The organism is Arthrobacter sp. NyZ413 (genome assembly GCF_049390645.1).
Taxonomy (GTDB): Bacteria; Actinomycetota; Actinomycetes; order Actinomycetales; family Micrococcaceae; genus Arthrobacter.
Map to the genome: position 1 here is coordinate 111,546 of NZ_CP155435.1, position 57,441 is coordinate 168,986.

Below are 57,441 nucleotides of genomic sequence, written 5' to 3' on the forward strand. Positions count from 1 at the left end.
AGGAAGGCCTGTTCTATCCGGCCACCATGCTGCTTGACGTCCCACTGGACGCTGACATTATGAAGCACGAAACTTTTGGTCCAGTAATTCCTGTAATCAAGATCCATAACGCACAGGAGGCTATCGACATCGCCAACTCGTCGGGGCTCGGCCTGGTGGCATCTCTATGGACGAAAGACCTCGCCACAGCTTGGCGAGTGGCCGAGGCTCTGCCTCACGGCGCGGTAAACATCAACGAGTCGAACAACTTCTGGGATCAGCTCGCACCCTTTGGTGGAGCTGGTAAGAGCGGCGTTGGTCGCGAGCTTGCGACCAACTTCTTCGACACTTTCATGGAGCCCAAGCTGCTCGTGTTCGATCTCGGCGATGGTGTACGGGGCGGACGGCGAACCAGTAACGCTTGGTGAGATAGCTGGTGGCATCGCTTAGGTACAACACATCTCGCGAGTTTGCCCAGCAGGATAACTAGACACTGCGTTTGAGCACGAGCAGCTGATGAAGATCAGTTGCTCGTGCTCAAACCCGTGCGCCTTCTCAGGTAGAACCGCCGCCGAATCGGCAGACCATCAACATCGATGAACCTACCTCATCCCCTTGGATCGGCCTTCACTACCGTCACGAACTCTTGCCCCATTACATGCACGAACACTTAGCCCCGGCATAGCCTGCATCCGCCGCCAGGGTCGTCCACCACGCCGCTACGCGGAGGTTTACAAATGAGTTGTTCAGGGGCGCTTCGCTCCGCCTTGGTGATGGAAGTTTCCGTCGAAGCCTTACCTCGGCGCGGGGATCCGCTGGTGACGTCCGCGGTCTCAGGACACACTTAAAGCGTGTGTTCCGGTCGTCCCCGTACTTGCCTTGGTGCCGGCGAGCCTGCAAATGAGTTTGGTGGTGGAAGGCACAGCTTTGTTGTCCGCGGGACCGTGGACTGTTGCCTTGAGTGGCAGATAGCTTTTGTTGGAACTGCTGGTCTGGGTAGTTGGTACTGGGGTTCTGGGGGGACTTGGTACCGGCCCTTCGCTTGTCTGCTCGGGGCCGGCACCATGTCCTGGTTGGGGTCTATTCCCAGTGGTCCGGTTGGGCCCGGGCCGTATCGTCGCGGAGTCGTCGCATGTCCACGTCGCCGAATGAGCTGGCGGGCATTGTTGGCCAGCCGGTTCACGATCGAGTCCGCGGCCACCCGGTCCGGCAGGGCCTCGACCCAGTAGGCCGGGCCGGACTGAGAGGCGATGAGGGTGGGCAGGCGGTGTTCCCCGGTTGGCCAGGACCGCGAAGAGGTCGTTGGCGGCTTCGGGGTCGATGCCCACGGTGAGGAAGTCATCGATGACCAGCAGGTCCACGTCCGAAAGCTCGTTGAGCAGCTTCTGGTGGCCGATGCCGTCACCGCGGGCGATGACCAGCCGGCGGGCGAGGTCGTCCATCCGGGTGTAGGCGACGGTGTGTCCGCTTTGGCAGGCGGCGATCCCGATCGCGCAGGCCAGGTAGGTCTTGCCGCCGCCGGTCGGTGAGATGACCATCAGGTTCGTGGGGTCCTGGCGCCATTGGTGGGCGGCGTAGCGCTTCATCCGCACCGGGGTGATCCCGCGTCCTTCCTGGTAGTTGATCTCGGCCACCGAGGCCTGCGGGATGGGGAACCGTGCGGCCCGGATCAGCTTCTCGATCCGATGGGCCTCTCGCTGGGCGAGGGCGTCGTCCACGGCGGTGAGGAAGATCTGCTCGGGAGTGAGCTCGTCATTGGCCTCATCGGTGATCAGTTCCTCGAACCGCACGGCCAGGTGCGCGATACGCAAGGCCCTGAACTTCTCATGATCGATGCTGGTGAACATCAGTCCTGCACCCCCTGACCGCCGCGCCGGTAATGCTCGGCCGAACGCACATGCAACGCGGCCCCGAGGCCTGCGCCGGGGTCGGAGCCGCCGGCGGGTTTGCGGGTGGCCGCCGCCGGTGTGATTGTTCTGGGTTTCTTGGTGTCGGAGTCAATGGTTGCCATGATCCGCTTGATCGTGCTGTAAGTTCCCGGGCCCTGACCGGTGTCGAGCAGGACCTGGCAGGCGGCCTCCAGGCGTGCCTTGTTCCGCTTGCCCAGGGACTCCAGGATGTTCTGGCAGTCCAGATAGCCTTGGGCCTCCACGGCGTGCCGGTCAATGATCCCGGCGATGACCGCCTCGGTGGCTGGCCCGAAGCCCCGGGCCCGGTCCGTAAACCACCGCCTGGACCACAGCCCGTCGATACCCCGGTGCCGGGTCGGGGCATGCGCGGCATCAGTCGAATACTGGCCTTTCCGGCCCTGCCGCCGGACATGCTCACAAATGACCTGGTCCCCGTCGAAGACGGTCACCGTCGTGGACGTGACCCGGACCCGCAGCAGCTGCCCGGCGTAGGTGTAGGGCACCGAGTAATGCTGGGAATCGCAGCTGACGTGGTAATTCCGTCCGACCTTGAGCTGCTTCCATTCCACCGAGTCGAACCCGTCGGCCGGCAGCGCCTGGAGCAGGCCGGACTCATCGGCGGTGAAGCGCTCCCACCGGGTGCTGCCATCGGCCCGGGGAATCTGCTCGTTGATCTCGACCAGCCGGGCCCCGATCGCCGCGTTCAGGGCCTGCACCGTAGTGAAGACCTCCTCGGCCAGGTAGCCGATCACCCGCTTGTTCACCACGTTCACCGCGGACTCGGCTGCGGCCTTGTCGCGGGGGCGTTTTGCCCGGGCGGGCACGATCCCTGTCGAGTAGTGCTCGGCCAGCTGCTGGTACCGGGCGTTGAGCACCCGGGCTGACTCGCCCCGCTTCGGCCGGTGGGTCGAGGTCGCCGGATTGTCCGGGGACCACCAGCTGCGGGACCCCGCCGTAGAACGAGAAGGCCGCCACGTGGGCAGCAATCCAGGACGCCGATGTCATGTCCGTGTACCCATGGCAGAACACCGCCCCGGAATACGGCAGCACCGCCACGAACAGATAGACCCCGGTCACCTCCCCGGTGACCGCGTCCACAACCCCCCAGGGTGTCCCCGGCCCAGTCCACCAGCATCGCCCGGCCCGGTTCGTGGTGCAGCGTCGCCACCACATCGGTCACCCGGGCATGCTCGGCGAACAAGGCGCAAAACTGCGAATACCCGTACTTCTTCCCGCCGTTCGCGGCACTCGAGACCAAATACCTGCTCCAGGCCTGCTGGAGAGTGAAGTGCCGGTTCTCCCGCATCGAAGCCATCACCCGATCAAAATCCGGGTGTTCGTATGACTCCGTGACCCTCTTCCGGCCATCGGGAAACAACCGGGCGATCTCCTCCGGGGACATCGCCCCGATCTGTCCGGCGGTAAAGCCATAAGCCGCAATCGTCCTCTTCGCCGCGGCCACGTCACGGCGTGAACACCCCACCACCGCGACGATCTCGTCGTAGCTACGACCAGCAACAGCCAAGGTCATGATGGCCTTGAAATCGGCCATGCTGCCTCCTCACATAGGAAAAGGCGGCGCCCAGTGCACCGCCTCACCCACAGCGCAGCACCCACAGACCACGACAGTACCAACTCACCGGAACAGCAATACCAACAACCCGGAACACGAGTACCAACTCACGCTATCTGCCACCTTGAGCACGAGTGTCAGAGTCGTCGTTTGAACCGCCTTCCCCAGAACGCACGCACCGTTGTATCTGCCGTTAGCCGCGCCCGGGCCGGAACCCATACGAACGCGGTTCGAACCGTGCCTCCCACTCAGGCTCCAGCGCATTGGCAACACGGGCTTGTTGCACCCGGTCGCGCAGCACCGGAATTCCCAGTGGTCGCTGTTTCCCACCCGCTTTGGGGATGTAAACCCGCTTGACCGGGCGGGCCTGCCAGGGGAACGTGTTCCGGTGGAGATCCACCGCCAACGCCGCCCTGTCCGGCGAGGTCAAGGCAACCTCACCATCGATGCCCGCGGTCTTGCGGTCAGCATTGTGTTGCGTCACCCGCCGTACGCTGTGAAGCGTGTTCGACCGGCTGCGCAGCATTAACTTCTGCAGGTTGCGACCTTTTTGAGATTCCCATCCTGCGACGCCTTGAAGATCCTGTCGCAGACACCGTACGTCCTCCTCAACTGAGCGCCACGAAATCGTGTCCCAGTCCAGAGCCTCGTCCTGCGGTCCGTTCACCTCAAGGGTGCCTAACTTGTCCGCAGGTTCCGATACTGCCAACGTTCTTTCTCCAAAGACTCACCCGGCCCGCGTCAGCAACCCTCACGGGTCCGGGCAACGCCCGGTATCCGGCCAGTTATGCGACCCCGCCGCCGGAAGGGTGCGGTATGCGGGTTCGGTTTCCTGTTGCCTTTCAGCTACCGGCATTTGCTTCTTGAGCCATCCTGTTCCCGACGGACAACATCAGCGTTCCTTACTTACGGTCGGCCTACCTGACCACCGGTCCGGACCCCGCCGGGGTTTCCACGTTCCACATGCGCAAGACACGACCGGTCAGGGTGCCGCCTCTACCCCGGGGCGGTGGTGTTCACACGATCGGTCAAATGCGCCCGACCGCCACCTGCTGCTTTCCAGCAGCCAGCCCTGCACCCCGGCACCACTTCCATCTATCCGAGGCTCATCTTGACGAGGTCTCAACAGCGATTCACTTACGTTCACCGATCCGGTCTTCCCCTCACCTGCGGTCCTTGGATGGAACAACCACCGCTTCGGCTTTTCCCTGAGCTTCACAACCCGCCGTTACCGATGACGCATGTCAAGGAGGGGACGGGCATCGAACACACACCCGGGATCACGCCATCGACAACATCGCCGATCCTTACCTTCCAACGCGTCCACCTACTGCATGCGACTTCGTGTCGCACCACCTACGAGATGCCTCTCTTTTCGGTGAAAAGGTGTTCTAGACAAACCCCATTTTCCGCGAAAAGACAGGCATTCTCGGTTTAAACCGGCCGACAGCGCCCCGATCAGCATCGGTGGATCAAGGCTTAGACAACGAGGACCCTTTGCGCGCGCCTCTTATCCTCAGTCTGCTTCACATAATAATCGGTCTCTGCCCGTTCGATAACCTGGGATGAACCAATCTGGAATTGATTCAGATCCCCCCGCGACAGCGTAGGCGCAAGATCCACTGTCGATGGACGACAGCGGCACATCACAGATAAAGTCCAAACAAAGGGATCGGCGCAAATAGCCAGCTTTCACCCGACGGCGCTACTTTGAAGGCCCAGCTCGATATGCACGTGTGGGCGTCAGGAGGATCGATGACGAAGTTATTCGGTTGCAGCCAGCTTCGTCAAGATCCGCCTTCCTTCAGTTCTGCATGGATGTCGCCACTTACTCGCAGTCCGGATTCTATAGCGCCGTCGAAGAACCCAGCCCAGATATTGGCGATGTCGCTACTGGCGAAATGCAGCGCGCCTTCGCTGGCCTGCTGCCCTGTCAAATACTTCGTCAGCTGGCCGGGTCGCTGGACCTGCCAGGTCTCCTGAGCATACGGATCGGTCATCCACTTGTGGCCAGTGACTTCGAGGACTTCCAGGTCGTTGCGCCATACTTTAACCGCCTGCTGGACCTCTTCGAGGTTCGTGACGTCGATACGCGTGGCGTCGGCACCGAAGGCTGCAAGCACAGCGTCGTTGTCGCTGACAAATTCGGTGCGAATCACAGACAAAGGCTTGTCCTGCGAGGAGTAACCAACAAAGGGAGTTATGGAGCCCTTGACTCGTATCCATGCCTTGACGCCCTGAGACGCGGTTCCTTCCCGACTCGGGGTGAGCTTAGCTTCGGAAAGGGCCGGGTCGATTTGCAGCTGGTGAAGCACGTTTTGGGGGACGCTGATGACGACTTTTCTGGCCTGAATCTCTTCACCGTCGCCGTATGCAATGGTTGCACCCGCGCAGTCGTGGCTGATTGACGTAACGGGGCTGCTGAGACGAATGTCAGCGTTGCTATCCGCCGCGATGGCCTTGGGTAGTGCATCGTTACCGTTCCTAAGGCGAAAAATTGCCGTGGCCTCGTGCATAAGTCGCCAGTGCCCGGAGGTCGCCGCAGCCCATCTCAGGGCGTTGACGTAAGCACACTGGTCAAGTGGCGCGTTAAAATGGCCAACCCACGCGGCTTCGTTGGCGTTGCGTTCGTCCTCAGAGAGGTCCAGCTTGTCCAGCATTTCCTGAAGGTTATATTGGTCCGCGTCGACGAGTCCCTCGTTGGTCAGCGGCGCGTCCGGACGAGGGAGCCACTTCATTGTGCCTTCCAGCAGACGGGTCATGCCCGGGTCGATCAGGTCCATGAAATCTTCTCCGGTTCCGCGGCGGATTTGATCGCCTGCGAGCCAGTAGACTTCCTCGGCTCTTGGACCACGAGTTACTTCAAGGCCGTATCGGGTTATCTCTGCCCAGACATGGGGTTGGGTCCAGTGGATCCAGTTTCCGCCCATTTCCAGGTCCTGACCCAAGCGGTGGTCTGTCCACAATCGGCCCCCGATCCGGTCTCGGGCTTCCAGAACAACCACCTTGTGCCCGCGATTTCCGAGCTCACGCGCTGTGATCAGACCCGCAAGACCGCCACCGACAACGACGACGTCAGTTTGTTCATTCATGTTCTTTTTCCTCTTGCTCTGGGGCGGAGCGAGGGCTGACCTCACCACCCGGCTTGCATTCCCCGCCTTTTTGGATAGGCCAAGGCGTGCCGATTCGTGAGGATCTCTAGGGGCCTGGCGTGACCTACGAATGCAGATCCCGCATGTCCACTCGCCTCCCAACCGTTTGTTTCACACCAGCCTATGGAGAAGCACTCGGGGTTGGGATAGTGGGGAGGCTTAAAGCGTCGGTCACTGGCTATACTGCCGTCTAAGTGCCGTCGAAGGCGTACTTACGGACAAGGTGAATCCAGTATCGGATTTATCATTATTATCAATCTCTATGTCGAGTACATGTGAGCAGCCGCAGTTGGCCGGGAGACCTCCTGCCCACGAAGGCGGCCAGGGGCTGATCGTAAAAAGGGAAACATTGGCAGCTTGATCCCGCTGCCCACATCAGGCTAGGCAACCGCTACGTCGAACCTGCGTAAGGGAAATGATGGACCGACCCAATTGGCCACGGACGTCCCGACAGCGCACATGAAAGAACATCGGCTTGTGCGACGGGACTCTATCTCATAAACGGTGTATCCGGCGGTTTGTTTTAGTAGTTTTCAGCGGCCGGGAATCGGTCGCTGAAAGTGATGGCGAAGGCGTTCAAAGCGGGCTTCCAGCGCATTGTCCATCGGGTCCTGCCGGCACCGGTCGGATCGAGCGATCGGGTGACCAGATAGAGGCACTTTAGCGCAGCCTGCTCGGTCGGGAAATGACCCCGTGCCTTCACGGCGCGCCGGTACCTGGCGTTCAGCGACTCGATGGCGTTGGTGGAGCAGATCACGCGCCGGATTTCCACGTCGTAGTCCAGGAGGGGATGAACTCCTCCCACGCGTTCTCCCAGAGCCGCACGATCGCCCCGTATTTCCTGCCCCAGCGCTCCGTGAGCTCCTCGAACGCTGCCCGGGCGGCATTGGCGTTCACGGCTGTGTGGATCGGCTTCACGTCGCGTTTGAGGGCGTCCCAGTCCTGCTTCGAGGCCAGTCGGAACGTGTTGCGGATCAGGTGAATGATGCACGTCTGCACGGTCGTCAGCGGCCGGACATTCCCCACGACCTCGGGCAGGCCCTTGAGCCCGTCGCAGACCAGGAAGAAGCTGTCCTTCACGCCGCGGTTCTTGATGTCGGTGAGCACGCTCATCCAGAACTTTGCGCCCTCCCCGCTGGTCCCGGCCCACAGGCCCAGGATGTCCTTCTCCCCGGCCAGGGTGACCCCGATCGCGGCGTAGACGGGCCGGTTGGCGACCTGCCCGTCCCGGACCTTGACGACAATGGCGTCGATGAAGATCGCCGCGTAGACCTCATCCAACGGCCGGTTCTGCCAGGCGGCCATCTTCAAGCACCCGGTCGGTAATCCGTGAGACCGTCTCCTTGGAGACCGAGGCGCCGTAGATCTCGGCGAATGGGCGCTGATCTCCCCGGTCGTCAGGCCCTTGGCGTAAAGCGATAGGACCATCTCATCGACCCCGGTCAAACGCCGCTGGCGCTTGGCGACGATCTTCGGCTCGAACGTGCCCTCCCGGTCCCGCCGAACGTCGATCTGCACCGGGCCCGTCGTCTCCGTCAGCACGGTCTCGGACCGTGTGCCGTTGCGCGAGTTCGCGGTGACCTTCATTCTTCAGAGAGTAACGAGAGGCCCGCCTATACTCGAGGCATGACTACGGAGCGGGCCGAAAAGGCCGAGACCGACGTGCCCGCCGTGGGTGATGTCGATGCAGGAGCGCTCGGACCGTTGGAGACTGTGATCGCGTCTCAGGTGAAGCGGCACAGGATTGAGGCTGAGATATCGGCTGCTGAGCTGGCGAATCGGACAGGCTTGTCGAAGGCGATGATTTCCAAGATTGAGTCAGCGAGCACCTCTTCCTCGCTCACTACCCTTCAGCGGTTGGCAAACGGGTTGAACATTCCCGTGACAGCCCTGTTCCAAGGTGCCGATACGGAACGTGAGGCCACGCTTACCCGGGCTGGGGAGGGCAGTGTCACAGTCAGGAGCGGCACCCGGCACGGCCATGAATACCGTTCATTAGGTTCACTGAATCGTCGCGAGCGCGCCATCGGGCCGACCCTGGTGACTCTGACGAGCGCCTCCGATGTATTTCCTCAGTTCCAGCACGCTGGCACTGAGTTCATTTACATGCTTGAGGGTCGAATGGTCTATGGGCACGGATCCTACGAGTACGAACTCGGCCCAGGAGACTCACTGGTGTTTGAAGGTGAGGGTCCGCATGGTCCGCTGCGGTTGGTGGAATTGCCCATTCGCTTCCTGGCCGTGACCGCCCCCTGAAGCTAATGGCCAGGAACCCGGTTCAGCGGCTGTTGCTCCCGTACAGACCGACCAGCGCGACGGTTCCGGTCCCTTTCACCAAAATCTGTTCGTTTCTTGACCCGAAAATTGTATCGAGGCCGTGAAGTTTCCTGTTACCTGCGCGGGCCACGCCATTCAGCAGAACGATGGCCTGGTGCGGAAGCAGCAGATGTTCTTGGAGCGGAGCGATGGATACGCTGCCTCCGGCATGGCCTTGGCGGCACATCAGGTTCAGGTTTTTCACAGGGCCCTTGGGCAGTGCTGCTCGTGTGGGCATGCTGCCGTCGAAAGCCAGCGGCTGAAAGGGGGAAGCCAGTTGGGATCTGCCGTTAATAGTGAGGTGAAGCGGGCCGCCGTCGACAACAGTCAGAATGCGCCCGACGCCGGGCAGCGGAGAGAAGTCTCCGGGCTGCCCGACATCGGCTATCGAAAGCCGCCAGTCCCATCGCTTGCCGGTTCCGAGGGTTACGGTGCCGTCCCTGCCGATGCCTCCGGAGGCGATGACTTTGACCGTACCGCCTCCGTTGATCCAGCGGGTCTCGGCGATATCGGCGTAACGGACGATGTTCATCAGGACCGGGACGGAGAACCGAGCATCTCCGGTTCTTCGTCGATGAAGTAGGCCTCTTCGGCGTGGGCGGCGAGGTCGATGCCGCGCAGTTCGTCCTCGGGCCGGATCCGCAGCCAGGCGACATTTCCCGAATCCATGGGAAACCCCTTTCAAGAAGCAGTACGTCGGGTGTGGGTATGCGGTGGTTCGCGTGGGGGCAGGTGACCTCTGCCCCCACGCGGGTCTGTCGTCTCTAGGCGAGGGCTGGGGTGTCCCAGAGGTTCAGGACGGTGCCGATGTTCTTCTCCTCGGCCGTGCGGTACAGGTCTGTGGCCCAGGCGACGTCTTCGATGGGCATGCCACCGACGGAGTAGAGGATGACTTCCTCGTCGTCGCGGCGGGCGGGGAGCTTGCCGGTGGCGATGTCGGCGATCTCTTCGATCTTGGAGGCGGGGAGCTTTCCTTCGTCCAGGAGTCCGAACCAGTGTGATCCGGGGATGCCAAGGATCTGGTAGGCGGTGGGGCCGTATTCTTCGAGCCACGCACGGTAGAGGCCTTCGGCGTCGATGACCAGTCGGGCGTCGCCTTGGAGGAAGTCATCGTCGAAACGGGCCGCGGCCGGGAGGAGCAGGAGGGCGCCGGGCTTGATGGCGTGCTTGGGGAAGTATGGGAAGGCTTCGCTTCCGGCGGCGTCGGTGGAGGTGGTGGCCATAACGACGTCGGCCTCGGTGATGGCGTCTTCAATGGTCGCGGCCGCGGCGACCTTGGTGAGCTGGGGGAAGGTGGCCTGGGCCCAGTCAACGAACGCCTGGGTGCTGCCGGTGCTTCGGCCCTTCACGTAGAGGGTGTCGATCGAGGGGCGCAAGGCCAGGGTGGTGGACAGAACGGAGCGTGCGATGACGCCCGGTCCGACGACGGCCGCGACCTTGGAGTCTGCTTTGGCCAGGTGCTTGACGCCGACACCCGGGACGGCGCCGGTCCGGTAGGCGCTGAGAAGGTTGGCGCTCATGATCGACAGGGGTGCGCCGGTGTCGCGGTCGTTCAGGACGAACACGTGAATGGAGCGCGGGAGGCCCTTGGCGCGGTTCTCGGTGTTGGAGCCGTACCACTTCACACCGGAGGTGCCGAAGCGGCCACCGAGGTAGGCCGGCATGGCCATGAAACGCCGGTCGGGTCCATCCTTCGGCATTCCCTCAAATTCAGGGCTTGCGGGGAAGGTGATCATGGCTCCGTGGGAGTTGCCGTTTTCGCCGGCCATCCGGTAGTCACCCTGGCGCAGCAGGACAAGGGCTTCCTCCATGACGTCGGTGCAGCGAACGAGATCTCCGACACCGGCCTCGATCATGTCGGGCTCACTGAGGTAGCGGAAGTTGATTTGGGTGCTGGACATAGGGGATTCCTTAGGTTCTTGTGGGGAAACGTTGATAACTGCTAGTAAACAGCGGCTGCGTTTCGCTCCCGTCAAGCAGATGTTTCCGACGTGTAACTTCTCCGTGGGTGACCACATGGGAAAGCACCCGCGCCGGGTTCGCGCCAATGCCGTTCGGTTAGGGACTGCCGATTATTAAGTTGTCGGTATGTCTGCATCGGGGATGGTGATGCCTGCCGTGCGGGCGAGGGTGTAGAGGTCGTCGAGGTGGAGGAGGCGGTGGCCGGCGGGGTGGATGCCGTGGTCTGTCTGTTCCAGCAGGCCTCGGATGTCGCGGATGCGTTTGTTGATTGTCTCGGGCCGGACGCCGAACAGGGTGGCAACGGCGGTTTGGGGCAGGCCGAGGCGGTGGTGCAGCACGGTGGCCAAGAGCCGGTCGGCGAGGGTGAGGCCGGGGCGGCGGTGTGTGTGATCGACTGTCTGCAGGCCGTTTCAGCCAGGAATTAGAGCCAGGTTGGTGGCTCGTTTCAGGCCAAAAGAGCGGTAAGAATAAGGCCAGTTTCTCTTCCCGAAACCTTGGTTTCGGGCCTGGTCTGGAGATAGAGATCCCCCGGTGGCCGGGGTCCTTCCCAGAGTGTCAGGGACATGGGCCCGCCACCCCCAGATAGGTTCCTTACGGCGCTGCCATTGCCAAGCGTGTGCGCCGGAAGGGCTGGAAAGTGAGATGACGGTACCCATGTCCGTTCAAGAAAATATCAGAACCCTGGATTCCCTGGGAGTCCCGGGCCGGGAGATCGCCCGCCGGTTGGGCGTTAGCCGGTCCTCGGTGGCCAAGTACGCCGGGCAGGAGAACTTCTCCCCGGAACCGCCGGTGCCGCTGTCCCGGCGCGGGGCCTCGGTGTTGACCGGGTTCGAACCCATTATTGAGCAGTGGTTGGGCGAGGACCAGCGCCGGAACCGCAAGCAGCGGCATACGGCCAAACGCGTGTTCGACCGGCTCGTGGATTAGCATGACCAATGGCATAAAGCCAGACTGAGCTTCCCTGGCGCCAACGAAAGCAGACTGAACCAGAACGGGCGCAATGCCAGATCAATGACTTCTCACTCAGCCTCAATCTATCTGCGCGGCCAAGTTTCAAAGCCGACACGAGCGTGACGCAAGCCACCCAGCATTCAGACAGCAGTATCACCACGCGCAGCGTCGTTCGTACCCAAGAACAATTGGCTAGTATCTTCGCAGGTGCTTTTCTTGTTCTCACAGCATATGCGCACGAGGAGATACATGCGGTGCCACACACGAAGTGAAGTAGACTCCTTACCCCCCAACAAGGGTTGCCCTCGACACGCCTCTAGCTAGTCAAGCATCCAGCACTCCCTGGACCGTTTGCGGGACTTTTTCACTCAGGCGAGTGAACCCAGCATGCAGCTGTGAGGAAGAACATTGTGTCCAAAAACAGGAGTATCCCTACTCAAAGAACGGTGAAAGAAATGGCCATTCCCAACTCTCAGCCCACGCCTGCGGCATCTGGGGAGGCGATCGACATATGGCCGGCAAAACCCATGATGACCACCAAGACGGACAGGCCACGATTGCGTTGCCGATTCATAACGTCCCAGCCGATCGGCCAATGGGACGACTTCATTCTTTCGGAGTGGGAACTAGAAGCCTGCGAGTGGGAAGACGTCCATCCTCACACCGAAACGAACTACCTGCTCGAAGGCGAGCTCCACGTAGAAAGTGATGGAGAGACAGTAATCCTGAAGCCAGGTGACTCGGCCCGTGTTAATGCCGACCGAACCGGACGGTACTGGGCGCCGGTCTACGCACGTATGGTCACCATCTACGGACCTAACCCGACGGGCGCGGAATCCCACTCCTTCGTGTACAGGGAAATCTAATCCATAGCGGCTCAACGAACGCTTATCGCTGGGCAAAATCAAAGGAATTACTGGCAGGGACCTCTCGTCCTCGGCAGACTTCTCGGCCTTCTGGCTGGCCTACCAAGCTTGGAGTTCATTCCCGCCAAGCTCGAACTAACCCACCCAGGGAGTGGCCAACGTTCCCATAGGACCGGCACGACGGTGCACATCAAGCGAGATCTTTGACGCGTCTAATGTAGGTACCGCCGCACGAGGCGGGCGCCATTGGGCGGCCCACCTGTCCGCACGATTCTGATGGCCAGGCGGTCGGTCTCGTCGCTGGGCCGTCAGACCCCATGGTGATGGCCTGAGTAACGCCATGCCGTCGATGGGCGCCCAGCCATATTCGGACTGCTGTACGAAATCGAACATTTATAAAAACTCACTATTGGCATGCCCTGGGCAAAATAGTTGCCTTAATCCTAGGCAATGAGACCAACACACACTCGACCAACCGGCAGACGTCTAGGCGGCACCGTTTCCGCCTATAGACGGTGAAGATCAGCTGATCCTGAGGAGCGTGGCGGTGAGTTCCACGATGTACGTCGGCTACAGGGTCCTGTCCGGCCATGCCGGGATCGGTGAATTATCCTCCTCGCCAGGCTGCTCTTGGTTGCCGGGCACAACTCTTGGAGCAATTGAAATGACTATTATGAACGATCAGAAAGAACTCCCCGAGTCGCCTCCGGGGGGAGGGGCGACGAAGCGTCTCACTGGAAATCTGACTACATCGGGCATTGTCTTCACAGTGCTGGCCTTCAATGCGCCGCTCACTGTGTTCGTGGGCCTGATACCTTTCGTTATCGGTTCGGGCAATCAGCTCGGGGCCCCTGTCACCTACTTGGCAGCGTGCGCGTTGGTACTTTGCTTCGCCGTAGGATTCACAAGCATGGGTAGGCATCTGACTAACCCTGGCGCCTTCTACGCATACATCACGGCCGGCCTTGGCCGACCTGTTGGGCTCGGATCCTCATTCCTCGCCCTTCTGGCCTATTTCTTCTTCCTCGCAGGCGCATTCGCGTTTGGTGGCGTGTCTTTGGAATCGCTAGTGCGAGACGTCTTCTCAGGACCTGACATCCAATGGTGGGTCTACACGTTTATCTTGATCGCCATCGTCGGAGTGCTCGGGTATGTCGAGATCTCCCTCTCAGCCAAAGTCTTGACCGTGTTCATGATCTTCGAAGTTGTCATCATCGTCGCCTTCGACGTAGCTTCCTTCGCAAAGGGAGGGCCTGAAGGTCTGACCGTCGCACCCTTCCTCCCCTCGAACATCTTCTCGGGCAACGTAGGCTTGGCCGCACTGCTGGGCGTCATGTGCTATGGCGGCTTTGAGGCCACAGCGGTTTTCCGCGAAGAGGCGCGCAACCCGGAACGCACAATCCCACGGGCAACCTATATCGCGATCCTATCGATGGGGTCGATGTATGCAATAAGTGCTTGGGCGCTTATCAACGGAGTGGGGCCAAGCAACGTCGTCGCGCAGTCTGCAGAAGACCCGGGCGGGACGGCCACCGGGGCCGTCGCACTCTACCTCGGCAAGATAGCATTCGACGTGGTCCTGGCTCTGGTTTGCACCAGCATTTTCGCAGCCATGATTGCCACGCACAATATCAGCGCCAGGTACCTGTATTCCTTGAGTATGGACCGCGTCTTCCATTCATCCCTGAGGAAGATCCACAGTAAGCACGGCTCCCCGCACGTCGCCTCTCTTGTGACGAGTCTTGTTGCCGTAATCTTCATTGCGGCGCTGGCCATAGCTGGAGTGGATGGAACCTCGCTCTTCGGAGTGCTTGAAGGGATAGCTGCCTACCCACTAATCCTGCTGCTGCTGCTCACGAGCGTTGCTGTGATCGTCTACTTCCGCCGCAACCCCCAATATCAAGTTGGAGTATGGAAGAGCACCATTGCCCCCGGTCTGGCGGCTATTAGTTTCGCGGTCGTAGCCGTGATTGGGACTCAAAATGTAGCCCTCTTGATCGGTGGCGACGAGGTCTTGGCCGGCATCCTCCTGGCACTGTTCTATTTCGCGCTCGTATCGGGCATCGCCCTTTCGCTTGTCTATCGAAAGCGGAGGCCCGAGGTGTACGCCCGGATAGGACGTCAAGAGGCCTAAGAGACTTGTGAACAGCCTCGGAGGCTGCTGAACTGAGCAACCTTCTGAAGGGTCAGTGCCGGCGCGTGAGCGCATTGCCTGGCCCTTCAGGCATGTACGGGTGGACCAGGTCGGTCAACGCGCACCCACGGCGCCTACGCATGGTCATTCCTGCCGGCCGACCCTCACGCAGCGGCCCATGATCCGGCTATTTTGGCCAGTCCGAGTTAAAGAAGTCGTTTGCGGTTCACGGTCGGCGATGTGCAGCGGGCAGCCTGTGCAACTGGCGCCGAACACGGCCCGTCACCGTGAGCGTACGTACCAGTCCGTTGGGGCTACGTCAGAGTCCCGCCTGGCTCATTGTAGATGAAGTTATCGACCGTGACCCCGCGACGACGAGCCTGGGGCTGCGGAATTTTTCAAGTCAGGCGGTACCAAGGTGAGTTAGAGCCTGTTCCTAAACCCGGCTTCCGTCGGGCCGGAGGGCCCGGTACGCGGCGCGGTGGCTGTTAATCGGGCAGAACTCCTGTTAATCCTGTTATGTCTCAGGACACCGGTGACAGTTCTGCCTCAACACATCGGTGACAGTTCCGCGGGTTATGGTGGTGACACTTCCCGGGTGTTAACGGTTTACTGAATGGCCCGTGGCGGCGGCAAAGAATGACGGGTGAACAAGAATGAGCCTGTCAACGCCCGTATCCGCCTCGCCATCGCCCAGTGGCGCGATGACGCACCACGCGGCGCTGTCAGCACATTCTGCGCCGAGCACGGCATTACCCGCAAGATATTCTATGCGATCCGGACCAGGGCGCGTGACGAGGGCCAAGCCGCGGCACTGGAGCCGCGCTCACGCCGCCCAAAATCTTTCCACCCCGGCTCTCCGAGGACCTGAAGAACGAGGCGTTGAAGGTGCGTGCGGCCCTGGAGTCCTCCGGCCTGGATCACGGGCCGATCAGCGTGCACGACGAGATGGTGTCCCTGGGGATGCGCGCACCCTCGCCTGCTTCGCTGGCGCGGATCTTCCGGGAAAGGAACGTGGCCCGGTCCGAGCAGACGAAGAAACCCCGCGCTTCGTACCGCAGGTTCGTCTACCCGGTCCCGAACGCCTGCTGGCAACTGGACGCCACCGAGACGAACGACTTCTACGAAATCGTCGTTGAACGCCACCGCCGCAAGTCCACGATCATCAGCTCCAACCGGGAACCAGCCGAATGGCTGGGAATGACCAGCGACACCCTGCTGGCCCAATCAGCCATCGACCGGCTCACCCAAGGCGCCCACACCCTCGTCATCGAGGGCCCCTCCTGGCGCCAACGCGCCAGCGAAAACCGGCGCGCCGCCCTTGACGAAAAACAAGGAGACCCCCAATGCTAAATAGCACTTACACGTGGTCCCATACCCGTGGCAACGCGGTGGTCCCATCCCGCTCGCAAGCGACAGAGGGTGTCGCATCATTGCATATCAATGCCGTCTCCGTATCAGAGACTGGTCCAGATCTCATCAGTTCGAACTCTTCAACAGCTCATGCCTATGGTGCAGCAGGAACTCGTGTTTGTAATGTAGACCAATCCATGGGGAAGTGCAGAAGTCGTCGATGCCAAAGGCGCGGCGTGCCGGTGCCGTCTCCACCGTGACTTCGTGGACCGGGACCGTGTCTCCCGATAGGAGCAGGCCTCGGCTTGTGACTAGGGCCATAAGTCGACGTCCGAGCATATCTTTCCCTTACTTCTAAGCGATATCTGACCATTTCGGTCAGAGGTGCGCTTTATGAAACAGTTTGCCGGGGGTACGCGGCGCTAAGGGCGCGACTGATTGCTTCTACCTGCTCTTTGGCGTCACCAAAGAGCATCTGGACGTTTTCCCGATAGAACAGTGGGTTTTGGACGCCGGCATAGCCGGCAGCCATGGATCGCTTGAACACGATGATGCTCTCAGCCTCCCAAACACGCAGCACAGGCATGCCCGCAATGGGGCTGCCGGGATCCTCCGCAGCGGCGGGGTTGACAGTATCGTTGGCCCCTATAACCAGTACGACTGAGGCATCGGCAAGGTCGTCGTTGATCTCGTCCATTTCCAACACGATGTCGTAGGGAACCTTGGCCTCGGCCAACAGCACGTTCATGTGCCCGGGCAGGCGCCCGGCTACCGGGTGGATGCCGAAACGCACATTGACGCCTCGTTCACGAAGTCTTTGTGTCAGTTCGGCGACGGGGTACTGCGCCTGGGCTACGGCCATGCCATAGCCGGGGGTGATGACCACGCTGGACGCGTTGGCGAGCAGTTCGGCAGTAGCTTCTGCGGTTGTCCCCCGATGATCCCCAAAGTCGATGTCGACTCCCTTGGGCGCTTCGACGCCAAAACCGCCGGCGATGACGGAGAGGAAGGACCGGTTCATGGCCTTACACATGATGTAAGAGAGGTAGGCGCCGGAGGATCCAACCAGGGCCCCGGTAATGACGAGCAGGTCATTGTTGAGCAGGAAACCAGCTGCTGCTGCTGCCCAACCTGAGTAGCTGTTGAGCATGGAGACGACCACAGGCATGTCGCCGCCCCCGATCGAGGCGACCAGGTGCCAGCCCAGGCCCAATGCAAGCACGGTGACAACAACCAGAAGCCACAGTTGAGAGTCGTTAACATACCAAATGGTCAGGGAGACGAATACTGCCAGCGCTCCTACGTTCAAGAGGTTCTTGCCCGGCAGCATCAGAGGCGAAGACTTCAGACGGGCCGAAAGCTTGAGGAATGCAACGATCGAACCAGTGAAAGTCACGGCTCCGATGAAGACACCGATGAAGACTTCGGCGTGATGGATGGCCTGCAGATCCTCGGGCAGGTCGGGAGCCAGCAAATGACCGTTCCAGCCGACCAGCACAGCTGCCAGTCCTACGAAGCTATGGAGCAGGGCAATGAGTTCCGGCATACCGGTCATCTCCACGACTCGGGCGCGCCAGAGACCGATGGCACCACCCACCAGAACCGCGGCGAAGAGGAGGACCAGGCTCACGTTGCCCTGACCGGCTCCCATCGCATTCTGCAGGGTCAGCCAGATGGTCGCCGCCAAGGCGATCACCATTCCGGAAACTCCGTAGAGCACGCCGGCGCGAGCTCTCTCGTGCCGGCTTAGGCCAGCCAGACTAAGGATAAACAGCAAGGCAGCGACAATGTAGGCTGCCCCCGCGATGGATTCTGCGGTCAGGGGGCCGGAGAGTGCGTCAGACACGGTTACGCTCCTGGTAAGGGTGGAGGCTGCTTCGAGGTTGCGGATCATCTGTCGGCTCCGTCTCCACGGGAGAACATGGCGAGCATGCGCCGGGTAACGGCGAAGCCGCCAAAAATGTTGATGCTCGCCAGTGTGAGGGCCGCAGCGGCAAGAAGTTGCATCACGGGGTCTTCGGAGGTGACCTGCAGCAAGGCCCCGACAACGATGATCCCTGAAATGGCATTGGTTACGGACATGAGCGGAGTATGCAGAGCATGGTGCACCTTGCCAATGACGTAAAAACCCACCACGACAGCGAGCAGAAGGACGGTGAAGTGCTGGGGCAACGGTGCCGGGGCTACGGCATTGATCCCGAATAAGGCAGCGATACCACCCGCGAAGAACACGCTCCTGCCGACGGGGCCGAGCCCCGCTTTCTTCCCTGTCCCCTCGACAGTGGTCACCTTGGCTGTCACGGCAGGGGCGGCGGGCGCAGCGGAAACGTGGACTGGGGGCGGCGGCCAGGTCTTCTCGCCGTGGTGTACCACCGTGACGGTGCGCTGCACCACGTCGTCGAAGTCAAATTGAAGCCGCCCATCCTTCTCGGGTGTAAGGAGCTTGAGCAGATTCAGCATGTTGGTTCCGTATAGCTGGGATGCTTGGGCTGGCAGCCGCCCCGGGAGGTCGCTGTAGCCCAGGATTACCACCCCATTGTCGGTGACCATTCGTTCGCCGGCGACGGAGCCTTCCACGTTGCCGCCTTGGCCGGCAGCCATGTCGACGATGACGCTGCCCGGTTTCATGGCGGCTACGTCCGCGGCAGTGATCAGCTTAGGTGCGGGTCGGCCGGGAATGAGGGCCGTGGTAATAATGATGTCAACCTCGCGGGCCTGCTCTGCATAGATCTCAGCTGCCCTGGCGTTATACGCCTCTGACGTGGCCTTGGCGTACCCGTCAGAGGATTTCATTTCCTCCCCGACCTCGACCTGGAGGTAGGTGCCGCCGATGGACTTCACCTGGTCAGCCACCTCGGGCCGAGGGTCCGTCGCCCGCACAATGGCTCCCAGGCTGCTCGCGGTCCCGATGGCCGCGAGACCCGCAACTCCTGCCCCCGCAACCAGCACTTTTGCCGGAGGAACCATTCCCGCTGCTGTGACTTGGCCCGTGAAGAACCGCCCAAATTCATGGGCCGCCTCGATCACGGCCCGGTACCCTGCGATGTTGGCCATCGAGCTGAGCACGTCCATTGATTGTGCCCGGGAAATGCGTGGCACGGCATCAAGGGCAAGCGCCGTGATCGGACGTGCAGCCAGGGCGTCCACCAGCTCCGGGCGCAGCCCCGGACTCAGCATCCCGATGAGCGTGGCGCCGTCGCTCAGACGGTCGAGTTCATCGTTGCCGGGCGGGTTGATGCGAAGTACTACCTCGCTGCCCCAGGCGTCGTCGGCACCGACAATTTCGGCGCCAGCCTCAACGTAGGCCTCGTCTGAAAACGTAGCGCGGGATCCTGCGCCCTTTTCGACGACGACGTCGTATCCCAGCTGTATTAGTTGTTGCACGGTGGTAGGCGTTGCTGCCACCCTCGTCTCGCGGCCCAATTCGGCCACGACCCCAATACGGGTCACGGTTAACTCTCTTTCGTACTTGTCGAGCCCTGTGCGGCTTCGCTTGGAGATGCTCCCCGCCGGTGCACCTTATGGATGCTCTGGGTGTTGGTGCGAGACGATCCACATGTGGCGTACCGGGGCTGGTTACTTCTGGTAGATGTAAAAACGGCCGCTGAGGTGCTGGCCAACTATCACCAGCACCTCAGCGGTGGATCGCGCCTGGGGCTTCATCCCTCGGATCTGACGGGCGGGCCTTCGCCGCTGCCGCCCAATGGTGGCGTACACGCTGGGCCGCCGAACCTTAAGCACTCTGGCGTAGATGGCCCCGAGAATCCAGAGGACGTACAGTCCGATGAGCATCAGTAACGCTTCCCCGCTCGTCACCCCGAGCAGAACGTCCATGTTCACCGTGCCCAACACCACGATCAGCAGCAATCCGGCCAATGCGATGAGGGGTGCAATGACGCGGTGCCACAGACCGAGACCTTCCGGTCGAGCCCGGTTGAGGTACACCAGTACCGCGATGCTGGTTGCAGTCAGCAGCAGCAGTGCGTATCCGAAGATTCCCGCCAGCCTGGCGTAGAGGAGTGCGGCATCTGCTCCGATCAGCACGAACACGACTACGCCGAGTGAGAATGGGGATTTGTGTTTCTTGTGGACATCGCCAAGCCTGGTGGGAAGGATTCCACCGTTGGCCAGGTTGAATGTGTACCGGGAAAGAATGTTGTGGCAAGACAGGATGGATGCGAAAAGGCTCGTCACGAGCAGAACGTTGATGGCATCGACTCCGAAAACGCCGATGAATTTTTCGACTGTACGGAGTACGGCCCCTGTCGGGTCAGTGGCGGTCGCTTCTACGGCCGTTCCCTCTCCGATAGCCTGCGTGATAGCCCAAGGCGAGAACCCGTAAACCTGGCCGACCACAGCAATAACGCCGTAGGTGGCAAGGGGGATGGTGCGCTCGGGGTTTCGAACTTCGGAACGGAAAACAACTGATGTGTCTCAAAATTGGACAGTGCGCGGCATGGCCGGCCGGGGGCCGGCCATGCCGCAGCTGGGTGCCAGCGGGATTGCTACCGAGGATTATCAGTCCGCTGAATCTATGTGGCCGAGGCGGACAGCTCGTCGGCGACGCTATGATCATCGCCGTTGACCCTCGCTGTTGCCAAGCCTTGAACGTTTTGTGCCCCACTACGGCTGAGGATCGACTCAACGATGGCGCTGACCGCCTGATCGACGCGAGCGCCTACGCTCTCCGGATCTTCTGACTCGTAGACAAAGGCTGTGACGCCGCGCTGCATGCCGCAGTATTCAACCAGTCCATGCTCCATGATGGTGCGCAACGCGTTGTCGTATCCGTGCTTGTGCCACACACGTTCCTTGGTGGCGGTAATCGGCAGCATATGCGTGGTCAGCCATTGCATTTTGGGTACACTTCCGACTCCAGCCTCCCACTCGAAAGCCCAGCCGTTGACCAATACTCGGTCAAACCACCCTTTCATTTTCGCAGGAACTGACCACCAATAAACCGGGAAAACCAGAACCAGTTCGGTGGCCCGCTCCAGACGCTCGTGCTCCGGACGAAGATCGGGCGGATAGTTACCAGCCGTCTGATACGCAACCCGGTCCGAGAGCGTAAAGTCGGCTTCGAAGTTCTCCGTATGAAGGTCGAGTACTTCGTAAGAGCCGGCCGGCAACTCTGCCTTCAGCCGTTCCACTGCGTAGTTTGTCAGGGAATCGGCCTCGGGATTCGCGGAAACAATGAGGGTACGCATAACATCCTTTCTCTTTCATGCACGAAAATATTACGGCATGCAACTACGCCGGCAGAGCAGATTCTGCAGATGCATGCGGCCCACTAGAGGCGGCGTTTGAGAGCTGGTTCTCGAATTCCGATTGATTTTGGCTCAGGCGCGGATTCGCCTAGTCGGGCTTTCAGAGATCATGCTATGTCGGACGACTGGCGGCCACGACTGGTCGGCGAGACGAATGTTGGCACTCAATTTATAACGAGGAACAAGGTGGGGCCGAAGGAGCCGTCCTTTCCCCGGGGAGCCGCCACAGCTGGGACTGTGTAAATAACGGTGTCATGCCTATCCGGTTAGCTCAGCTTTGCCAGTGTTGCGCTGGTCCGGCCTCGAATATCTGGTTGTAGGTGGTCGGCGGTTCGCTGGTACCCAGGCCAAGGAGTGTCTGGAAGGCGGCCATGGGTGTGTGGCGGCGATTGAACCGGAAGACAAACTCGTCCAGGTAGATCTGCAGATGTTCGCCGGAAACGGAACGGTGGGTGCCGCCCAACCAGGTGTTGAGGTTGGAGATGGCCCGGTGCACATGGGAGCATTTCGCCGGGGTCCTGACCCGCGGCGCGGGCGGCGGCCTGATTCAGCGGATGGTGTTCGTAGCCAGGTTCGTTGAGCTTTCCGTAGCCCTGCCAGGCATCGGTATGCACGCGCGCTCCTTCGGCGACTGCATTGATCACGAAGGTGAACAATGTAGCAGAGGAGGCATCGTCGATCGCCTTCATCCGCAGTCTGCCGCTGCCGGCGCCGCGGATCTCCACACCGACCGCAACCATTTGCCTGCCGCCGCCCCGGCCGGGGCGTCCGGCTGCCTGGCCGCCCACGAAACATTCAGGAGCCCGATATGGCCGGAACACTTGAGGCTGTGCCGAGTACCAAGACCGTTGAAAAACCGACGGAGATTTCTGAGGTCGATGCCGCCCGTGAGCTGGTGAGGATGGCCAGGGAACAGGCCCTGGCGCTGACCGGCCCTGATGGGCTGCTCAAGCAGTTGACCAAGACCGTCATCGAGACCGCGCTCGATGAGGAAATGACCGAGCACCTCGGTTATGAAAGGCACGACGCGGCGGCGAAGGTCACCGCGAACTCGCGCAACGGCACACGGGCCGAGACCGTGCTGACGGAGACGACGGGCCCGGTGCAGATCGACGTTCCGCGGGAACCAGCGGGCCCTGGCCGAGCATATCCAGCTCATGGCCCCGGGGAATCCTGGACATCCGCGGGGTCGGCCCAGTGACCGCGGCGATCATCCTCGCCACGTACTCGCACCATGGCCGTGTCAGCTCGGAAGCGGCCTTCTCGGCCCTGGCCGGCGCGAGCCCCATCCCGGCATCCTCAGGCAACACGCACCGGCACCGGCTCAGCCGCAACGGAGACCGGCAACTCAACCGCGCACTGGACGTCGTCGGCCGGGCCAGAAGCCTCACAGACCCCGACACCCGTGCCTACATCGAGCGACGCACCGCAGAAGGCAGGAGCCCACGGGGAATCCGCCGCTGCCTCAAACGCTTCATCGCCAGACAGATCTTCCGCCAACTCCAAACACTCATGGCTTGACTCGACGCCATAGAAGGGTCGTCTAAACAAATGAGCCAAGTCAGGTCAGGAGCACACCCCTGGAACTGCACCATCATGAAATGCGGAGGTTAGCGGAAAGTCCACATGCCCCGGGCATATCGACGAATCACTGCGATGCCCATAGCGAACGCGATTGGCTACAGATCAGGAAGCGTAATACGGTTCAGTAAGGATTGTGGATAATCGTGAAGACCTTCGTCAGCGGGGTGTCGATCTCCCAGCGCCCCCTCCAACCTGAGGGCATGAGGCTAGTGGTACCCGGTCGCAGCTCGGTAACGGTACCGAATTCACTGACAAGACGACCAGAACCTTCGATCACGTGTATGAACTCGGCGTACCCAGTGTGGTCTGAACTGAAGGCACCTGGCGTCACCTTCCATAGCCCCAATTGATATGTTGGCGACTCTGTGATGACAACGGTCGCGGCCTTTGGCAAGCCCGCTATAATGTTGTCAACGGGCACCGAAGCCAGCTCCGGCCATGCCACACGGTCTTCCGTCACGGCTATAGATTCTGTTGTCTGCAATTCTCTCCTTGAAAAATGAAATTACTGTTTTCTGAGCCGCAGCCCCCTAAGAAACAACAACAGGCATGAAGCCTTGTCTGTCGATATCATATTCGGACGTCTGGTTCAGGGAGGCATGAGAGACAGCCTCCCTAAGTGCCGTATTCCCAAACTCCTATTTGGTATCCCAGGCAGTGTAGGCATGATCCAGAGCTCTGGTCTGGATCATGCCTACACCGCGGTTCGCACGGACCGGGCGGACTTTCCCTGCCGAGCTAGACGTCCAGTCGCAGGTTCTTCAGGCGACCGAAAGACCCATTTTCGCAGAATCAAGTAGAACCCAGCGGCGACGACCGTAGCTGGGACGCTCGCTCCGATGTATTTGAATGCCGGTGCAGAAGCGAAGGTCACAGGGTCCAACAGTAAAAGATAAGCACAAACCCCTGCACCAATCGAAACTAAGCCCGAGAGATTGAAGCCGCCAGTAAACCAATAGCGGTTACCGGGCTCATCGGTGAAGAGCGACCTCAGGTGTAGTTGCTGTTTTCGGATAAGGAAATAGTCAACTATCTGAACTCCGCAAAGGGGGCCAAATACAACACCTGAGAAGGAAAGGAAAGTGCCAAAGTGGTCATAGAATGGCGTCGCAAACAGGGCGACTATGACGCCCACCGGTGCGAGGACAGAAGCGGTCGTAACATTCCACGGAACGATGCGATCAAAAGCAGGGATCTGTTTCAGCGCCAGGGCGCTTACGTAGATGCCCAGCATTGCCGTGCCGATGTTGGCCAAGACGATGAACGCCAGAGCTAACAGGCCGAACCCCAGGCCACCAACCTCCATCAGGAACTTAGTGGGGTCACCTTTGGACTCCGGAATGGCGGTTGAGGAGTAAAGCCCGATCAAACAGATGGCACTCACAGCCACGCCGAGACCGCTTATAGCCGGCCATATCGCTGTGTGGGTCCCTGCTGAATTGCGCAGAACACCCCCAACATAGGGCCACCAAGACAAGCCAGTGGAAATAAGCAACTCGATTCCCGTCATGTAATCGAGAAGGTTGTCTCCGGAGGGAGCCAGGGCTGGCGCGGTGAAGATTGCGTCAGCCCCGAGCTTCGTGAAAAGGAGAACCATGACAACTACCGAAAGAACGATAACGCTCCCTGCGATGATCGGCCCCACATTACGCAGCGTCTCTGGTCCCTTGAGAAGCGTGAGCCACACAATAAACAACCCACCTACAGCTAAAGCAACTTCAAGGAAGCCCCGTGTAGATTCCCCGGCAAGTCCACTGTTGACAAAGATTTGAGCGCCAGCCCGGCCGAGGAAGATAACAAGAATGGCATTCCACCCGAGAGTGAATGTAATCAGCAAAGCCACAGTGAACAAGGAACCACGAACACCGAGAATTGGCCGGGTTGATCGAATTGCTTCCAGTCCGTAACGGGTAGCCGATGGCAAGCAGGCCATAATCACAAAAAACATGCCAATGAGCATGCCTGCGATCATGACGAGTGTGCCGATACCAGCCGGCAAATAGTTTGAGACTAGACCTCCGATGATGAAACACCAAGTAGCTACCGCAGCTGAGGCCGCGTTGCCAAACAATGCCAATGAACCCCACTTACGCTCAGCTGGGAGAAGAGGCAGACCGCTCTCCGCTGCCGCGGTGCCCGGGCTGGTGTCAGTCACAGCATTGTCCATCCAATCACCAACGCGAGAATGGGCACCGCGAGCGTAATGAGCGCCACCTTCAGCGCCATGCATAAGGTCATATATTCGCTGCTTGGGCTCTCTTCAAGGGCTGCAAGACGCTCTTTAAGTTCTGCAGCATAGTAAAGAGCCCTGCTTGCGGTCATGCCGGCTTCACTTCCAGTTCCGACGTCAAGAGCGTTTGTACGTACTTGGCGGCACGGTCACCCGACTCCAAGGCGCCGTCCATCCAGCCGGCCCATCCCGAGGCCAAGTCGGATCCGGCGAAGACAAGCCGCCCGACGGGCTCTTGGAGACCGCGGGAGTAGGCCATAACCTGGCCGGGCCGATAGGCCATCCAGGTTCCGTTAGCGAACTCGTCCCGGTTCCATGCGTGGGCATCGACGGCGATTACATCAGCTGAGGGCAACAGCTCCTTGACGGCTGCTGCTACAGCATCTGAATCCTCGACGTCCAGGGCCGCCTCTTCACAGCCAAAACCACACATAAGATTTCCCTGCGGAATTTGGTACTCGGTGGCTAGCCACTTTATCCTCGTAGAGGAGCCAACGCCATAGAATGGCGTCTCCTGGTTGCCTACGAGGGCCCAGATCTTTGTGGACTCACCCGTTTGCTTTTCCTTAGCCATCTCAGAGTATGCGCCCTCAAGCTTTGGGTCGAACTCGATGTCAGACCATGTGTTGATCGGTGTGGCAACGATAACCGCGCGGGCCGTGAATTTCTCTCCGGCACGGGTGCGAACGGTGACGCTGTCGGCTTCATGGTCGATCTCAGTGACCACTGTCTGAAGGCGCAACTCAGCGCGGGACTCGCCGGTGATTGCCTCAATTGCTTGCTTCGTTCCATGGGCGTACTTCTGGCTGACGCCAGTGAAAAAGCCCACCGCGCTGTTTTCGAATCCGGCGACCCAGGAGAGAATGTGCAATGCACTCACTTCGGAGGGCTTTGCGCCAAAGTAAAAACTTGCCCACGCCAAGATGAATTCACGCGTGTATACGGGCCAGGATTTGCGATCAAAGAACTCCTCGAAGGATACATCCAGGTCATCCAAACCCTCTTGGCCCAGAGGTTCTTCACCAAAGCGGATACGCGCGGCGTTCGTATCAATGTAGGTAAGCGCCCGCTCGAAGTCGCACCACTCTGTCATGGGGATGGGGAAGGGTGAAGCCGACATCTCGTTGTTAAGCACGTAACCGAAGCTTTGGGGCATTGGGCTGTCTACGAGTTCAAGCCCATATCGGTCGTTCACCGCTTTCACATGCGGCTGCACGTCTGGGCACACCCACGTACCGCCGAACTCAACAGAGTGTCCTGTGTCAGCGAACTCCTTGTACCATGTACGTCCCCCAATACGGTCCCGGGCCTCGAGGTGAAGCACGCGGGAGCCGGAGAGGCTCAGGTCTCGAGCGGCAAGACTTCCTGCAAAGCCTGCTCCAATAACAATCACGTCATAATCGGTCATGATGATCCTCACTTCAATGGGTGGTTCACATCACTATCTCCAAGTAACTAGCCTTTGAGCCATTAGACGCTCACACAACATCCACAATCGCGTTCGTACGCCGATACACTTCGGCGACCTCGGGCTACTAGTGTCGCGTTTCTGAAGTAGTTAAGCGGTTGGCTTTTGCGAGGATTTGTTCGGGGGTTTTGGTCCAGACGAACGGGTGGCATCGGTCGTTCCAGCCGGTGATGAATTGGCGGATTTTCTGGTTGAGGTCTTTGACGCTTGTGAAGACGCCGCGCCGGATGGCCTGCCGGTCGATGATGCCGAACCAGACTTCGACGAGATTCAGCCAGGATCCCGAGGTAGGAGTGAAGTGGACGGTGAAGCGGGGATGGGCCGCAAGCCATGCCTTGACTTCGGGGGTCTTGTGCGTGGCGTAGTTGTCCATGATCAGGTGCAGTTCCTTTCCGGGATACGTGCGGTCAATCTGGCGCAGGAAGGACAGGAACTCCTGGCGCCGGTGCCGGGGCTTCACTGCAGCCGTGACCTGGCCGGTGGCCGTTTCGAGTGCCGCGAACAGCGTAGTGGTGCCGTGGCGGGTGTAGTCGTGCGTGCGCCGCTCGATCTGGTGCGGCTGCATCGGCAGCATCGGGGCCGTGCGGTCCAATGCCTGAATCTGGCTTTTTTCGTCAACGCAGAGCACCACGGCGTTCTCCGGCGGCGCCAGGTACAGGCCCACAACGTCGGTGACCTTCGCGACGAGTTCCGGATCGGTGGAGAACTTGAACGTCCCGCTCCTCCAGGGCTGCACCCCATACTCCCGCCAGGCCCGGGCCACCGTGGCGTTCCCGATGCCCAGATGCCCGGCCAGCAGACGCGAGGACCAGTGCGTGACACCATACTTCTTCGGCGGCGCCACCAGCGTCGCCGCCACGATGTCCCGGTGATCCACCCGCCGCGGACGCCCCGGGCGGTCCTGATCATGCAGCCCGGCAATCCCTGCGGACTCGTACCGGCTGCGCCACCCTATGACCGTCGTCCGTGTCGCCCCGACACGCTCGGCGATCACGGTGTTCGACAGCCCGTCCGCGGCCAGCAGCACGATCCGCGCCCGCTGGGCGAGTCCCGCCCGTCCCGCCGAGGACCTGGACAGACGATTCAACGCCTCAAAATCACCATCACGAAGACCCAGGGCAGCAGCAGGACGATTGGCCATAACCAATCCTCCCAAACACCCAAACGTCTAGCTATTAACGACACGCGACACTAGTGTCCTGCGCCTGAAATTCGGTTCAGAAGTCGGCCGATTGATTCGAGGATCTGTTCGGCCGTCTTTGTCCAGGTGAAGGGTGTGGGGTTGGTGTTCCATTCGCTGACCCATTTGCGGATGTCGGCTTCGAGGGCCTGGACGTTGCGGTGATCGCTGCGGCGCAGCAGGTCCTCGGTGACGAAGCTGAAGAACCGCTCGACCTGGTTCAGCCAGGACGAGTAGGTCGGGGTGAAATGCATGTGGAGACGCGGGTGGTTCTGCAGCCATGTCTTCACGGCGGGAGTCTTGTGGGTCTGGTAGTTGTCGCAGATCAGGTGCACGTCCAGGCCCTCGGGGACCTCGGCGTCGATCTTGGCGAGGAACTTCCTGAACTCGGCGGCCCGGTGTTTGCGGTGCAGGCTGGAGATCACGGACCCGCCCGCGGTGTTCAGGGCTGCGAACAGGGTTGTGGTCCCGTGCCTGACGTAGTCGTGGGTGCGTTTCTCTGGCATGCCGTGTGTAGCCGTGTTCGCTTTGTCCGGTCCGGCATCGGACCTGGCTGGTGAGATCGGCGACGGTGAAGCCCTCGGGTGCGATGGCCAAAGCCAGGACGGCGGCCAGCGCGCCTCGGGTTCGGGGCTTGTTCAGATCGATGCCGCCGACTTGGGTGGCACCGATCTGCGATGGGGTCGGCAGCCGGTCCAGGATGCGGTCGGGCAGGAAGGTAACGTCGACGCAGTCGAGCATGGTGGTGAACCGGTCGACCATGCCGGTGAGCCGGGTGACGATGGCGGGGAACTTCTTCAGTACCCGGCCGGTGTGCAATGTCCGGGTGTTGTGCACGATGGCCTCGAAGCGCAGGACGTGCTCGCCCTTGGTGTAGCTCTTCAGCGTCAACAGTCCGAAGTGGACCTTGAACACGGTGAGGTTCCACCTGGGTCTCTCGATCACGACTGCCTGGTTCATGGTCAGGTCCGCCCCGACCGGCCGGCGGGGGCGTTGGCCCACGCCGAACAGGGTGCGCAGCCTGGGCACATCGATCCGGGACCGGGTGCGGTCCACCACGGCGTCGAAAGCACGCTCCATTATCGCGCCGGAGGCGAAGATCAGATTGCGAGAATGCTCGACCTGGTAGACCGAGTAGGCGTAGCGGAACCAGCTGCGCTCCTGGTCGGACTGGTCCAGGCCGAAGCACAGGCACGCGGAGTAGATCCACGAGTCGATGACCTGGCTCAGGCGCCCTGCGGTCCCGGGCTGGGACAAGGTGTCTGCGACCTGAGCCAGGCGCTCCGGTTCATCGATACGGGTGAAACAGTTACCCTCTTTGGTGAAGGACAGCCCGTTCGCCTGCGCTGTGCATGCCACGTACTCGTGTCCGTTGAGGATGACCTGCGCGGCGAACGGGGGGTGGCCGCTCATCTTGATCGTCACATGCCCCCAGATCGGGTCCACGATGTGGAACGAGTAGTGTCTGACGTACTCCCGCTTCTTCTCCAGGTTGCGGATCACCCCCGCGCTGGAGCGGCCGACCTTCCATACCGTCGTCGGCGCCTTGGCGACCAGGACCATGAAGACTCCCACCCCGACCGTGTGCTGCGCCAGGTAGTCCTCGGCCAGCCGGTGTTTACGCTCTCCGGCCCTGCAGAAGATCACCGGGACGGCGTTGGCGACGCCCCAGGCCTTGACCCGCCGGGCAAACCGTCCAGCCAGCCGCATCAGGTGCGCGTTGTCCAGGCTGGCATCACCGTCCTCGTGCCACCTGCGCCACCAGGTCCGAAAACCTCCGGGGTTATGCCCCAGCGGGTAATAGGCGTTCAGCACGATGCGGTCCACGCCGTCGTAACTGCTGGTCAACAACTTCGCGTAGCGTGCGGTGAAACCACCGATCCCGTCCATCTACAAACCGTAGGATCACCGCGCCACCGTGACCAGAGCTGCCCCGAAGGGGCCACAGTCCCCGGCCTGAAAAACACCGCCAACGTTTCACGTCACCGCACTAGATCAGTTCGTTGTTCTTGGCAGCTTCGGCGTCGTCGGGGAAACAGTGCTCGATGTTTGTGAGCCATTTCTCGGTGAGGTCGTGCACGTCGCGCAGGTGCGCGTTTACTAGATTGTGGTGCATCACGTGGATCACCTCCTTTGGGGATCAGTTCCTCGCGGAGTCGTCCGGTGTTTCCTGCGGGCTGAGGGGACGAGTTTGGGCATGGGAGGGCTATTCCGCCCACCAGCCTTCCCAAGCGAATGACCTGAGCTGGCCTGGAGGCATTTGGGCTGGTGGGACCGGGCTGCACAGACGGTTCACCGCGTTCGGTGACAGGCCGACCACGGCGACGCTGAACCTGCGGATGAGGGTTTCCATGATGTGGGCTCCTTTCTGGAGATTCGCTGGCTTCGGCTCGGGCTTTGGAGCATGCGCTAGGGATGCAGCCCTGTTGTTCGGTGGATGCGGCACCCGGATGGCTCGGCTTGCCCGGCTTGCGGGGTTCGCTTGCCGGGCCGCCGATCATGTTACGGGTGCAGAATCTCGAGCTTCGCACCATCGAAGAATTCCGATGCGAGATACACCAGGGGCGCATTGTCGGTGCTTTGGGCGCTGAGAACACGACCGAAGAACACGGTGTGCGTGGATGTCCTTACGCGCATGCTGATTTCTGCTTCCATGTGGGCGCAACTGTTCTCGATGATGGGGCTGCCATGCTCACCCATATGCCAGTCAAGGCCGCTGAATTTGTCGTCCGACTTGGTTGCGAAGCGCTTGGCCACATGGAGCTGGTCCCGGCTGAGCAAGTTGACGGCGAATGTTTTTGCCGAAAAGAGCACGTCATGGGTTGATGAGGTCTTGTTGACGCACACGAGGACCATTGCCGGGGAGACGGTGACACTTGAGAAGGCGTTGAGCGCAAGGCCACGTGGCTGGTCGCCATCGGAAGCCGTAACTATCGTTACTCCCGTGACGAACTTGCGGTGGAATGCCCTGATTTCTTCCGGTGCTGGTTCAACGGTTGACAGGTCTGTCAATGTCTGGCTCATCATGCCTCCCAAAGGTTTGCGACGCCGAGGCTCGCGAATAAATCCGTTCCTGACCAGGACTCCCATTCTTCGGCAACCTTGTCGCCGCTCAACCGGGAGAACGTCATGCCTCGGATGACGACCTGCTGGTGCGTGATGGGGAGGTCATAGAAAGGACCCTCATGGGTGCCGACGCACCGCCAGTGGGTTGCCACCATTTCCCCGTCGACGACCTGGTGCACGACCTCGGTGTTGAGATCGGGAAAGGCGGCTCGGGCCATCTCTATCGTTGATTTGATGTGCTCCTTGTCGGACTCCTCTGTCCGGCCATGTCGCACGTAATCGGTGGCCAGGTGCTCATCGAGCAGCCTGACGTCACCGGTGTTCCACGCATTGACAAGCACCTGCCGCACGATTTCGGCGGCCCCCTTACTCGGCGCAATTGATCTGATGTCGGTTTGCATCGATCCCTCCAATCTCAGGCACACGGCGCGCGGTGCGCCATCTATCACATCCAGCGGACGAGAGACCATCGCCGTTGAGGCCATCCTCAGATCGTCCGCTGAACGATTTATTGCGATTTCCGCCTATGGCAATACGATGAATTACGAAATAGGGTCTTGTCAACCCATGCATGTTGCGTATAACGTTTCTTCAGCCCAGTGATGCAAATTACAGTGACATCGCTTCCCCCTGATGATCTGGAGCAGACCATGACAACAACCACCCACTATCTCGACCCGGCGTTGACTCCCGAAGGGCGAGGCTTTGCCACGTCGCCGCACGGCGCGTTTATCGGAGGGACCGCAGAAGAATCCGGTGAGAGCACGATCGACTCAATCGATCCCTCGACCGGGAGGGTCATCACGCAGATTGCAGAGTCTGACCATGACACTGTTGACCGCGCTGTGCGTTCTTCACTTGAGGCCTTCAAGGGCGATTGGGGGAACCTGACTCCCGGGAAGCGGGAATCAGCGCTGCACCGCTTCGCGGACCTGATCGAGCAAAACACCGCAGAGCTCGCCGCCTACGACGCGCTCGAGGGCGGCAAACCGGTTTCACACGTGGAGGCCATCGACGTACCGCTGGCGGTCGAACAGTTTCGCTACTATGCCGGGTGGCCCACCAAGCTTGCCGGCGACGTTATTCCGGTCGATACGCCGAACAGCCATGTGTACAACAGGAAGGTTCCGCTTGGCGTCGTCGGTGCCATCACCCCGTGGAACTTCCCGCTGTGCCAGGCCGCAATCAAAATCGCTCCCGCGCTGGCTGCCGGCAACACCGTCGTACTGAAGCCGTCGGAGCTTACCTCCTTGTCCTCACTCAGACTCGCAGAACTCGCCATCGAGGCGGGTCTGCCCGCAGGCACTGTCAATGTTGTCACCGGTACTGGCGCCGGGGCCGGTAACGCCCTGGTTTCCCACCCTGATGTCGCCAAGATCTCGTTCACCGGCTCCGAGCGGGTCGGGCGCATCCTCGGCGCCGACGCCGGCCGCAACCTCAAGCACATCTCCTTGGAACTGGGCGGTAAGAATCCGCACATCATCTTCGCCGACGCCGACATCGAGCGCGCAGCCACCGCGGCGGCAACCACGGCCTTCTTCTACTCCGGGCAGGTATGCTTCAGCGGTTCGCGTCTCATGGTCGAGCGTCCCGCCCTCGACCAGGTACTCGACATAGTGTCCCGATACGCACGCACACTGGTCATTGGCCCGGGCCTGGACCGCTCATCAACCATGGGCCCCCTGGCCTCACAGCAGCACCGGGACAAGGTCGAGTCCTACCTGAACAGGATCGACGGGACAGAAGCCAAGGTGGCGGTCGGCGGTTCCCGGATCGACCGCGAGGGCTACTTCCTCGAGCCAACCGTCGTCGTAGGACCTTCGGACACCGACGAGGTTGTGACCGACGAGATCTTCGGTCCCGTCCTGTCCGTCCAGGTGTTCGACTCCGTCGACGAAGTCCTCCCCCGCGTCAACGACTCCCGCTACGGTCTCACCGCCGGTGTATGGACCAACGACGTCCGCAAGGCCCACAATGTGGCCCACCAGCTTCAATCAGGCCTTGTGTGGGTCAACACCTACGCCGACTACCACGCCGCAGCACCCTTCGGCGGGTTCAAGGGCTCAGGCATCGGCAAGGATTGCGGCTACGAGGGACTGTCCAAGTACCTCGAGAGTCAGACGATCTGGATGTCGCTGGCGTGACCAGCCGAAGCGCCCAGGTGGCGGGGCCGGATGGCCTTGTAATGCAAGGCCACGTACAGCCACGATTCGACGCCGGCAACGCCCGGGATCGGGCGGATCTGGTCGTCGAGGATCGTGATCAGTTCCTCGCCCGTCGCGGCGACAACCTCGGCGAGAACGTCGCATCGACCGGCAGTCACGGCAACATAGGACACGGCGGGCAGCGAAGTGAGCGCTTCAGCGACGTTCTGGGCACGTCCCGTCGCACCGACATTTACCAGAACCCAACTTGTGAACCGGTAGCCCAGGCGGAGCGGGTTTACGATGCACATGACACGCACGGCGCCGGACTCGACGAGCTTTCCATACCGGAACCTGATCTTGGCCTCCGAGACCCCAAGTTCACTGGCCAGATCAAGGAACGGGGCGCGTCCGTCCACCGCCAGGTGGCTCACGATCGCGCGGTCAATGTGGTCCAGCTCCCGGGGTCGGATCCCGTCCGGCCTGCCGTGATGCGAGAACCGGGCTTGCTGGTAATGCAAGCGCAGGTAAGGCAGCAACTCGACCGAAGCGACACCATCGACCGGGCGGATCTTGGTGTCGACGGTGTCGTAGATCTCGGCGGCGGACACCCCCATCAGTTCAACCTGGACCGCGAACGGCCCGGTCGTCACCGTTACGTAGTCGGCTTCCGACAGGCTTGCGAGCTCCGCGGCAAGTTCGACCGGGGATCGCGAACCGTCAGTGCTCACCAGCGCGAGGGCCATGAAATCAAAACCCAACGAGGCCGGATCAGTGACAGCCGTGATCGTGATGAAGCGGTTTTCGATCAACTGCAGAACACGTCGTCGAACTGTCTTCTCGGTAACACCGATCCGACGAGCGACCTCCGCGTAGGAGACCCGGCCGTTCTGCTGGAGTTCATCGATCACGGCGAGGTCGACGTCGTCCAGGTCGATCTGCGCGGCCCGGATCTGAGTGGGCCTGGACTGGTCGCCTTGAGCTGCCGGTTCGGCCGACGTGAGTCTCGCGATCATGACGGTCACTGTACAGGACTTCACCATCCAATTCCCTCCAACACATAGCCCAAACCACCATGAAAGGAAGAAAATGCGAGTAGGACTATTGCAAGAAGGCGACCTCACCGGAACCACGGTCGCCGACCGTTACCACCAGCTCATCGATGAGGTTGCCTTGGCTGACAAGCTGGGATTCTCCACCTGGGGAACGTCTGAGCAGCACTTCAGCCCGCCCAGCTTTTCCGTCGCCGCGCCCGAGGTACTCTACTCGGCGATCGCCATGCGCACCGAACGCATCAAGCTGCGCACGATGGCATCGGTGATGCTGAAGTGGAACCACCCCATCCTCGTCGCGGAGCGTCTCGCGACACTGGACATCGTCTCCAAAGGCCGTGCGGAGGTATGCACGGCCCGATCCAACAACCTGACAACCATCGGAGCCTTCGGAGTCGACCCCTCCGAGACCCGCGCCCAGTGGGAGGACGGAATGGATGTGCTAATGAAGGCGATGATCGACGACAAGCTGGAGCACAACGGCCCCGTGTGGACAATCCCGCCGGTCGAGATCGTCCCGAAACCGTTCACGAAGCCGCACCCTGCGGTCTCCGTTGCCGCTTCAAGCGTCCAGTCCCACCTCAATGCAGGCGTGCGCGGCATCGGCTCGATCACGTTCGATAACTACTTCGGATTCGACTACCTCCAAGAATGCCTCGACGGTTACCGGACCGCGTTCGACAGCGCGGATCATTCCGCAGTCGTGGCGCCCAACGACTACCGGGGTCTATACGTGGCCACGGCCTACTGCGCCGAAACCCGCGAAGAGGCGCGCCGCGTCGCCCACGATGTCGCGATGGAATACTTCAAGTTCATCCTCGACCTCTACATCCCGCTATCAAAACAACCCGGCTACACCTACCTCGAAACACTCGAACAGCTGATCGCGCACCAGGACGACCTCGACTGGCTGTGTGAATACACTCCCTCCGTCATGATCGGAACCCCGCACGACTTCATCGACCGCATCCACCGGTTGGAGCAAATGGGCGTGGACGAAGTTCTTCTCCGCATCGATGGCGTAGGCCACGAGAACATCAAGCGGTCCCTCGAGCTCATCGGCCACGAGGTTATTCCCGCCGTCGACCCGTCCTACAAGACGCCATAACCGCCTCCTCGAAATCACGGAGCACACCATGTTCAAGCAACTACCACCCGAGCTGGAAACCCGCTGCGAGGAAATCCTGCGCTCCGACGCGCAGGGTGTCCCGCTGACCAAGGTCGACTACCTGTTGTTCGGGATCGTCACCGTCATCGTTCCGATCATCCTCATCATCATCGGAGGGGCATTATGAGCAACTCGAAACTTGCCGAGTCCAACGGCTGGCCCCTTCTCCGATCCGAGCGCGGCTTCGGCAAAGTCGCGATCTTCCTCGCCGCTTTCTCCGCCGCCATGGCCACGTGGTGCTTCACCATCGGCGGCTTCGTCGCCTACTACCTGAAGGCCATCCCCGGCACCTATGCCATCCTGGCCGGCTCCCTGCTCGGCATCCTCATGGTGGTCCTTGCGACCCTGCCGATGTGCGCGAAATACGGCATCGACTCAGTGGTGGCCAGCCGGGCCCAGCTCGGCACCCGCGGCTCCTACGTGTCCCTGATCCTCGTCTACGCCTCGGCGATGGGCTGGAGCACCATCTTGTTCATCTACAAGGGCCGGGCCATCTCGGACCTGCTCGTCACCTTCGGCATCATGCCCCAGCAGTACTACGGCCCCGCTGTCGCGATCATCGGCGTCCTGGCGATCTTCCTCGTGCTCAAGCTCATTCGCAAGGGCCCCGAGTATGTCCGCAGCCGCGGACCGATAGTCGCCGTCATGGTCGCCGTCATGAGCCTTGTGATCCTCCTTTTGCTCGTGCAGCGTGTTGGCGTCAACGGCGTCCTGGACGCCGTCGCCGTCACACCGTACAGCGACCCTGCCGGAAACTGGGCCAGCGCGATCGAGGTCCTGGTCGCCTCGAACCTGTCCTGGTGGGCCTACACCGGATCGATCGTCCGCACCAGCCCGAGCGCACGCTCGTCTCTGTGGCCGATCGTGATCGGCTTCGGCCTCGGCGTCGGGCTGGGTTCGCTCACCGGTCTCTACACCGGCGTCGCCGTTCAGAACTCCGGTGGAGACCCGACCGCCTTCCTGCTCAGCCAGGGCGGTGTCGTCGTCGGCTTCGTCATGCTCGCTTTCCTCGTGGTCGCCAACGTGGGCACCGCGATGATGGGCATCTACGCCGCAAGCCTGGCAGTCCGGCAGCTGCCCAAGGCCGACAAATTCTCGTGGAAGACCACCATCTTCCTTGTCTCGGTCCCCGCCATGCTGGTCGTTGCCCTGTTCGCCAATTCCGCCGAGTCGTTCTTCTCGGTGTTCCTGGCCTTCCTCGGCGTCGCCTTCGCCCCGATCTGCGGCATCCAGATCGCAGACTGGTTCCTGCTCCGGAAACAGCGGTATGACGTCCGTTCCTTGTTTGTTCTGGACAAGTCCTCGAAGTACTTCTACGTGGGCGGGTTCAACATCGTCGGATTCATAAGCTTCGCCGCGGGCATCGCGATGTACATCTACCTGCTGAACCCTGTCACGTACGTCTATCAGGAACCGTTCCAGTGGATCACCGCCTCGTTCCCGTCCGCCGTCGTCTCGGGGGTCGTGTACACGCTCGGCACGCGGATCTTCCTGGCTCCGCGGGGAATCGGAGGATATGGCCGTGGCACCGCCTCGGATCGTCCAAGCGTGAAGGGCCAGAGGGCGTCAGACGAATCAGTTGCCGGCGCGGCTGCTTCCTCCAGCGTGAACGAGGCACAGTTAACGCTTCCGAGCCCCGATTGACATCGGGACCGCGGCCCTTCCCGACAAATTCGATTTGAAAAGGTAACCCCCCATGCACGACGTATTCGTTCTGTACAACCACCCTGATCTGCCCCAGGAGTTCGACGCTCACTACCGTGACGTACACGCCTCGCTTGTGAACGCGCTGCCCAATCTGCGTGAATTCACTTGGGGCAAGCCGTCCGAGGACGGTGCGGGGTATTACGTGGTCGCACGGCTGACCTACGATTCCGCCTTCGAGGCCGCTGACTCACTGGCCTCGGAGGCGGGCAAGAAGTCTGTGGACGATTTGGCGAACTTCGCCGGGGCAGGTGTGACCGTTCTCAACATCACCCGGGCCGGGTAGGCACCGATGTCGAAAACGACTCTCTACCAAGCTGATCATGTGCTCACGATGGGTAAAACCGAAATCGATGGTCCGGGCGGCGTCGTGGTCCAAAACTCCCGGATCGTGGAGATTATCGGCGCTGCCGGCCTCCCGAGAGCACGGGAACACTGCGATGAGATCGTCGACCTCGGGGCGCGGACTCTCATGCCTGGTTTTGTCGACCCGCACGCGCACGCCGAAGTCGCTGCGAAGGCTGCCTACCAGATGGTGGACGTGCGCGCCCCGAGATGCCCCGACATCGCCTCGGTGCTCGAGAAGCTTCGTGAGCACCGAGGCGATGCTAGGGACGGATGGCTGATCGCGCAGGGAAACCTGTTCTTCGATCAGAAACTCAGCGACGGCCGCTTCCCTACCCGCGATGAGTTGGACACAGTCAGCACCGACCTTGCAGTGATCATCCGTGCCGGAGGTCATCTGAGCATCCTCAACAGCCGGGCGCTCGAGTTGGCCGGCATCGACGAGAACTACCAGTCGGTCGAGTACAGCGTGACCGGCAAGCCGTCTGTCCAGCGCGACGCGGACGGGCGTCCGACCGGGGTCATCACCGAGATGGATAAGCTTCTCCCGCTTCCCCATCTGAGGCCATCGGAGGTCCGTGCCGCCGTTGAGACCGGTGTCCGCGATCTCTTCACCGCCAACGGCGTGACCACGATCGGGGAAATCTCCGAATCCCTAGAAGAGGGTCTGCGGGTCTACGACGACGCGATCGCTAATGACAGGCTCCATGCCCGGATCCACATCTACTTGTGGACGCCGGGAACTGTGAGCCTCGATGAAGCGTGCGACTATCCAAACTGGGCGCAGCTGAAATCCCCGAGCGACATGCTCAGGATCCAAGGCGTCAAGGCATTCGCTGACGGTGGATACTCTGCGTCCCGGGCCGCGCTCTCCCGCCCCTACGCCACTGGGGACGGCCACAACTGTGGTGAGATTGCGGTCTCCGCCGAAGAAATCGTCCAGATGGCGCGACGGACCCAGGCAGTCGGCCTGCAGCTGGCCATCCACGCCAACGGAGATCATGCCCAGCTCCATGTCTGCGAGGCACTGGAAACGGCCGGGGTCAAGGGCGAACCACGGATCAGGATGGAACATGCCGGGAACTTCGTACCCGACTACGAGCACCTCAACGATGCGTGGCGAAGGGCTGGAATCGTGCCGGTTCCCCAGCCCGTGTTCATCCAAAACTTCGCTGAATTTCTACCCGAGTACGTCGGTGAGTATGCACGTGACCGCCAGTTCCCGTTGCGCCGCATGATCGACGACGGGTGGCCGGTGTCCGGCAGCTCCGACGTGTGGGTGGGGTCAGAGATCGGCCAAACCAACCCGTTCCTCTCAATCGCCAGCTGCGTGGGACGGAAGACCTTCCACAACTCAACCCTCAACCTCGACCAGGCGATCACCGTGCATGAGGCACTGAAAATGCACACGATCGGAGGCGCGTACGCCCTGGGCGAGGAGGACAACCGCGGCACCCTGGAAGCGGGCAAGCTAGCCGACCTGATCGTCCTGGACCGAAACCCGCTAACCACCGACGTGCAGGAGTTGACGGACATAGCCGTCGAGCAGGTCTTCGTCGGTGGTCGGCGTGTCTATGTACGCGAGTCAACACCGGTCTAACTGACAGTCCGCGGGCTGCGCGGAGTCGCGACAACCTGTAAATCCAACAGACGCCACCATCGGGCGCCACGATCGAGGTGAGGGACCGGTCCGGTCCGGAGGCCGGTCCCTCACCTCGCCTTTCAGACCCAACGATTCAGACGATCTCCCATCCGCCCGCTCGATGCATCGTCAGCACCCCGACCAGCATTTTCATGATCCATCACCCGGCTCACACCCAAGAGAAGAACCCATGAGCATCACACACGCACCCGACGTCACGGCCTGCGCGAACACTACGGCACCCGCTGCCCCGCAGGAAGTTGTGGCAGTCATCCTCGAACATCACGGCCGTATCGCCCTGCTGAAAAGGAGCAAGACCGTCGGGCATGACCAGAATCGCTGGCACTGCGTCACTGGATACCTCGAACCCGGAGCTTCCCCAGAGCAGCAGGCACTCATGGAGCTCCACGAGGAAGCCGGTCTGGGACCCATGGAGCTTTCCTGCCTAGAAAGCCGGGCCTCGCTCGCCCTCACCGACCCCACCGGCCGCCCATGGCTCGTGCATACATTCAAGGCGGTCACCTCCCGGCGCCGACTCCGCCTCAACGAGGAACATGTTTCATACCGTTGGACTCACCCGGCCAAGGTCAGCCGCTTCAGCAACCGCGTCGACTGGCTCGGTCTCGTACTCGACGCAGCCCTCTAACAGGACCAACACCCGGAAAGGAAGCACCATGGAACCGGCCCACCAGAAAATTAACGAACCATCGGACCACTGCACGCCCCCGGTGCCAGCGACAGGTGACCTCATCGAACTGCGCCGACACGGAAGAACCTTACGGGTCGGAGCGGTCGAAGCGGTCATGCCCGACGGCACAGGATTCTGGCTGGCCGCCCAGGGCATCGACACCCGTGTTTATGTGCCTTCCGGCGACAACGACCTGGAGATCTGGATCCGCCCCGAACAGGAGTCAGAGCATACTCTGTCTGTTGCAGCTGACCTCGCCCCAGCCCTGCCATGAGAAGTCTTCCCATGTTTGCCCGGAAACCTGACATAAACGACATCGAAGAGGAAGCCCTCGAGGTTTATCCGCCGAAGACCGCCGCAGCGGGCGTCAAGGCGGTGACCGTCGCGTTGGAGCGGGGTCTTTCACAGGCCGGGCTCGGTCGAACCGTGCGCTCGATGCTCAGAATCAACCAGCGGGACGGCTTTGACTGCCCCGGATGCGCATGGCCGGAATCCATCACGGGGAAGAGGAAACCGGCGGAGTTCTGCGAGAACGGCGCGAAAGCGATCGCGGAGGAAACCACCGTCCGTACCGTAACCCCCGAATTCTGGGCGGAACACTCCATCGCGGATCTGGAAGACAAGAGTGAGTTCTGGCTGGGAAGCCGAGGCAGGATCACCGAGCCGGTCGTAATCCGCCCCGGCCAGACGCACTACTCCCCGATCTCCTGGAAGGACGCATTCGCCCTGATCGGCGAGCACATTAACGCCACAACCCCGGACCGATGCGTGTTCTACACCTCGGGACGAACGGCGAATGAGACAGCATTCCTGTACCAGCTCTTTGCCCGCAGCCTCGGCACCAACAACCTCCCGGACTGCTCAAACATGTGCCACGAATCGTCCGGATTCGCACTGAACCCCACAATCGGAGTCGGGAAGGGAACTGTCTCCCTGGAAGACATCCACAACTCCGAGCTTGTCCTGGTCATCGGCCAGAACCCCGGCACCAATCACCCCCGTATGCTCTCGGCACTGGCCGAGTGCAAGGAACACGGCGGGAAAGTCGTCGCCGTGAACCCACTACCGGAGGCCGGGCTGCTGAACTTCAAAGACCCCCAGACGGTCGCGGGCGTCGTGGGGAACGGCGTGTCAATCGCCGACGAGTTCCTCCAGATCAAAGTCGGCGGCGACTTGGCCCTGCTCCAAGGCCTCGGTCACCTGCTGCTCGAGGCCGAAGACCGCAACCCTGGCAATGTCGTCGACCATGACTTCGTCGCCGCGCAGACCACCGGATACGCCGAGTACCGTGCAGCCCGCGCCAATATTGACTGGGCCGTGACCGAGGCCGCGACCGGGCTGATGCGGGCCCAGATAGAGAAAGTCGCAGAAATGATGATCGCATCCAAGGCGACCATCATCTGCTGGGCGCTCGGGCTGACGCAACAACCACACTCAGTCAACACGCTCAAGGAGGTCATCAACCTGCTGCTCGTGCAGGGGAACTTCGGCAAACCCGGTGCCGGAGCCTGCCCTGTGCGGGGACATTCGAACGTCCAAGGCGACCGCACCATGGGCATCTGGGAGAAACCAGCCGAAGAATTCATTGCATCGCTCGAGGCCGAATTCGGCCTCCCGATGCCCCGAGAGCACGGATACGAATCAGTCGAAACACAGCACGCCCTCGAGGCCGGGGAAGTCGACGTGTTTGTCTCGATGGGCGGGAACTTCCTGTCCGCCGCCTCCGACACAGCCAACACCCGGGCGGGCCTGAAGCGCACCGGACTGACCGTGCACGTGTCCACCAAGCCGAACCTCTCGCACGTCGCTCACGGACAAACCTCGCTGATCCTGCCCACCCTTGGCCGAACCGACGTCGACGACAAGCACGCGGGCGGACGCCAGTTCGTTTCCATCGAGGACTCCATGTCCGTGGTCCACTCCTCCCAGGGGCGCCTTAAGCCGATCTCCCAACATCTGCTGGCAGAACCTGTCATCGTGGCCCGCATGGCCCAGGCCTCCCTTGGCGAGGACCACTTGATCGACTGGCGTGCGATGGCTGAGGACTACGACGTGATCCGTTACCACATCTCCCGGGTGATCCCGGGATTCGAGGACTACAACCGGCGCGTGCGCGCCAAGAACGGCTTCGTCCTGCCCAGTCCGCCCAGGGACACCCGCACCTTCGCGACCGATATCGGCAAGGCCCGCTTTACCGTCAGCCCGTTGGAATACCTCCAAGCCCCGGAAGGGCACCTGATCCTGCAGACGCTACGCAGCCACGACCAATACAACACCACCATCTACGGCCTCGACGACCGCTACCGCGGCATCTCCAACGCCCGCAAGGTCGTCCTCGTCCACCCCGACGACCTGGAAACCCTGGGCTTTGCCGACCGTGAACTCATCGACGTCATCTCTACCTTCAATGGTGACGAGCGCCGCGCCGAGGACTTCCGCCTCATCGCCTACCCCACAGCCAAAGGCTGCGCTGCCGCCTACTACCCGGAAGCCAACGTCCTCGTCCACAAGGACCTCGTCGCCCGCGAATCCAATACCCCCGGCTACAAAGCCGTCACCATCCGCTTCGAAAAGACCACACGCTAATAATCCGGTGCTAAGTCTGCGATAGCCATGACTTGGCCAAAGGAAGCCAGCAGACTGGCTGCGCAATGCCCACGTTTTCTCCCCTACTAAATAACTTCGAATGGAGTACAAACCATGCCAAGCCCCGCCCTGAACGAAATCGCGCTCCTGGAGGATGTCCCAACTGGCCTGTTGATCGATGGGCTCTGGCGCCCTGCCGCTTCGGGCAGGACGTTCGACGTCGAGGATCCCGCCACCGGGAAGGTGCTGCTGAGCATCGCCGATGCCGGTGCCGAGGACGGTGCTGCCGCTCTCGATGCTGCCGCTGCGGCACAAGCTGCGTGGGCATGCACCGCTCCACGTGAACGCGGCGAGATCCTGCGCCGCGCGTTCGAGCTCGTGACCGAACGCGCCGAGGACTTCGCCCTTTTGATGACTCTGGAGATGGGCAAACCGCTCGCCGAAGCCCGCGGTGAGGTGACTTATGGGGCGGAGTTCCTTCGCTGGTTCTCTGAGGAAGCTGTGCGTGTGTCCGGCCGGTATTCTGCGGCTCCAGATGGCAAGAACCGCCTGCTGGTCCAGAAGAAGCCGGTTGGCCCCTGCCTGCTGATCACGCCGTGGAACTTCCCGCTGGCCATGGCCACCCGTAAGATCGCCCCCGCTGTCGCGGCCGGCTGCACTATGGTGCTCAAGCCAGCCAACCTGACCCCTTTGACCAGCTTGTTGTTCGCCCAGGTCATGCAGGAAGCCGGGCTGCCCGCGGGTGTCCTTAACGTCATCCAGACCTCCACCGCAGGCGACGTCACGGGCCCGTTGATCAAGGACGACCGCCTCCGCAAGATCTCCTTTACTGGCTCCACTCCCGTGGGACAGGCCCTGATCCGCGAAGCCGCAGACAAAGTCCTGCGCACCTCCATGGAACTCGGCGGAAACGCACCATTCCTGGTCTTCGAGGACGCCGACCTGGACAAGGCTGTCGAAGGAGCGATGCTGGCGAAGCTGCGCAACATGGGCGAGGCCTGCACCGCCGCCAACCGTTTCATCGTGCACAAGTCGGTGGCCGATAGGTTCGCGGAGAAGTTTGCTCTGAAGATGTCCACCATGACCACCGCCCGTGGCACCGAGAAAGACTCCAAAGTCGGTCCGCTGATCGACGCGAAGAGCCGGGATAAGGTCCACGAACTAGTCACCGATGCCATCTCCGCCGGCGCCACCGCGGTTACCGGCGGTGCCCCGGTGGACGGTCCGGGCTACTTCTACCAGCCCACCATCCTCACGGGCGTCACCGAGGGCACGCGAATCCTGTCCGAGGAAATCTTCGGTCCGGTCGCACCAATCATCACATTCTCCACCGAGGACGAAGCGGTCCGCCTGGCTAACGACACCGAATACGGTCTGGCGGCCTACGTCTTTACTAAGGACTTCAACCGCGGCATCCGCATGGGTGAACGGCTCGAGACCGGCATGCTTGGCCTAAACGCCGGTGTCATCTCGAACGCCGCCGCACCCTTCGGCGGCGTCAAGCAGTCCGGCCTCGGCCGCGAAGGCGGACTCGAAGGAATCGAAGAATACCTCTACACCCAATACATCGGTATCGCCGACCCCTACGCAGGGTAACCACCTCAGGCTTGGGGCGGTTCCCCCCAGCAACCGCCGACGGAGAGCGCGCTGGACAAGTACCGCGCGCTTCTCATTCCGCAGGCATCGCCCAACCATCAAGGACACAGTATGAATAGTCCAGCAACCGCAAAAGATTGGCGCTCAATCCGGGTCCGTGACCGAGCGGACATGAACGTCAAGCTCAGTCAAGCAGAGGCGCAACTTCGAGATCGTGCATGGCAATACGGCGATCGTGGTATTCTCATCACTCGCCATTCACCCTGGGAGTTCACGCTGGAACTTCACCAGAGTGTCCCCTTTGGAACCACCCACGAAATCCATGCCTGGTAGAGAATTTCGGGTCCTAATTGTCGCCGCCCCGACTGGGATTTCAGGCGTCCCGACAGACGCGACTTCGGGCTGAGGCCTGAGTGTCAGGTTTCGGGTACACGATCTGCCCGGACCGCGAGGTCGATTGCACCCACAGGGTTCTGGGCGGCCGGACCGCGCGTCATCGAGCCACTTCCAAGTCTTGCCTTTGGGAGGTGATCCATTGCCGGGCGTCTAATTCTTCCACACGCCGATATAAAGTCGCACGGGACATACCGAGGTCACGTGCAACCTGGGTGGCTGGCTGGCCGGCGTCGATCAGCTCTCGACCTGGCTGTCGGTGAATCGTCCACGGCGTCCGCTCAAATCCTTGCCGGCAGCCCGGCGCCTGGACACCGAATCCGTGATCCGTTCCCGTCACTCCAATCTTTTCTTTGAAGTGTCAAAGGCGTTGGCGTGTCTCGATCGCCAGTCTCGCAACCACGGCTTGCAAGGCGGCGGATGTCGCAGGAGCATCCGCAACGTCTGGAACTCAAGACTGCTGCCGGCGGACGTCCGGAAACCAGCTCTCTGGGGCTTTCTGCGGTTCGAGGTGGGCGAATTTTAGGGGTCGTTGCAACACCGATGGTGTTTAGTTCGTCAATAGTAGGTCACGCAGGCGCTCGGCTGGGGTATCCCAGCCGAGCGTCTTGCGCGGGCGGGCGTTGAGTTCCTGGGCGACGTGCTCGAGGTCTTCGGGACCGTAGACGGACAGGTCGGTGCCCTTGGGGAAGCATTGGCGCAGCAGCCCGTTGGTGTTCTCGTTGGACCCGCGTTGCCAGGGGCTTCCCGGATCGCAGAAGTAGACGTCCATGTCGGTGGCGATGCTGAAGGCCTTGTGTTTGGCCATCTCGGCGCCCTGGTCCCAGGTGAGCCAGCCGCGCAGGTGCGCGGGCAGGGCGCTCATGGTCTTGATGAGCCCATCGCGCACGGATTCGGCGTTGTGGTCGGTGGGCAGGTGCACGAGCATCACGTACCGTGTGGTGCGTTCCACGAGGGTCGCGATCGCCGACTGGTTGTAGGCGCCGGTGATGTAGGGTCGGGCCGGGGCGCGGTGCCAGGATTACTCCCGGCCCGTTTCCCCGACCCGCCCTCCGCACCGGACATGCGACTCTCATCGCATCCGGCGCTCCACGGATAGCCACTCCTTAGGCGGCGCTGGCCCACGGTGTCGGGATGTTTGATGCTCGCCACCGGTACCGTGTGATGGGTATCGTCGCGGTGTCGAACATCGTGGTCCCGTTGACCTCTGGCTGGTTTCCGGGCCTTCCGGTCAGGAAACGCCGGTAGAGGTCCCGCCACGTGATTCCCGGGTGTCGTTTGCGGATCCATTGGGTGACCCGATGCCACGTAAACGCATCAAGATAACCAAAGGTCGCTTTAGAGACCCCGTGGCGGAAGTAGTTGCACCATCCCCGCAGGACCGGGTTGAGCCGGCCCAGCAGATCCGCCAACCCATGGTGTTCTGATCGACGTGTCAGCGCCCGCACTTTCCCGAGAATCGATAGCAACGATTTCTTGGACGGGTAGGTGTAGACGCTCATCTTTGTTGTTCCTTTCCTTCGCCGCCGCTGGATGCGGAAACCAAGAAAGTCGAACCCCTCGTCCAGATGGCAAACCCGGGACTTGGCAACGGAGATCTTTAACCCCAGAGGGGCTATCACCTCGGCGACTTCGTCCCAGAGCGCGTCTGCGTGGTCTTTGGTGCCAGCCACCATGATCACGAAGTCATCCGCATAACGGATGATCCGATAGGTGGCCCCGCCCCGCTTCCGGTGTGCTTCCCTGCGGTACGGGCTGCCATGGGCATCCCATTTAGCGCAGAAATGCTCGTCCAGCACCGACAAAGCGATGTTGGCCAGAAGCGGTGAGACGATACCGCCCTATGAGCAGTTCCGGGTTATGCGTAGCGCCCGGGGTTGCCGCTGGTGGGGGTGTTGACGGCAGTGGGACGCTGCGCATAATCCGGGCGCACTCTGATCACATGGCTCGGCATGGTGCCGGGCGTTTGTGATTGGAGGTCCTTTCCATGGTGGCTGTGTCTGAACTGGTGTCCGGTCTGGATGCCGAGTTGGTGCGTCTAGGTTATAAGGCCTCGACGATGGTTTGGTATCGGGGTTGTTGGCGCCGTCTGGAGGGATTCTTCGCATCCCGTGGGGTGCAGGAGTTCTCGCTGGATGTGGCGATGGAGTGGGTCGAGCAGTCCTGCGGCGGTTTCTTCGCCAAGGAGCAGGCCGGTACGCTCAAACCGACCGACGTGTACTTGTTCCGCGTCGCGCAGATGCTTGACGATTTCGCGGTGCAGGGGGCGGTGCTGCGCCGCTACTCCCGCACCGTGAACAAGCTCTCCGAAAGTGGCGCCGACGTGCTGGCCCGGTTCCAGGCGCAGCTGCGGGCCGGTGGCTGCGCGGAATCGACGGTGCGGGCGTACGGCACGGTGGCCGGGGAGTTCCTCGCATTCACCGGCACGCGTGGCGGCCTGGCCAGTCTGGATGCCGGGATCATCGGCGCGTTTGTGGCCACTCTGACCGGCTACCAGGCCAAGACCGTGGAGCACAAACTGTGCGCGGTACGGTCGTTCCTGCGGTTCGCCGGCGGTGAGGGGCTGGTCGAGGGCACGGTGCTGGCCGCGGTTCCGGCGGCGAAGTCGAGCAGGCAGGCCAGGATCCCGTCGGTCTGGGAACCGGCCGACGTGACCAGGATCCTTCGGGCGATCGACAGAGGCAACCCGTGCGGCAAGCGGGATTACGCGATCATCTTGCTGATCACCAGGCTCGGACTGCGCGGCATCGACGTCAAACGGCTCCGGTTCGCCGATTTCGACTGGCCGGGCAACCGGCTGTCGGTGGTGCAGGCCAAGACCGGCCGCCGCGTGCAGCTGCCGTTGCTCAAAGACGTCGGCTGGGCGGTCATCGACTACATCCGGCACGGCCGCCCGCAAAGCGACTGCCCGCAGGTGTTCATCCGCCACACTGTCGTCCGCCACGGAATTCCTCACTTTAGGTGGGTTCTCGCCACGTAATTCCCCACGTTTAGCGGCGGTTCGCCACGTAATTCCCATGGGGACGACGTCACGCACCGTTGGTGCCTTGTCCGAGAGTCTTGCCTCGGGTCCGATGGTCGGGCCGGAGGCGGGGTTCGTGGTTTGGCGCGTAGGAGTGTGGAAGCGATGGATCTGATCGAACTGTTCATGCATTGGGACGCTGGTCGCTCGAAGAGCGAGCTCGCGGTGTCGTTGGGCATGGACCGGAAGACTGTGCAGAAGTACTTGGCCCCGGCCGAGGCCGAGGGGTTGGTTCCCGGGTTGGGGCTTGCTGCCGAGGAGTGGCGGGACTTGGTCGCGGGCTGGTTCCCGACGGCGGTGGATGGCAGGTTGCGGCAGATCACGTGGCCGGAGTTTGACGCCCGGATCGAGTGGGTGAGGGAGCAGTTGGAGGCCGGGGTTGCCGGGGCGGTGGTCCACCAGCGTCTGGTCGACGAGTACGGGGTCAGGGCCTCGCAGCGTTCGTTTTACCGGTGGTTGGCCGCGACTTTGCCTGATGCCGGGCGGGCGGGACGGGCCGTGACTGTGCTCAAGCCGCTGTCCGCGCCGGGTGAGCTCGGCGAGGTCGACTACGGTCTGCTCGGGAACTGGCGTGATCCGGACACGGGCAGGGGCCACCGGGTCTGGGCGTTCGTGCTCACGCTGCCGTTCTCCAAGCAGCTCTTTGTTTTTCCCACGACGCGGATGGACCAGTTGACGTGGACGAACGCGCATGTGGCCGCGTTCGAGCTTTTCGGCGGGGTCCCGCGCCGGCTCACTCCGGATAATCTCAAGACCGGTGTCATCACCCCGGATCTTTATGATCCGAGGATCAACCTGGCCTATGCCGAGTTGGCCGGGCATTACGGGGCGTTGATCGATCCTGCGCGGGGTAACAAGCCCAAGGACAAACCGCACGTGGAGCGGATGGTCCAGTACGTGCGCGGGTCGTTCTGGGCCGGGCGGTCCTTCACCTCGCTGGGGCAGATGCGCGCCGAGGCCGAGCGGTGGTGCAAGGTGGTCGCCGGTGCCCGCAAGCCGCGTGCCTTGGCCGGGCAGACAGTCTGGGAGGTCTTCACCGCCGTGGAGCGTCCGGCCCTGGTTCCTTTGCCGGCCAGGAGGCTTGAACCGGCCGAATGGCGCACCGCGACGGTCGGGTCGGACTGCCACGCCTCGGTCAAGGGCGTGCTCTATTCGGTCCCGTATCAGCTCGTCGGGGTCCGTCTGGACGTGCGGGTCAGCGCGGCGATGGTCGAGTTCCATCTCGACGGGGCGATCGTGAAGGTCCACCCCAGGATCGTCAAGGGACGCCAGACCGACCTGTCCGACTACCCGCCGGCAGCGGCAGGGTTCTTCACCCGCGACGCGGCATGGTGCCGCGAGAACGCGTCCCTGATCGGCCCCGCCGCCGCGGCACTCATCGAAGGCCTGCTGGAGGAACCGTTGGTCCACCGGATCCGTGCCGCGCAGGGCATCATCCGGCTCGTGCGCACGCACCGCCCCGAGGCGGTGGAGACCGCCTGCGCGGCAGCGGCAGCGGCCGGGGACCCGACCCTGAAAACCGTCAGGGGACTGCTCGCCGCCGGAGTCACCGTCCTGCCCGTACGACCCAACGGCGACAACGGCGCAGGGGCCTACCTCCGCGGCCCCGGCGCCTTCACCGCCAGCTGACCGCGGCCGAAGAACAAGGAGACCACCATGACCATCACGACCAGTACCGGCCCGGGACCTGTCGGTGCCGACCGCACCCAGCTCGCCGCGTCCCTGCGAGCCCTGCGCCTGTCCGGGATGCTCGACTCCCTCGAGAACCGTCTCGCCCAGGCCGCCGACGGCCAGCTCGGGTTCCTGGACTTCCTCCAGTCTCTGTGCCTGGACGAGATCAACCGCCGCGACTCCGCGGCCCTGGAGCGGCGCACGAGGGCCGCGAAGTTCGAATCCGACGGAAGGATCGAGAACTTCGACTTCACCGCGGACCCCGGCATTCCCGCCGCCCGCATCCGCGACCTTGCCAACACCGAATGGGTCCGCACCGGCCAGCACGTGATCATCAGCGGCCCGGTCGGCACCGGCAAGACCCACATCGCTACCGCGTTCGGGCATCAGGCCCTCCGGTCAGGGCACACCGTCCGGTTTGCCCCTACCTCCCGGGTCCTTGCCGATCTCGCCGGCGGGCACGCCGACGGGAGCTGGCCCAGGCGCCTGCGTGCCTACACTAAACCCGACCTGCTGATCCTTGACGACTTCGCGATGCGCGAGTTCACCCCCGCCCAGGGAGATGATCTTTACGAGATCGTCAACGAACGCCCGGCCCGCTCGATCATCGTCACTACCAACCGGGCACCCGAACAGTGGTACCCCCTGTTCCCGAACCAGGTCGTCGCCGAGTCCCTCCTGGACCGGCTCGTGAACAACGCCCACCAGATCACCATCCAGACGGGGTCTTACCGGGCGCGCAGCCGTCCCAACAACTGAACCCGTTCCAGCGGATCGGAGAAGGCAAAGACGGAACGAAAAACGGGCCTACCCCCTGGACCTGCCGCTGCGAAGAAGGATTACCATGTCACCAGGCACTGGGGAATAACGTGACGAAAGCCCTGGGGAATTACGTGGCGGGCGACACCACACTTCCCCGATAGGCCCGTTCTCCGACCAGGATCATCTGCACCAGATCCTGGTCAAGCACGCCCGGGTCGCTCATGTCCCGCTGGGTCAGAGACGCCGCCATGGCATGCATTCGCTGCGGCACACGCTGGCGACCCGGCTGATGGAGCAGGGCACACCGATCGAGCAGATCGCCGACATCCTCGGCCACCAGTCGGTCGCATCCACAGGCGTGTATCTGAAATCGTCACTGGGTCTTTTGGCCAAGTGTGCCCTGGATCCGGACATGCCGGCGTCGGGGGCGACACGATGACGACCGGCATGACACTGTCCGATGCGATCACGGCCCTCGTGGCCGAGAAACGCACCGTCGGCTACAAGTACGACACCGAGGCGCAGGTGTTGGCCCGGTTCGAGGCGTTTTGCCGCATGCAGTTCCCCGGGCTGGACACACTCACCGAACCGTTGGTGCAGGCGTGGATCACCGCGGCACAGCGGCGGAACGTCAAACCCGCGACACTGCAGGGCCTGGCAGCGCCGGTCAGGGAACTGGCCCGCTGGCTGGGCCGGCGAGGCGTGGTGGCCTACCTGCTGCCCAGGGCCGCGCTACCCAGACCGGCCCGGTATGTCCCGTATATCTACACCGATCGGGAACTGGCATCGCTGTTCGCGCAAACCGACCGCTGCCACTACTGCCCGGAGGTTCCTCTGCGCCATCTGGTCATGCCGGTGCTGTTCCGCACGATCTACGCCTGCGGTCTGCGCTGCTCCGAGGCCCGCCTGCTCCGGGTCGGCGACGTCGACATCGACGCCGGGGTGCTGCAAATCCGCGACGCCAAGGGCGGCAAGGACCGGCAGCTGCCCGTCTCCGAGGCGCTACGCGCAAGGCTCGCCCGCTACGACACCGAGGTTGCCGGACCGGCCGGCCGGCGCGAATGGTTCTTCCCAGGCCCGGGAGGCCGGCCGCTCACGCTCGGAAACGTCGAACGCAACTTCCGCCGGTTTCTGTGGCAGGCCGGCATCTCCCACGGCGGGCGCGGGCACGGCCCCAGAGTGCACGATCTACGTCACACGATGGCGGTCAACAACCTGCGGTTGTGGTTCGCCCGGGGACAGGACGTCGGCGCGTTGCTGCCGGTGCTGCAAACCTACATGGGTCATTCGTCGGTGGACGATACCGCCTACTACCTGCGCCTGACCGCCGAGTCCTTCCCGGACATCACCACCCGAATCCAACAGACCATCGGCGATATCGTCCCGCCCGTCACGGAGGGGCGGCGTCATGGCCACTGACTTCGCCGTGTTCCTGCGCCGCTTCCTGACCGGCCATCTGGGCGGGGAGCGTGGCTACTCGACCAACACGATCGCCTCCTACCGGGATGCGTTCAAGCTGCTGATCTGCTACTTCCGCGACGAGCGGAATATCCCGCCGGAACGGCTCGCCCTCGAGCATCTCGACGCCGCGGCCATCACCGGGTTCCTGACCTGGCTGCAGACCAGCCGGCGCAACACTGCCTCGACCCGGAACCAGCGCCTGGCTGCGATCGACTCGTTCTTCGGCTGGATGCAATCGCAGGACCCGGCTCGCATGGCCTGTTGCCAGGACATCTTGGCGATCCCTGCCAAGAAACAGGACCGACCGGCCCTGGCCCACCTGACCGTGCAGCAGACCCGCGATCTGCTTGCCCTGCCAGACCGGCACACCCGCACAGGCAGACGTGACGCGACCTTGCTGGCCACGCTGTATGACACCGCTGCCCGGGTTCAAGAACTCGCCGATCTGACCGTCCGCGGCATCCGCCTGGACGAGCCGGCCATGGCTGCACTGACCGGCAAAGGCCGCAAGACCCGCCACGTCCCGCTGGACCGGAACACGGCAGCTCTCCTGGCCGCCTACCTGACCGAACGACGGCTGGATAGCGCCGGTCATGATGATCATCCCGTGTTTTTCAACCAGCACGGGTCCAAACTCAGCCGCGGCGGGATCGCCTGGATCCTTCGCAAATATCAAGCCAACGCAACAGATCCCGCGCTGATAAACGCGCACCTGAGCCCACATATCCTGCGCCATAGCCGGGCCATGCACCTATACGACGCAGGTGTTCCGCTGCCCTACATCCGTGACATCCTGGGCCACGTCGACCTATCCACCACCGAGATCTACGCGCGGGCCTCCACCGAGGCCAAACGCAAAGCACTCGAAGCCGCCTACACCGACGTTGTCACCGCCGACCTGGCCGAATGGAACCAAAACCCCGAGCTGCTCAGCTGGCTCGCCAGCCTCTAACCACCCGCCCGGATTATGCGCAGCGTCCCACTGCCGTCAACACCCCCACCAGCGGCAACCGCCAGGCGCTACGCATAACCCGGAACTGCTCATAGGGCGGGTTATGCGCAGCTGCGCATAAGGACCCCTGAGGGGTGCCGGTATCGGATTCCCTGACCTTCCCGTCACCGGACATCACGCCCGCCTTCAGGAAACGACTGATCAGGGACAGGACCCTTTTATCGGCGATACGCTTGCGCACCTGCTCCATCACCGCAGAATGCTTCAGCTCGTCGAAACACGCCTGGATATCGGCCTCAAACACCCAGTGATAGTTACGGGTGCCCATGGCGTGTATCTCGGCGATGGCGTCCTGGGCCCGACGTTTGGGACGGAAGCCGTAACTTACCGGCTTGAAATCCGCCTCGAATATCGGTTCCAACACCAATGCCAAGGCTGCTTGCACCACCCGGTCCGCCGCAGTCGGGATACCAAGCCTGCGCAGTTTACTGCTGCCCGGCTTCGGGATCAGACGCTCCCGCACCGGCAACGGGGCAAACGTGCGGGACTTCAACTGCTCCCGTACCTGCCCCAGAAACTCCACAACCTCGGCCCCCTCGGAGATAAGCGCCGGGATACGCCGGTCAACACCGGCGGTGCGTGCACCCTTGTTCCCCCTGACCCGGCCCCACGCAACGGTGAGGAAATCCGGGTCGCAGACGAGGTTAAACACATCGTCAAAAAGGCGGCCGGAATCTTTGACCGCCCAGTGGTGCAGTTTCGTCTGCATCGCACGTACCCGCACGGCCGCCCCTTCAGGGGAGGGCCATATCAGTTCACCGGTATTCACCAGTGCCTCCGTTCTTGCAGTAGCTACTGCGTCATATCCGCTGGGGCCCTTCGCCATGCACGAGGCTTTCCCCCGCTCGGACTACTACGACCCCTCCGCCCCACCGTGCCGCCGTCGACGGACAACGCATCAACCCGGACCTTGCCGTCTCTGGCCGAGACGCCGAAGCCGGGAGCCGCACGGTGGTTCCCACGTTCACTGTCAACCGATTGGCGGGTTAGGTGCCCAGCTATGCCCCTGCGATATCGCCACGGCTACGCCGCAGGCCTTCACCGTGGCCTCCACTGCCAACGACCTTAACCAACAGCGGAGTTTCCAACACCCAGCGGGTATCGGTGCGCATCGCAGACCAGCCCATATCCACCGGATTGGAGCTGGCGGGAGACTTGAGAAGCTTTTAGCACTGGTTCCTCGCGTACACCTTCCCGCCTTGCTTGCCGGACCCGGACCATCCGGTAGTACTGGCCCGTCCCGGCGTTGTCGGGGCTGCTTGCCACCCTCACCGGCGTTTCCCGGTTCAGGCTGCCCCCAGCTTCGTCATGCTGCTGCGACAGCACAACGGCGAAGGTCTTCCACCTCCGCTCGGTAAAACAGCGCTTCGTGGCGCACGAGATCCCCCTCCCAGTGGCCCGGGACCGCGCGGTCTTCGACCTCGGGCGGGCGTTCGGAGATATTGATCATCGGGTCGCGGAACCGGGAGGTGCGTTCCTCCGTGTTCTTGCGGGTTTTGCGGCGGGTCCGCCCGGTGCGCAGGGCGTCCTTGACCTCGCGCTTGAGCCCGCCGCGGGCCTGGAGATAGAGGGCCTGGTAGATCGTTTCGGGGCTCACGCGCATCTGCTCGTCATCGGGGTATTCCTTGATCAGCAAGTGGGAGATCTGTTCGGGCGAGCACCGGGTGAGCAGTTTGTCTTTCACGAAATCCCGGAGCCGCTGGTTGCCGTTCAGCTTACTGACTTTGGGCCGGGGCCGGCGTGCCACCGCGGCCCGCTGGGCGCCGTAGGGCTGGTATCCGAGGACCGGGTGGCTGTTGCGGGAGATCTCGCGGCTGATCGAGGACGGGGAGCGCCCCAGGGCCGCTGCCACGGCCCTGCTGGAACAGCCCTGAGCCTTCATGTCCCGGATTCTCTCGCGGTCCTGCAGCGACAGGTAGCGAGGATCGATCACCTTCTCCAGTGCCGTTTGGGCGATGGAGGCAGTCGTCGTTCCCTGGGTGGCCTCGGTAGCCGCGATCGCAGTATTCACCGTCTGTTTATAGTCGACGGCAGCGGTTTCAGGGTGAACAAGTTTCCCCTTGGCCTGGACGATGCCGTTGTCCCACAGGTAGGCCGTTTTGCGGTCAACACCGACTGCCGCTGTTGCTTCACGCCGGCCCACCCCGGCTGCGCGCAAGCGGAAGAACTCCTGCCGTTTTCCCACCGTGACGCGGACGCTGCGGATGCCGGCAGCCCTGGCCCAGTTATGACACGTATCTTTGCTCAGGCCCAGCTGCCTGGCCGCTTCGGTGACGCTGCCGACTTTCTCCAACACAGCGAAGAACTCATCCTTCTCAGCCTGCGTGTGCTTCCGGTTGGGCCCGGTGGTCTTCCTTTCCCGTTTGGGCAACGCCCCGGTCTCGCGGACCCATGCGTAGCAGACGGCGGCGCTTAGCCCCAGCTCTGACGCCGCGGCCGAGACGTTCCCGAGGCGGTCCAGGAGCGTGAAGAACCCGTCCTTCTGAGCCTGCGTATACTCCCGGCGGGGCTCGGAACCCTTCACACCGTACTTGAGCCGGGTCCCGGCTTGCCGGGCCCATTTGCGGCACGTGGCCGCCTTGAATCCGAGTTCACGGGCCGCCGCGGCGGCACACTCGAGCCGCTCCAACACAGCGAAGAACTCATCCTTCTCGGCCTGTGAGTACCGCCTGTAGGTGTTCTTCTGTGGCGGCGTGGGCACGGGACCCGATTTTCCCCTTAAAGAAGATTCTTGATTTGAAGACGACATGGTCGTTGCAACTCCCGAAAATCAGGGGTGTTGCAACGACCACTAGAAGTCACCGTGTTCGGGGTCCCTGTGTTTTTGCATGTCGCATTTGTAGAACGGGCCGCGCGGGTCCAGGAGCACGGCCATGTGGTGGTCTGCGTGGTCTTTGAACCAGACGCTGATGCCTGTGGCCCCGTCGAGTCTGAGGTGTTCCCAGGCCCGCCACAACGCTTCTATCCGGGACACTGCTTCGGGATGGAAGTACCATTCGAGGCACCATTTCGCGGCGCGGCCGTCGACGTCCCGGACGTAGGTGGGCAGCAGTTGCTCGTGCAGGAATTCTTCGGCGGAGCCGTAGACGAGTTCCGGCGGTTTTTGCTGGTCTCTAGTTGTGCTCACAGGCTCATCAACGCCAGGGCTGGCAGCTTCACTGAAGCGGCCAATGTCGATGGTCATCTTAGATTCCTCTATCCGGTGACCCACAGATAGGCGGCGGCTGCAGCGAGCGGAACTTCTTCTTCCTCCGGCCGCGGGCTGTACTTCCTGATGGATGCTTCCACAGCGTCCTTGTGGGGCCCGGTGTACCAGGGCATGGTGCGGACCAGCGTGGCGGGTGCGCCGGAGGCGAGGATGACGGCCCGGCCGCGGTCCAGTTCGGCGAGGTTGGAGACGATGAGTTCTTCGGCGACGATTTCCCCGCCACTCGAATGCACCACATCAACGGGGTTGGAGGCAGCCGTGAACGGTCAGCGGATCGGCTACGCCCGATAGGTGAGCACGCTGGACCAGAATGAACTGCGCCAGCTCGACGGCCACGTCCTGGACAGGGTCTTCACGGACAAGGCCTCGGGCCGGGACACCGCAGGGCCGCAACTGACCGAGCTGCTGCGATTCGTTCGCGACGGAGACACCGTCGTCGTACACAGCATGGACTGGCTCGCCCGGAACCTTGATGACCTGCGCGCCCTGGTGCAGGGGCTGACCCGGCGAGGTGTACGCGTGGAGTTTCTCAAGGAACAGCTCACCTTCACCGGGGAGGACTCCCCCATGGCGAACCTCATACTCTCGGTCATGGGCGCCTTCGCTGAATTCGAGCGGTCCCTGATCAGGGAACGCCAGCGGGAAGGGATTGCGCTGGCCCAGCAGCGCGGCGTGTACAAGGGACGGAAGAAGACCCTCACACCGGAACGAGCGGCCGAGCTGGTTCAGCGTGCCGGCAGCGGAGTCCCGAAAGTTGTTCTCGCCCGGGATTACGGGATCAGCAGGGAAACCGTCTACCAATACCTCCGACAGGCCGCTCCTGCACCGGCCGCTTCCCCTGCCAAGGCGGCTGTTGCCGCGACAGTGATCACAGCCATGATCGGCCGCAGACGTTCAGGCAACGTCAGTGCAGCGACCCAGCCGATCGGCAGTCGGGTGAGTCGTAGGGTCCGGGAACACAGCGAAGCACCGCCGCCACGCGAACACATCGCTGCAACCACGATGCCCCGCCCAGTGCGGACCGGGAAATTCGCATCTGAAGCAGTCCACATCGGAATACGCAGCACCATCGGCATCAAGCCTGACCGTCATGGCTCGATGGTAAACGGCCGAGCCCAAGCTTCGAACAGTCAGAGGACGAGCAGTTCCCCTGACATGGCCGGTACGTGACCTGCACGCTGATGGTCGCCTCAGATCCACCGATAGCCGCTGCTATCGACCCGACTGCCGGATCGGTCCACGGCCCGATCATCGCCCCGCTGGACATTGCCGCGGCGAAGGTTGTTCGGACGGTGGGGCCGGGTGATGAGTTTCAGTTTGTGTTTGACCTGGGTGACTCGTGGATGCACCGGTGCGTGGTGGGGGAAGTGAAGATCGACCCGGTGGAGGTCCTGGGAATCAACATTCCCTAGCGCTCGTCCGCACGGTCTCGAGTCGTTCGACCCGATCGCCAAGTTAACTGCAATGGAATAAAAAATGCTTGACGTGACATGAGTCACGACGTACGGTATCTATCGAGCGTTCGAATGATGCGGCTTCGGCCGCCGAACCAGATCCAGCTGAATCAGGAGCAATGATGACCGACCATCGAACAGACCTCGCGCTTTCCGGTGACGCCGAACGCGACTGTTTCTTCAAGATTTCAGATGAACTCACTCTGCGCTATAGGACGACCGGCACAGGGGAGGTGGCCGTGGTTTTCGTTCCTGGATGGACTATGTCGTGCGAAGTTTTCGAGCACCAACTCCGTCATTTCGAGGGTTCGACGTCTTTCACGGCGTTGAGCTATGACCCTCGTTCCCAGGGGATGAGTTCACAGACCCCCGGCGGTCACTACTACGAACAGCACGCCCGCGACCTCAAGGCGCTGCTGGACCACCTCGGCTACAATTCGGTCGTTCTGGTCGGATGGTCCGCAGGCGGTATCGAGGTTCTGGAATATCTGCGCGTCTTCGGGACCCAAGGCGTCGAAGGTGCGGTGGTCCTCGACATTCCG

At 61.9% G+C, this 57,441-nt stretch carries 49 protein-coding genes and 13 pseudogenes (2 of these 62 running past the window's edge); 29 read left to right on the forward strand and 33 right to left on the reverse strand.

Features of this window, described 5'->3' with window-relative positions:
• Positions 1-407 carry the final stretch of an aldehyde dehydrogenase family protein gene (locus ABCW42_RS21315; protein WP_423185151.1) on the forward strand. It extends 1,090 nt beyond the left edge of the window, so the window shows 407 of its 1,497 coding nt (coding positions 1,091-1,497); the start codon falls outside the window, past its left edge; its stop codon occupies positions 405-407.
• A 405-nt stretch (positions 408-812) separates the two neighbouring features.
• Here the strand turns inward: ABCW42_RS21315 and ABCW42_RS21320 are convergent, their stop codons facing one another.
• The gene (locus ABCW42_RS21320; protein WP_423185152.1) at positions 813-1,826 is read right to left on the reverse strand and encodes an ATP-binding protein; all 1,014 of its coding nucleotides are present in this window, start codon (positions 1,824-1,826) and stop codon (positions 813-815) included.
• Positions 1,826-2,764 carry a Mu transposase domain-containing protein gene (locus ABCW42_RS21325; RefSeq protein ID WP_423185153.1) on the reverse strand — a complete coding sequence of 313 codons (939 nt, stop codon included), beginning with the start codon at positions 2,762-2,764 and terminating at the stop codon, positions 1,826-1,828. The genes ABCW42_RS21320 and ABCW42_RS21325 overlap by 1 nt, the downstream gene beginning before the upstream one ends.
• A 234-nt stretch (positions 2,765-2,998) precedes the next feature.
• Here ABCW42_RS21325 and ABCW42_RS21330 point away from each other — a divergent pair, with 234 nt between their 5' ends.
• Positions 2,999-3,322: a hypothetical protein gene (locus ABCW42_RS21330; protein WP_423185154.1), complete on the forward strand. Its 324-nt coding sequence runs from the start codon at positions 2,999-3,001 to the stop codon at positions 3,320-3,322.
• 333 nt (positions 3,323-3,655) lie between these two features.
• Here ABCW42_RS21330 and ABCW42_RS21335 read toward each other — a convergent pair whose 3' ends face one another.
• From ABCW42_RS21335 to ABCW42_RS21345, 3 genes and pseudogenes are all read right to left on the reverse strand, one after another.
• A complete protein-coding gene (locus tag ABCW42_RS21335; RefSeq protein ID WP_423185165.1) occupies positions 3,656-4,129 on the reverse strand; it encodes a reverse transcriptase N-terminal domain-containing protein in 474 nt (157 codons plus the stop codon).
• A gap of 1,120 nt (positions 4,130-5,249) precedes the next feature.
• Positions 5,250-6,716 (reverse strand): flavin monoamine oxidase family protein, encoded by a 1,467-nt coding sequence (locus tag ABCW42_RS21340; protein WP_423185155.1) that lies wholly within the window; start codon positions 6,714-6,716, stop codon positions 5,250-5,252.
• 421 nt (positions 6,717-7,137) lie between these two features.
• Positions 7,138-8,201, reverse strand: a pseudogene (locus tag ABCW42_RS21345) (IS256 family transposase).
• Between the two features lie 39 nt (positions 8,202-8,240).
• Here ABCW42_RS21345 and ABCW42_RS21350 point away from each other — a divergent pair.
• Positions 8,241-8,870 carry a helix-turn-helix domain-containing protein gene (locus ABCW42_RS21350; RefSeq protein WP_423185156.1) on the forward strand — a complete coding sequence of 210 codons (630 nt, stop codon included), beginning with the start codon at positions 8,241-8,243 and terminating at the stop codon, positions 8,868-8,870.
• A gap of 22 nt (positions 8,871-8,892) precedes the next feature.
• Here ABCW42_RS21350 and ABCW42_RS21355 read toward each other — a convergent pair whose 3' ends face one another.
• The 4 genes and pseudogenes from ABCW42_RS21355 to ABCW42_RS21370 all read right to left on the reverse strand — a co-directional run.
• Positions 8,893-9,462, reverse strand: a complete 570-nt coding sequence (locus tag ABCW42_RS21355; protein WP_423185157.1) for a HutD family protein — start codon at positions 9,460-9,462, stop codon at positions 8,893-8,895.
• Complete coding sequence (locus tag ABCW42_RS21360; protein ID WP_423185158.1) at positions 9,462-9,599, reverse strand: hypothetical protein; 138 nt, start codon at positions 9,597-9,599, stop codon at positions 9,462-9,464. Before ABCW42_RS21360 ends, ABCW42_RS21355 begins: the two co-directional genes overlap by 1 nt.
• 95 nt (positions 9,600-9,694) lie before the next feature.
• On the reverse strand, positions 9,695-10,831 hold the full coding sequence (locus tag ABCW42_RS21365) for a tyramine oxidase subunit B (RefSeq protein ID WP_423185159.1): 1,137 nt from the start codon (positions 10,829-10,831) through the stop codon (positions 9,695-9,697).
• A gap of 174 nt (positions 10,832-11,005) precedes the next feature.
• A pseudogene (locus ABCW42_RS21370) lies at positions 11,006-11,278 on the reverse strand (transposase family protein); the annotation flags it as partial.
• 268 nt (positions 11,279-11,546) lie between these two features.
• On the opposite strand from ABCW42_RS21370, the pseudogene ABCW42_RS21375 reads away from it, so the two are divergent.
• The 5 genes and pseudogenes from ABCW42_RS21375 to ABCW42_RS21395 form a co-directional block, all read left to right on the forward strand.
• Positions 11,547-11,816, forward strand: a pseudogene (locus ABCW42_RS21375) (IS21 family transposase); the annotation flags it as partial.
• 554 nt (positions 11,817-12,370) lie between these two features.
• Positions 12,371-12,709 (forward strand): cupin domain-containing protein, encoded by a 339-nt coding sequence (locus tag ABCW42_RS21380; protein WP_423184976.1) that lies wholly within the window; start codon positions 12,371-12,373, stop codon positions 12,707-12,709.
• 664 nt (positions 12,710-13,373) lie between these two features.
• A complete protein-coding gene (locus ABCW42_RS21385; RefSeq protein WP_423184977.1) occupies positions 13,374-14,843 on the forward strand; it encodes an APC family permease in 1,470 nt (489 codons plus the stop codon).
• Between the two features lie 646 nt (positions 14,844-15,489).
• Positions 15,490-15,953: pseudogene (locus tag ABCW42_RS21390) on the forward strand (IS481 family transposase); the annotation flags it as partial.
• Positions 15,939-16,196 (forward strand): annotated as a pseudogene (locus ABCW42_RS21395) (ATP-binding protein); the annotation flags it as partial. The pseudogenes ABCW42_RS21390 and ABCW42_RS21395, both read left to right, overlap by 15 nt.
• Positions 16,197-16,587: 391 nt before the next feature.
• Here the strand turns inward: ABCW42_RS21395 and pntB are convergent.
• From pntB to ABCW42_RS21420, 5 genes and pseudogenes are all read right to left on the reverse strand, one after another.
• Positions 16,588-18,042 (reverse strand): Re/Si-specific NAD(P)(+) transhydrogenase subunit beta, encoded by a 1,455-nt coding sequence (gene pntB / locus ABCW42_RS21400; RefSeq protein ID WP_423184978.1) that lies wholly within the window; start codon positions 18,040-18,042, stop codon positions 16,588-16,590.
• Between the two features lie 44 nt (positions 18,043-18,086).
• Positions 18,087-19,646, reverse strand: a complete 1,560-nt coding sequence (locus ABCW42_RS21405) for a Re/Si-specific NAD(P)(+) transhydrogenase subunit alpha (RefSeq protein WP_423184979.1) — start codon at positions 19,644-19,646, stop codon at positions 18,087-18,089.
• Positions 19,647-19,772: 126 nt separating this feature from the next.
• Positions 19,773-20,615: pseudogene (locus ABCW42_RS21410) on the reverse strand (amino acid permease); the annotation flags it as partial.
• A gap of 113 nt (positions 20,616-20,728) precedes the next feature.
• Positions 20,729-21,403 (reverse strand): NAD(P)H-dependent oxidoreductase, encoded by a 675-nt coding sequence (locus ABCW42_RS21415; RefSeq protein WP_423184980.1) that lies wholly within the window; start codon positions 21,401-21,403, stop codon positions 20,729-20,731.
• Positions 21,404-21,734: 331 nt separating this feature from the next.
• Positions 21,735-22,260: pseudogene (locus tag ABCW42_RS21420) on the reverse strand (IS1595 family transposase); the annotation flags it as partial.
• 11 nt (positions 22,261-22,271) lie between these two features.
• Here ABCW42_RS21420 and ABCW42_RS21425 point away from each other — a divergent pair.
• A pseudogene (locus tag ABCW42_RS21425) lies at positions 22,272-22,598 on the forward strand (transposase); the annotation flags it as partial.
• 35 nt (positions 22,599-22,633) lie between these two features.
• Positions 22,634-22,984, forward strand: a pseudogene (locus ABCW42_RS21430) (transposase); the annotation flags it as partial.
• A 184-nt stretch (positions 22,985-23,168) separates the two neighbouring features.
• Here ABCW42_RS21430 and ABCW42_RS21435 read toward each other — a convergent pair.
• From ABCW42_RS21435 to ABCW42_RS21480, 10 genes and pseudogenes are all read right to left on the reverse strand, one after another.
• Complete coding sequence (locus ABCW42_RS21435) at positions 23,169-23,507, reverse strand: cupin domain-containing protein (protein ID WP_423185166.1); 339 nt, start codon at positions 23,505-23,507, stop codon at positions 23,169-23,171.
• 234 nt (positions 23,508-23,741) lie between these two features.
• Positions 23,742-25,202, reverse strand: a complete 1,461-nt coding sequence (locus ABCW42_RS21440) for a cytosine permease (protein WP_423184981.1) — start codon at positions 25,200-25,202, stop codon at positions 23,742-23,744.
• A complete protein-coding gene (locus tag ABCW42_RS21445) occupies positions 25,199-25,369 on the reverse strand; it encodes a hypothetical protein (protein ID WP_423184982.1) in 171 nt (56 codons plus the stop codon). The genes ABCW42_RS21440 and ABCW42_RS21445 overlap by 4 nt, the downstream gene beginning before the upstream one ends.
• Positions 25,366-26,685 (reverse strand): flavin monoamine oxidase family protein, encoded by a 1,320-nt coding sequence (locus ABCW42_RS21450; protein ID WP_423184983.1) that lies wholly within the window; start codon positions 26,683-26,685, stop codon positions 25,366-25,368. The genes ABCW42_RS21445 and ABCW42_RS21450 overlap by 4 nt, the downstream gene beginning before the upstream one ends.
• A 127-nt stretch (positions 26,686-26,812) precedes the next feature.
• Positions 26,813-27,886: an IS630 family transposase gene (locus ABCW42_RS21455; RefSeq protein ID WP_423184984.1), complete on the reverse strand. Its 1,074-nt coding sequence runs from the start codon at positions 27,884-27,886 to the stop codon at positions 26,813-26,815.
• 50 nt (positions 27,887-27,936) lie between these two features.
• Positions 27,937-28,434, reverse strand: a pseudogene (locus ABCW42_RS21460) (IS630 family transposase); the annotation flags it as partial.
• Positions 28,435-29,915: 1,481 nt separating this feature from the next.
• The gene (locus ABCW42_RS21465; RefSeq protein ID WP_423184985.1) at positions 29,916-30,044 is read right to left on the reverse strand and encodes a hypothetical protein; all 129 of its coding nucleotides are present in this window, start codon (positions 30,042-30,044) and stop codon (positions 29,916-29,918) included.
• Positions 30,045-30,131: 87 nt separating this feature from the next.
• Positions 30,132-30,278 (reverse strand): hypothetical protein, encoded by a 147-nt coding sequence (locus ABCW42_RS21470; RefSeq protein WP_423184986.1) that lies wholly within the window; start codon positions 30,276-30,278, stop codon positions 30,132-30,134.
• Between the two features lie 149 nt (positions 30,279-30,427).
• The gene (locus tag ABCW42_RS21475; protein ID WP_423184987.1) at positions 30,428-30,949 is read right to left on the reverse strand and encodes a flavin reductase family protein; all 522 of its coding nucleotides are present in this window, start codon (positions 30,947-30,949) and stop codon (positions 30,428-30,430) included.
• A complete protein-coding gene (locus ABCW42_RS21480) occupies positions 30,949-31,392 on the reverse strand; it encodes an ester cyclase (RefSeq protein WP_423184988.1) in 444 nt (147 codons plus the stop codon). Before ABCW42_RS21480 ends, ABCW42_RS21475 begins: the two co-directional genes overlap by 1 nt.
• 249 nt (positions 31,393-31,641) lie before the next feature.
• Between ABCW42_RS21480 and ABCW42_RS21485 the strand changes: the two genes are divergently transcribed.
• Positions 31,642-33,135 carry an aldehyde dehydrogenase family protein gene (locus tag ABCW42_RS21485; RefSeq protein ID WP_423184989.1) on the forward strand — a complete coding sequence of 498 codons (1,494 nt, stop codon included), beginning with the start codon at positions 31,642-31,644 and terminating at the stop codon, positions 33,133-33,135.
• On the opposite strand, the gene ABCW42_RS21490 is transcribed toward ABCW42_RS21485, so the two are convergent.
• Positions 33,108-34,151, reverse strand: a complete 1,044-nt coding sequence (locus tag ABCW42_RS21490; RefSeq protein ID WP_423184990.1) for an Lrp/AsnC family transcriptional regulator — start codon at positions 34,149-34,151, stop codon at positions 33,108-33,110. The genes ABCW42_RS21485 and ABCW42_RS21490 overlap by 28 nt on opposite strands.
• A 73-nt stretch (positions 34,152-34,224) precedes the next feature.
• On the opposite strand from ABCW42_RS21490, the gene ABCW42_RS21495 reads away from it, so the two are divergent.
• The 9 genes from ABCW42_RS21495 to ABCW42_RS21535 all read left to right on the forward strand — a co-directional run bounded on the left by ABCW42_RS21495 (position 34,225) and on the right by ABCW42_RS21535 (position 43,916).
• Positions 34,225-35,295: an LLM class flavin-dependent oxidoreductase gene (locus ABCW42_RS21495; protein ID WP_423184991.1), complete on the forward strand. Its 1,071-nt coding sequence runs from the start codon at positions 34,225-34,227 to the stop codon at positions 35,293-35,295.
• Positions 35,296-35,323: 28 nt separating this feature from the next.
• Positions 35,324-35,482 (forward strand): hypothetical protein, encoded by a 159-nt coding sequence (locus ABCW42_RS21500; protein WP_423184992.1) that lies wholly within the window; start codon positions 35,324-35,326, stop codon positions 35,480-35,482.
• Positions 35,479-36,999 (forward strand): purine-cytosine permease family protein, encoded by a 1,521-nt coding sequence (locus tag ABCW42_RS21505; protein ID WP_423184993.1) that lies wholly within the window; start codon positions 35,479-35,481, stop codon positions 36,997-36,999. Before ABCW42_RS21500 ends, ABCW42_RS21505 begins: the two co-directional genes overlap by 4 nt.
• Positions 37,000-37,051: 52 nt before the next feature.
• Positions 37,052-37,345: an EthD family reductase gene (locus ABCW42_RS21510; protein WP_423184994.1), complete on the forward strand. Its 294-nt coding sequence runs from the start codon at positions 37,052-37,054 to the stop codon at positions 37,343-37,345.
• 48 nt (positions 37,346-37,393) lie between these two features.
• Positions 37,394-39,004 (forward strand): amidohydrolase, encoded by a 1,611-nt coding sequence (locus tag ABCW42_RS21515; protein ID WP_423184995.1) that lies wholly within the window; start codon positions 37,394-37,396, stop codon positions 39,002-39,004.
• A gap of 232 nt (positions 39,005-39,236) precedes the next feature.
• Complete coding sequence (locus tag ABCW42_RS21520) at positions 39,237-39,692, forward strand: NUDIX domain-containing protein (protein WP_423184996.1); 456 nt, start codon at positions 39,237-39,239, stop codon at positions 39,690-39,692.
• Between the two features lie 28 nt (positions 39,693-39,720).
• Positions 39,721-40,008: a hypothetical protein gene (locus tag ABCW42_RS21525; protein ID WP_423184997.1), complete on the forward strand. Its 288-nt coding sequence runs from the start codon at positions 39,721-39,723 to the stop codon at positions 40,006-40,008.
• Between the two features lie 11 nt (positions 40,009-40,019).
• A complete protein-coding gene (locus tag ABCW42_RS21530) occupies positions 40,020-42,320 on the forward strand; it encodes an FdhF/YdeP family oxidoreductase (protein WP_423184998.1) in 2,301 nt (766 codons plus the stop codon).
• Positions 42,321-42,434: 114 nt separating this feature from the next.
• Complete coding sequence (locus ABCW42_RS21535) at positions 42,435-43,916, forward strand: NAD-dependent succinate-semialdehyde dehydrogenase (protein WP_423184999.1); 1,482 nt, start codon at positions 42,435-42,437, stop codon at positions 43,914-43,916.
• A 493-nt stretch (positions 43,917-44,409) separates the two neighbouring features.
• Here ABCW42_RS21535 and ABCW42_RS21540 read toward each other — a convergent pair.
• The 3 genes and pseudogenes from ABCW42_RS21540 to ABCW42_RS21550 all read right to left on the reverse strand — a co-directional run.
• Positions 44,410-44,645: pseudogene (locus ABCW42_RS21540) on the reverse strand (helix-turn-helix domain-containing protein); the annotation flags it as partial.
• Between the two features lie 214 nt (positions 44,646-44,859).
• Positions 44,860-45,300 (reverse strand): annotated as a pseudogene (locus tag ABCW42_RS21545) (IS30 family transposase); the annotation flags it as partial.
• A 115-nt stretch (positions 45,301-45,415) separates the two neighbouring features.
• Positions 45,416-46,144, reverse strand: a complete 729-nt coding sequence (locus tag ABCW42_RS21550; RefSeq protein WP_423185167.1) for a group II intron maturase-specific domain-containing protein — start codon at positions 46,142-46,144, stop codon at positions 45,416-45,418.
• Between the two features lie 161 nt (positions 46,145-46,305).
• On the opposite strand from ABCW42_RS21550, the gene ABCW42_RS21555 reads away from it, so the two are divergent.
• From ABCW42_RS21555 to istB, 3 genes are all read left to right on the forward strand, one after another.
• Entirely contained in the window at positions 46,306-47,289 is a 984-nt protein-coding gene (locus ABCW42_RS21555; protein WP_423185000.1) for a site-specific integrase, read from the forward strand.
• A 147-nt stretch (positions 47,290-47,436) separates the two neighbouring features.
• Complete coding sequence (gene istA, locus ABCW42_RS21560; RefSeq protein WP_423185001.1) at positions 47,437-48,960, forward strand: IS21 family transposase; 1,524 nt, start codon at positions 47,437-47,439, stop codon at positions 48,958-48,960.
• A 27-nt stretch (positions 48,961-48,987) separates the two neighbouring features.
• Entirely contained in the window at positions 48,988-49,761 is a 774-nt protein-coding gene (istB, locus tag ABCW42_RS21565; protein ID WP_423185002.1) for an IS21-like element helper ATPase IstB, read from the forward strand.
• A gap of 130 nt (positions 49,762-49,891) precedes the next feature.
• Here istB and ABCW42_RS21570 read toward each other — a convergent pair whose 3' ends face one another.
• A complete protein-coding gene (locus ABCW42_RS21570; protein WP_423185172.1) occupies positions 49,892-50,101 on the reverse strand; it encodes a hypothetical protein in 210 nt (69 codons plus the stop codon).
• Between ABCW42_RS21570 and ABCW42_RS21575 the strand changes: the two genes are divergently transcribed.
• The 3 genes from ABCW42_RS21575 to ABCW42_RS21585 are packed head-to-tail and all read left to right on the forward strand — an operon-like array spanning position 50,054 to position 52,177.
• Positions 50,054-50,203, forward strand: coding sequence for a hypothetical protein (locus tag ABCW42_RS21575; RefSeq protein ID WP_423185168.1), 150 nt, complete (start codon positions 50,054-50,056; stop codon positions 50,201-50,203). The two genes, ABCW42_RS21570 and ABCW42_RS21575, sit on opposite strands and share 48 nt — an antisense overlap.
• An 8-nt stretch (positions 50,204-50,211) precedes the next feature.
• Complete coding sequence (locus ABCW42_RS21580; RefSeq protein WP_423185003.1) at positions 50,212-51,183, forward strand: tyrosine-type recombinase/integrase; 972 nt, start codon at positions 50,212-50,214, stop codon at positions 51,181-51,183.
• A complete protein-coding gene (locus tag ABCW42_RS21585) occupies positions 51,173-52,177 on the forward strand; it encodes a tyrosine-type recombinase/integrase (protein ID WP_423185004.1) in 1,005 nt (334 codons plus the stop codon). The genes ABCW42_RS21580 and ABCW42_RS21585 overlap by 11 nt, the downstream gene beginning before the upstream one ends.
• Before the next feature lie 13 nt (positions 52,178-52,190).
• On the opposite strand, the gene ABCW42_RS21590 is transcribed toward ABCW42_RS21585, so the two are convergent.
• The 4 genes from ABCW42_RS21590 to ABCW42_RS21605 form a co-directional block, all read right to left on the reverse strand.
• Positions 52,191-53,006 carry a reverse transcriptase domain-containing protein gene (locus ABCW42_RS21590; RefSeq protein WP_423185005.1) on the reverse strand — a complete coding sequence of 272 codons (816 nt, stop codon included), beginning with the start codon at positions 53,004-53,006 and terminating at the stop codon, positions 52,191-52,193.
• A gap of 537 nt (positions 53,007-53,543) precedes the next feature.
• The gene (locus tag ABCW42_RS21595) at positions 53,544-54,938 is read right to left on the reverse strand and encodes an IS30 family transposase (protein ID WP_423185006.1); all 1,395 of its coding nucleotides are present in this window, start codon (positions 54,936-54,938) and stop codon (positions 53,544-53,546) included.
• A 90-nt stretch (positions 54,939-55,028) separates the two neighbouring features.
• Positions 55,029-55,421, reverse strand: coding sequence for a DUF4913 domain-containing protein (locus ABCW42_RS21600; RefSeq protein WP_423185007.1), 393 nt, complete (start codon positions 55,419-55,421; stop codon positions 55,029-55,031).
• 11 nt (positions 55,422-55,432) lie between these two features.
• Positions 55,433-55,681, reverse strand: coding sequence for a hypothetical protein (locus ABCW42_RS21605; protein WP_423185008.1), 249 nt, complete (start codon positions 55,679-55,681; stop codon positions 55,433-55,435).
• A gap of 55 nt (positions 55,682-55,736) precedes the next feature.
• Here ABCW42_RS21605 and ABCW42_RS21610 point away from each other — a divergent pair.
• From ABCW42_RS21610 to ABCW42_RS21620, 3 genes and pseudogenes are all read left to right on the forward strand, one after another.
• Positions 55,737-56,267 (forward strand): annotated as a pseudogene (locus ABCW42_RS21610) (recombinase family protein); the annotation flags it as partial.
• Positions 56,268-56,611: 344 nt separating this feature from the next.
• Positions 56,612-56,857, forward strand: coding sequence for a hypothetical protein (locus ABCW42_RS21615; RefSeq protein WP_423185009.1), 246 nt, complete (start codon positions 56,612-56,614; stop codon positions 56,855-56,857).
• 161 nt (positions 56,858-57,018) lie between these two features.
• Positions 57,019-57,441, forward strand: partial view of an alpha/beta fold hydrolase gene (locus ABCW42_RS21620; protein ID WP_423185010.1) — the start only. The gene runs 504 nt beyond the window's last position; only the first 423 of its 927 coding nucleotides appear in the window; it begins with the start codon at positions 57,019-57,021; its stop codon lies off the right edge, out of view.

What these genes read in the sequence shown, in the direction of transcription:
- ABCW42_RS21455 (WP_423184984.1), bottom strand. Translation starts at nt 27,886, where the DNA reads ATGGCCAATCGTCCTGCTGCTGCCCTGGGTCTTCGTGATGGTGATTTT.
- istB (WP_423185002.1), top strand. Translation starts at nt 48,988, where the DNA reads ATGACCATCACGACCAGTACCGGCCCGGGACCTGTCGGTGCCGACCGC.
- ABCW42_RS21535 (WP_423184999.1), top strand. Translation starts at nt 42,435, where the DNA reads ATGCCAAGCCCCGCCCTGAACGAAATCGCGCTCCTGGAGGATGTCCCA.
- ABCW42_RS21530 (WP_423184998.1), top strand. Translation starts at nt 40,020, where the DNA reads ATGTTTGCCCGGAAACCTGACATAAACGACATCGAAGAGGAAGCCCTC.
- ABCW42_RS21470 (WP_423184986.1), bottom strand. Translation starts at nt 30,278, where the DNA reads ATGGAAACCCTCATCCGCAGGTTCAGCGTCGCCGTGGTCGGCCTGTCA.
- ABCW42_RS21585 (WP_423185004.1), top strand. Translation starts at nt 51,173, where the DNA reads ATGGCCACTGACTTCGCCGTGTTCCTGCGCCGCTTCCTGACCGGCCAT.
- ABCW42_RS21520 (WP_423184996.1), top strand. Translation starts at nt 39,237, where the DNA reads ATGAGCATCACACACGCACCCGACGTCACGGCCTGCGCGAACACTACG.
- ABCW42_RS21490 (WP_423184990.1), bottom strand. Translation starts at nt 34,151, where the DNA reads ATGATCGCGAGACTCACGTCGGCCGAACCGGCAGCTCAAGGCGACCAG.
- ABCW42_RS21475 (WP_423184987.1), bottom strand. Translation starts at nt 30,949, where the DNA reads ATGAGCCAGACATTGACAGACCTGTCAACCGTTGAACCAGCACCGGAA.
- ABCW42_RS21445 (WP_423184982.1), bottom strand. Translation starts at nt 25,369, where the DNA reads ATGACCGCAAGCAGGGCTCTTTACTATGCTGCAGAACTTAAAGAGCGT.
- ABCW42_RS21495 (WP_423184991.1), top strand. Translation starts at nt 34,225, where the DNA reads ATGCGAGTAGGACTATTGCAAGAAGGCGACCTCACCGGAACCACGGTC.
- ABCW42_RS21350 (WP_423185156.1), top strand. Translation starts at nt 8,241, where the DNA reads ATGACTACGGAGCGGGCCGAAAAGGCCGAGACCGACGTGCCCGCCGTG.
- ABCW42_RS21360 (WP_423185158.1), bottom strand. Translation starts at nt 9,599, where the DNA reads ATGGATTCGGGAAATGTCGCCTGGCTGCGGATCCGGCCCGAGGACGAA.
- ABCW42_RS21525 (WP_423184997.1), top strand. Translation starts at nt 39,721, where the DNA reads ATGGAACCGGCCCACCAGAAAATTAACGAACCATCGGACCACTGCACG.
- ABCW42_RS21365 (WP_423185159.1), bottom strand. Translation starts at nt 10,831, where the DNA reads ATGTCCAGCACCCAAATCAACTTCCGCTACCTCAGTGAGCCCGACATG.
- ABCW42_RS21580 (WP_423185003.1), top strand. Translation starts at nt 50,212, where the DNA reads ATGACACTGTCCGATGCGATCACGGCCCTCGTGGCCGAGAAACGCACC.
- ABCW42_RS21450 (WP_423184983.1), bottom strand. Translation starts at nt 26,685, where the DNA reads ATGACCGATTATGACGTGATTGTTATTGGAGCAGGCTTTGCAGGAAGT.
- istA (WP_423185001.1), top strand. Translation starts at nt 47,437, where the DNA reads ATGGATCTGATCGAACTGTTCATGCATTGGGACGCTGGTCGCTCGAAG.
- ABCW42_RS21575 (WP_423185168.1), top strand. Translation starts at nt 50,054, where the DNA reads ATGGAGCAGGGCACACCGATCGAGCAGATCGCCGACATCCTCGGCCAC.
- ABCW42_RS21415 (WP_423184980.1), bottom strand. Translation starts at nt 21,403, where the DNA reads ATGCGTACCCTCATTGTTTCCGCGAATCCCGAGGCCGATTCCCTGACA.
- ABCW42_RS21600 (WP_423185007.1), bottom strand. Translation starts at nt 55,421, where the DNA reads ATGACCATCGACATTGGCCGCTTCAGTGAAGCTGCCAGCCCTGGCGTT.
- ABCW42_RS21385 (WP_423184977.1), top strand. Translation starts at nt 13,374, where the DNA reads ATGACTATTATGAACGATCAGAAAGAACTCCCCGAGTCGCCTCCGGGG.
- ABCW42_RS21380 (WP_423184976.1), top strand. Translation starts at nt 12,371, where the DNA reads ATGATGACCACCAAGACGGACAGGCCACGATTGCGTTGCCGATTCATA.
- ABCW42_RS21500 (WP_423184992.1), top strand. Translation starts at nt 35,324, where the DNA reads ATGTTCAAGCAACTACCACCCGAGCTGGAAACCCGCTGCGAGGAAATC.
- ABCW42_RS21480 (WP_423184988.1), bottom strand. Translation starts at nt 31,392, where the DNA reads ATGCAAACCGACATCAGATCAATTGCGCCGAGTAAGGGGGCCGCCGAA.
- ABCW42_RS21505 (WP_423184993.1), top strand. Translation starts at nt 35,479, where the DNA reads ATGAGCAACTCGAAACTTGCCGAGTCCAACGGCTGGCCCCTTCTCCGA.
- ABCW42_RS21515 (WP_423184995.1), top strand. Translation starts at nt 37,394, where the DNA reads ATGGGTAAAACCGAAATCGATGGTCCGGGCGGCGTCGTGGTCCAAAAC.
- ABCW42_RS21510 (WP_423184994.1), top strand. Translation starts at nt 37,052, where the DNA reads ATGCACGACGTATTCGTTCTGTACAACCACCCTGATCTGCCCCAGGAG.
- ABCW42_RS21485 (WP_423184989.1), top strand. Translation starts at nt 31,642, where the DNA reads ATGACAACAACCACCCACTATCTCGACCCGGCGTTGACTCCCGAAGGG.
- ABCW42_RS21320 (WP_423185152.1), bottom strand. Translation starts at nt 1,826, where the DNA reads ATGTTCACCAGCATCGATCATGAGAAGTTCAGGGCCTTGCGTATCGCG.
- ABCW42_RS21355 (WP_423185157.1), bottom strand. Translation starts at nt 9,462, where the DNA reads ATGAACATCGTCCGTTACGCCGATATCGCCGAGACCCGCTGGATCAAC.